Raw genomic sequence first — 57671 nt, forward strand, 5'->3', positions numbered from 1 at the left:
GCAGTTGCTGCACCAGCCAGTACTCAAATGGCTACGGCCGCACCTTTCGTAAGTGACCAGGCTGAAGCCAAAGGTTTTGTTGAAGACGCCAAGTTCGACTTGCTGCTTCGCAACTATTACTTCAACCGTGACAGGAAAGATGGCTCAACCGATCAGAAAGACTGGACACAGGGCATCTGGGGCAACTTTAGCTCCGGTTACACCCAAGGTACCGTAGGCGTAGGCGTTGATGCATTCGGTTACCTGGCAATCAAACTGGACGGTGGCGACGGCACCGGCGGCACCGGCAACATGAGCCGTAGCGACACCCCAAATGCCAGCGGTCATCGCGAAGTCAACGACAGCCAGGGCAAAGCCGGTGCGGCCGTTAAATTCCGCGTCTCCAAAACCGAGCTGAAAGTCGGCGACATGCAGCCAAGCACTGCTCCGGTGTTCGCTATTGGCGGTTCCCGCGTTCTTCCTCAAACTGCCAGCGGTTTCCAACTGCAGAGCAGCGAAGTCAAAAATCTTGACCTCGAAGCCGGTCATTTCTATTCGGCAACCAGCCAGGACAAAAACGGTCGTGATGGCGAGCTGTGGGCAACCTACGCTGGCGTACAAGCCGACTCCATCGACTACTTCGGTGGCAAATACGGCATCACCGACAACCTGAGTGCATCGCTCTACGGCGCCAAACTGGAAGACATCTGGAACCAGTACTACGCCAACCTGAACTACACCATCCCGATGGGTGGCGATCAGTCGCTTAACCTGGACGGTAACATCTACAACACCAAAGATACCGGTGACGCCAAAGCGGGTGATATCAGCAACACCGCTTACTCCTTGGCAGCTGCTTTCTCGTTCCTGAAAGCACACACCATTACCGTCGCCTTCCAGAAGATCAACGGTGACACTCCGTTCGACTACATCGGTGTGGGTGGTGACCTTGCTTCCACCAACCGCGGCGGCGACTCGATCTTCCTCGCCAACTCCATCCAGTACTCTGACTTCAACGCCCCTAACGAGAAATCTGCCCAGATTCGCTACGACCTGAAAATGGCCGAGTACGGCGTTCCTGGTCTGAGCTTCATGACCCGTTACGTGAAAGGCTGGGATATCGATGGCACCGGCCTGTCGGCTAACAGCGCGTACCGCGACAGTGACGGCAACCCACTGTACGGCGCAGACGGCAAACACAACGAAACCAACTTCGAAGCCAAGTACGTTGTTCAGTCTGGCCCGGCAAAAGATCTTTCCTTCCGCATTCGTCAAGCGTGGCACTTCGCTAACGCCGACGAAGGTGAAGGCGATATCAAAGAGTTCCGTCTGATCGTCGACTACCCGATTTCGGTTCTGTAATTGCCGAAAGTCTGTTCGCGGTAATCAAAAAAAGGCCCATCTTCGGATGGGCCTTTTTTATTGGCTACAGCATTGTGTTTAGCCATCTACTCTGGCGAGCAAGTCTGACCGAAAGGTCAAACATGTATCGAAGACCAATCATTACACCGTTGCCGATTCCTGCATCACTCGAATAACCCGCTGCGGAAATGGAATATCAATACCGGCAGTCTTCAACCGATCGCGCGATTGTTCGTTAAACATGAACATCACATTCCAGTAGTCAGCGGTCTTCACCCACACACGCAGGGAAACAGTGATCGAACTGTCACCCAACATGGAAATTACCGCTTCCGGTGCCGGATCAGCCAATACTCGCGGATCCTTGGCCAGCTCCAGTAACACTTCACGGGCCTTTTGCAAATCCGCCTCGTAAGCCACACCGACATCAAATACCACTTTGCGGGTCGGTTGACGGTTGGTGTTGGTAATGATGCCATTCGACAGATTACCGTTAGGCACGATGATGGTTTTGTTATCGCCGGTGCGCAGTACGGTGTGGAAAATCTGAATGCTGTCGACAGTACCGGCAACACCTTGGGCTTCGATCCAGTCACCGATGCGGAACGGGCGGAACAACAGAATCAGCACGCCCCCGGCGAAGTTCGCCAGGCTGCCCTGCAAGGCCAGACCGATCGCCAGGCCAGCAGCACCGATCGCTGCGACGAAGGATGTGGTTTCCACACCGATCATCGACGCCACGCTAACGACCAGCAGAATCTTGAGGATGATGTTCGCCAGGCTGCTGATGAAGCCTTGCAGCGCGAGGTCGGCGTTACGCAGCGCGATCAGGCCGCCGAGTTTTTGCGTCACCTTGTTGATCAGCCACCAACCGATGGCCAGGGTAATCACCGCCAGCAGTACGCGGCTGCCGTATTCCATGATCATCGGAATCCAGGCTTGGGATGCCTTGACCAAGTTGTCCACTTCAGCATTCAAATCCATCTACTTTCTCCTGATTTCCGGCTACCCGGCACGCAAAAAATGAGCGGCAGAAAGACCCGCCGGGTTAAACACAATCCAAGTGGGAGCAGGCTTGTGGCGAGGGGGCTCGCCCCCGTTCGGCTGCGAAGCAGTCGTTAACCAGACAACGCGTTGCAGACTAAGATCGCGGTGGCTGGTTTTGGGGTCGCTTCGCGACCCAACGGGGGCAAGCCCCTCGCCACACAAGCCCGCTCCCACAGGTTCCCGCTTGAAAAGTCAGTCGCGGAAGTTGTTGAACTGCAGTGGCATGTCGAACGTCTTGGCGCGCAGGGCTGCAATCGCTTCCTGCAAATCGTCACGCTTCTTGCCGGTGATGCGCACTTGCTCGCCCTGAATGGCGGCCTGGACCTTGAGCTTGGCGTCTTTGACGTGAGCGACGATTTTCTTCGCCAGCTCTTTGTCGATGCCTTCCTTGAGGACCGCTTCCTGCTTCATCAACTTGCCCGACGCGTAGGCATCCTTGACTTCAAGGCACTGCACGTCGATCTTGCGCTTGACCAGGGCCAGCTTGAGAATCTCGATCATCGCTTCGAGCTGGAAATCGGCTTCCGCGGTCAGGTTGACGGTCAGGTCCTTTTCCTTGAACTCGAAGGTGCCTTTGCCTTTCAGGTCATAACGACGATCGAGTTCCTTGACGGCGTTCTCGACCGCGTTGGTGACTTCGTGTTTGTCCAGTTCGGATACCACGTCGAACGACGGCATGTAATCTCTCCAATAAAAAGGCACGCTCGATAACGATGGAGCGCGCTTGGCTTGCGGTTAAAATCGGGCTCATTATAACGGGTCTTTTCCAACCGATACTGCGAGCCTCACATGCCAGCGCCAAACCGAGCAAAAAGTTGATGTCTACGCCTTGGCATATTCTCGGCGCCGGCAGCCTCGGCACCCTTTGGGCCACGCGTCTGGCAAGGGCTGACGTACCGGTCAGGCTGATCGTGCGGGACGCCACACGCTTACAGGCCTATCAGACGGCTGGCGGGCTGACGCTGGTGGAACACGGCGAAGCACAGCTGTATCCGGTGCCCGGCGAAACACCCGACAGCAACGAGCCCATCAGCCGTCTGCTGGTGGCCTGCAAAGCCTACGACGCCGTAACAGCCGTGGCCCGGCTCGCACACCGGCTGACACCCGATGCCGAACTGATCCTGCTGCAGAACGGCCTTGGCAGTCAGGACGCGGTTGCCGCGCAGGTGCCTCAGGCGCGCTGCATCTTCGCCTCCAGCACCGAAGGCGCGTTTCGCGATGGCGACTGGCGCGTTGTATTCGCCGGTCATGGCTACACCTGGCTGGGGGATGCCGGCCACCCGGTGGCGCCGATCTGGCTGGAGGACTTGAGCGCCGCCGGTATTCCCCATGAGTGGAGCACGGACATCCTCACAAGGCTGTGGCGAAAACTGGCGCTCAATTGTGCGATCAACCCGCTGACCGTGCTGCACGAATGCCGTAACGGCGGTTTGCAGCAACATCATTGCGAAGTCGCCACCCTGTGCGCCGAGCTCACCGAACTGCTTGAGCGTTGCGGCCAGCCGGCAGCGGCGGAAAACCTCCGGGAGGAAGTGGAACGAGTGATCAAGGCCACCGCGGCCAATTTCTCCTCGATGTACCAGGACGTCGCGAATCAGCGCCGCACAGAAATCAGCTACCTGTTGGGCCATGCCTGCAAAGTCGCCTCCCGGCACCAGATAAACCTGCCCCACCTCAATCAATTGCAGCAGCGCCTGATCGCCCATCTGCGCAGCCTTGGATTGCCCAGCGACTGAGCAGCGGCTACGCTGGCCACTTGTTCCTTTTCAGCGATGAACCTGATGCCATTGCGCCAGCGCCTTGAAAACCTTCCAGTCGGCCAGAAACTGCTGGCCGCCCTGCTGGTGCTGTTGACCACGGTTTTGCTGGTCGCCAACCTGACCTTTATCAGCGCCGCCTATTACATTTCCCAGGAAAGCATGGCTCCCCAGGCCTTGCAGACCATCGGCCGACTGGTGTCCAACCCAAGCCTGATCTCCGAAGCCCTTAAGTCGCCGCAAACCGCCGAGCGCCTGCTCAACGAACTCAACAGCTATACACCGTTGCGTGCGGCCGCGCTTTATGACGGTAAAGGTGTGCTTTTGGCGCAGCTGCAGCAGGGCGACAAGCTCCAGCTGCCGGAGCATTTCCGGCACCTCGACGCCTGGCAAGCCATGGAGTTTCGCAGCAACCAAGTGATCACCCTGCCCCGCCCCGGTACCGCGCCGGGGCACTTGCTGCTGGTGGCCAGCAGCGAACTGCCGATGGCGTTCTACACCGGAACCCTGACCGCCAGTTTGGGGATTCTGATCTTCAGCGTGCTGTTGTGGCTGGTGATTGCCCGGCAGATCAAACGCCTGATTACCCGACCGATCCATCAGCTCGAAGAGTTGTCCCGGCAAGTCACCCGGGAAGAGAACTACGCCCTGCGCGCCTCTCGCGGCAACCACGATGAAATCGGCAGCCTCGCCGAAGCGTTCAACACCATGCTCTCGCGCATCGAGGCCCGGGAGCAGCAACTCAAGCGCGCCCGCGACGATTCCCAGGCCGCTTACGACCAAGCCCAGGGGCTGGCCGAAGAAACCCGTCACACCAACCGCAAGCTTGAGCTGGAAGTTCAGGTGCGCAGCAAGATCGAAAAGAAACTCACCGGTTTCCAGAACTACCTCAACAGCATCATCGACTCCATGCCGTCGGCACTGATCGCCCTCGACGAGCAGCTCTACGTGACCCAGTGGAATCAGGAAGCCAGCGCCCTGTCCGGTACGCGTCTCGACGAAGCCTTGAACCAGCCAATTTTCCTCGCCTTCGAACCGCTCAAACCGTTTCTGCCACAGCTCAGGCAAACCGTCGAGCAGCACACGGTGGCGAAAATCGAACGCGTTACCTGGCTCAAGGACGATGAGCCCAAGCATTACGCCCTGACGTTCTACCCTTTGATGGGCGGTGCCGGGCGCGGCGTGGTGATCCGGATCGACGACATCACTCAGCGGCTGTCCCTGGAAGAAATGATGGTGCAGTCGGAAAAAATGCTCTCGGTCGGCGGCCTCGCCGCTGGCATGGCTCACGAGATTAATAATCCGCTGGGCGCGATCCTGCACAACGTGCAGAACATTCGTCGGCGCCTGTCACCCGATCTGCCGAAGAACCTCGAACAGGCCGAGCAGCTGGGCATCGAGCTGGAAACGGTCAACCAGTACTTGAAGGCTCGCGAAGTGCCGCAGTTACTCGATGGCATTCAACAGGCTGGCGCCCGAGCGGCAAAAATCGTGACGCATATGCTCAGCTTCAGCCGCCGCAGTACCCGGCAGATGGCCCCCTGCGATTTGCCGGCGCTGATTGATCAAGCGGTGGAAATTGCCGGCAACGACTTCGACCTGGCCATCGGCTTCGACTTCAAGGGTCAGGCGATCATTCGGCAGTTCGATCCGGCACTGGGCCCGGTGCCCGGCACTGCCAACGAACTGGAACAGGTGCTGCTCAACCTGCTGAAAAACGCCGCGCAAGCCATTCACCAGCGCCCGGACGACCGCGAACCGGGGCGGATCATTCTGCGCACAAAACTGAATCCGCCATGGGCGGAAATTCAGGTCGAGGACAACGGCATCGGCATGAGCGAGAACGTGCGCAAACGCACGTTCGAGCCATTCTTCACCACCAAGGAAATCGGTCAGGGCACCGGTCTTGGGCTTTCAGTCTCGTACTTCATCATCACTAACAACCACAAAGGCCAGATGGAAGTGCAATCGACGCCGGGCCAAGGCACCTGTTTCACCTTGCGCCTGCCGTTGTCGGGCACTCCGGTGGTTTCTCAAGAACTCAATCAGCTGTCGAGGTAACCATGGGCTTTCGCTTGTCGAAGATTTACACCCGCACTGGCGACAAAGGCGAAACCGGGCTCGGCGATGGCCGCCGGGTGCCCAAGGACCATCCGCGCATCGAGGCCATTGGCGAAGTCGATACACTGAACAGCCAGGTGGGTGTGCTGTTGGCCGGGTTGGCGGCGCAAAGTGATACGTATCCGGGGTTGAACGAAGTGATCGAGGTGTTGGCGCCCTGCCAGCATCGGTTGTTCGACTTGGGTGGCGAACTGGCGATGCCGGTGTATCAGGCACTGAACACGGCAGAAATCGAGCGTCTGGAAGCGGCAATCGATGTGTGGAATGAAGAGTTGGGGCCGCTGGAGAATTTCATTCTGCCCGGCGGTTCGGCGCTGATTGCCCAAGCCCACGTATGCCGCTGCCTGGCCCGCAGTGCCGAGCGACGCTGTCAGCAGTTGAATGCGATCGAGCCGCTGGCCGGGGTTGGCCTGGCGTACATCAATCGGTTATCGGATTTGTTGTTTGTGGCGGCGAGGTTGATTGCCAAGCGTCAGGGGATTGCCGAGATTTTGTGGCAAGCGGCTGCGAAACCCCAAGTTTAGTCGGCGTCTTCAAGGACGCCTTCGCGGGCAAGCCTCGCTCCTACAAGGACGGCGTTGTTGCCAAATCCTGTAGGAGCGAGGCTTGCCCGCGAAGAGGCCGGTAGCCTCAACGCAAAATCAACCCTCAGGCCAAAACGCCCGAATCCCCGCCACACCCTGCGCCCCTGCTTCCCAAGCTTTTTGCCGCTCCGCCGGGCCCACCCCACCGAGCAAAAACACCGGCTTGCTGAAGCCCTCGATCAAAGTCGAAGCCTGCTCCCAACCCAATGGCAGCGCATCCGGGTGAGTCTGCGTCGGCTGCACCGGCGACAGGGTCACGAAGTCCACGCCCATCTGCTCGGCCAGTGCCAGTTCCTCAGCATTGTGGCAAGACGCTGCCAACCAGCGTGACGCCGGTAGCGGACGCCCGGCCGCCGCGTATTTGCGCAACTGCTGCGATGTGATGTGCCAACCGGCGGACGGGAAGTCCCCCAGCCATTCAAACGGCCCCTTGATCATCAACTGCGCCTTGCCGGCACACAGCCCCGCCGCATCCACCGCCAGATCTCGGTATTGCGGGTCGTAACCGTTGGGCGCGCGCAACTGAATCAGCTTGATGCCGCCAGCGATGGCTTTCTGGATACCGCGCAGCAAGGCCGGGGTTTCCAGACCCTCCGGGGTGATCAGGTAGTCGCCGGGCAAGCGTGCAGCGGCGACGATCGGCTGGTTGGCGGCCGGAAATTCGTAATCCACCAGCTCCCGCGCGGTCACCCAGGCCAAAGGCTGACCTTCGGCGCCATGGGGTTCGCCGGTAAACGCCGAGACTTCCCAGACATCCAGCAACACCTGCTTGTCCGGATAATCGTGGCGAACCTTGATCATCGGTCGCGCGGTATTGACCACAATGCCCAACTCTTCGTGAAGCTCACGAGCCAGGGCCGTCTCGACGGATTCGTCATCCTCGACCTTGCCACCGGGGAACTCCCACAAACCGCCCTGATGCTGGGTGTCGGCACGGCGGGCAATGAGGATTTTACCGTTGCTATCGCGGATAACCGCGGCTGCTACATGGACTCGTTTCACCGCTCTATTTCCTCCAGACCCGCCTTCTGCCAGGCCTTGAAGGCTGGCCATTGGTAGATGGTTTCGACATAGGCAGCGTCGGCCTCGGGCAGTTTTACCTGATAGGTGCGCAGGCGTACGGCGATCGGTGCAAAAAACGCATCGGCCAGGGTCGCACCGCCAAACAGGAACGGGCCGGTTTCAGTCGCGGCGGCGCGACATTCAGCCCACAACGCCAGCATGCGCTCGATTTCAGCCTGAACCTCAGGTGGGGTCGGCGACAGTGGCGCATCGTGGCTCAGGTCGAACGGCATGTTGCCGCGCATGGCGAAAAAACCGCTGTGCATCTGCGCGCACGCCGAACGCGCCTGGGCACGGGCGGCAGTGTCTTTGGGCCAGAGGCCGGCATTGGGGAATTGTTCAGCCAGGTATTCGGCAATCGCCAGGGAATCGGCGACGGTGCCGTGCTCGGTTTTCAGCAGCGGGACTTTCCCGGTCGGCGAATGCTTGAGCACGCGCTCGCGAGTGTCCGGCTGGTTCAGCTTGATCAGTTCTTCGGTGTAGGACGCGCCGGTCAGGTCGAGGGCCAGTGCGGCGCGCAGGGACCAGGAGGAATGCAGTTTGTCGCCGATGATCAGGTGGAGGCTCATGTTCGGGCGCCTTTTTATGAAGAAAACAGGCCAGCCTATGCAGCGACTGGCAGACCGTCATCGCGAGCAGGCTCGCTCCCACATTTGATCCTGCCGAACACAAATGTTGTATTCACTGGAGATCTATTGTGGGAGCGAGCCTGCTCGCGATTGCAGCGACTCGGTCTAACGAGTGATCAAGTACGGTACTCGGCGTTGATCTTCACGTATTCGTGGGACAGGTCAGTCGTCCAGATGGTTTCGCTGCAATCGCCGCGACCCAGCTCGATGCGGATGGTGATTTCTTCCTGTTGCATCACTGCCGCGCCCTGGGCTTCGGTGTAGGTGGCGGAGCGAGCGCCACGGCTGGCGATGCACACGTCGCCGAGGAACACGTCGATCTTGCTCACATCCAGGTTCGGTACGCCGGCACGGCCCACGGCGGCCAGAATGCGGCCCCAGTTCGGGTCGGAGGCGAACAGCGCGGTCTTGATCAGCGGCGAGTGGGCCACGGTGTAACCGACGTCCAGGCACTCCTGGTGATTGCCGCCGCCGTTGACTTCCACAGTGACGAACTTGGTCGCGCCTTCGCCGTCGCGCACGATGGCCTGGGCCACGTCCATGCAGACTTCGAACACTGCTTGTTTCAGCAAAGTGAACAGCGGACCGCTGGCTTCAGTGATTTCCGGCAGTGCTGCCTGACCGGTGGCGATCAGCATGCAGCAGTCGTTGGTCGAAGTGTCGCCGTCGATGGTGATGCGGTTGAACGACTTGTTGGCGCCGTCCAGCAGCAGGTTTTGCAGCACGTCACGCGAGACTTTGGCGTCGGTGGCGATGTAACCGAGCATGGTCGCCATGTTCGGGCGGATCATGCCCGCGCCTTTGCTGATGCCGGTAACGGTGATGGTCACGCCATCATGCTGGAACTGACGGCTGGCGCCCTTGGGTAGGGTGTCGGTGGTCATGATGCCGGTGGCGGCGGCTTCCCAGTTATTGACCGACAGATCGTCGAGGGCGGCTTGCAGCGCGCCTTCGATTTTTTCGACCGGCAGCGGCTCGCCGATCACACCGGTGGAGTACGGCAGCACCAGGCTTGCATCGACGCCAGTCAGCTCAGCCAGTTTGGCGCACGTGCGCTCGGCCGCTGCCAGGCCTGGTTCGCCGGTGCCGGCGTTGGCATTGCCGGTGTTGGTCAGCAGGTAACGTACCGGGCCTTGCACGCGTTGTTTGGCGAGGATCACGGGAGCGGCGCAAAAGGCATTCAGGGTGAACACGCCCGCCACTGTGGAACCTTCGGCACAGCGCATGACCACGACATCCTTGCGCCCCGGGCGCTTGATACCGGCCGAGGCGATACCGAGTTCAAAACCGGCAACCGGGTGCAACGTTGGCAAAGGACCAAGACCAACAGCCATGAATGCGCTCCTTAATAAATGATGTCTGCACCGCCGTCAGGGCGTCGGTGGTTTAAATGGCAAAACGCCGCGACGGCATAAGCCGGTCGCGGCGCGGGTATTTCAGCGTATGAAACGGGTTTACTGGATCTGCCCGTGGCAATGCTTGTACTTCTTGCCCGAACCGCAGTAGCACAGCTCGTTACGGCCCAGCTTCTGCTCGTTGCGTACCGGTGCGGTGGCGAGGGCTACATCGACCTCTTCACCCAACACTTGCGGTTGCTCCAGGCCAGGCGCTTCGTCGTGCTGGAACTGCATGCGCGCAGCCAGTGCCTCGGCTTCCTGACGCAGGCGAGCTTCTTCTTCGATCGGATCTTCGCGGCGAACCTGAACGTGCGACAGCACACGGATCGAGTCGCGCTTGATCGAATCCAGCAACTCGGAGAACAAGGTGAAGGACTCGCGCTTGTATTCCTGCTTCGGGTTCTTCTGTGCATAACCACGCAAGTGGATGCCGTGACGCAGGTGATCCATGGTCGACAGGTGGTCTTTCCACAGGTCGTCCAGTACACGCAGAACGATTTGCTTCTCGAAGGTGCGCAGTGCTTCGGCACCGGCCTGGTCTTCTTTCTCGTTGTACGCGGCGATCAGCTCGTTCATCAGCTTCTCGCGCAGGGTTTCTTCATACAGGTGATCGTCTTCGTCCAGCCACTGCTGGATTGGCAACGCCACACCGAAGTCGCTCTGCAACGCGGCTTCCAGACCGGCCACGTCCCACTGCTCTGGCAGCGATTGCGGTGGAATGTGTGCGCTGACGGTGGCGTTGAGCACGTCCTGACGGAAATCGGCGATGGTTTCGCCGATGTTGTCGGCGGCCAACAAACTGTTACGCATGTGATAGATCACTTTACGTTGTTCGTTGTTGACGTCGTCGAACTCGAGCAGTTGTTTACGGATGTCGAAGTTACGGCCTTCAACCTTGCGCTGAGCTTTCTCGATGGCGTTGGTCACCATGCGGTGCTCGATCGCCTCGCCGGACTGCATGCCCAGCGCCTTCATGAAATTCTTCACCCGGTCAGAGGCGAAGATGCGCATCAGGCTGTCTTCCAGCGACAGGTAGAAACGGCTGGAACCGGCGTCGCCCTGACGACCGGCACGACCGCGCAACTGGTTGTCGATACGGCGCGATTCGTGACGCTCGGAAGCGATCACCTGCAAGCCGCCCGACTCCAGCACTTGCTGGTGACGTTTCTGCCAGTCGGCCTTGATCTGGGCAATCTGCTCTGGAGTTGGATCTTCCAGGGACGCGACTTCCACTTCCCAGTTACCGCCCAACAGAATGTCGGTACCACGACCGGCCATGTTGGTGGCGATGGTCAGTGCGCCCGGACGACCGGCCTGAGCAATGATTTCGGCTTCTTTTTCGTGGAACTTGGCGTTCAGAACCTTGTGTTCGATGCCTTCCTTCACGAGCAGGCTGGACATGTGCTCGGACGTTTCGATGGTGGCGGTACCCACCAGCACCGGACGACCCTGAGTCATGCACTCCTTGATGTCGTTGATGATCGCCGCGTATTTCTCTTCGGCGGTCAGGAACACCAGGTCGTTGTAGTCTTTACGCGCCAAAGGCTTGTTCGGCGGAATGACCATGACCTGCAGGCCGTAGATCTGGTGGAACTCGAACGCTTCGGTGTCTGCGGTACCGGTCATGCCGGACAGCTTGTTGTACAGACGGAAGTAGTTCTGGAACGTGGTCGACGCCAGTGTCTGGCTCTCGGCCTGGATGTTCAGGTGTTCCTTGGCTTCGATGGCCTGGTGCAGGCCTTCGGACAAACGGCGACCCGGCATGGTACGGCCGGTGTGTTCGTCGACCAGCACGACCTGACCGTCCTGCACGATGTATTCAACGTTGCGATTGAACAGTTTATGCGCACGCAGGCCGGCATAAACGTGGGTCAGCAGGCCCAGGTTATGCGCCGAGTACAGGCTCTCGCCTTCAGCCAGCAGGCCGACGCGGGTCAGCATGTCTTCGATGAACTGGTGACCGGCTTCGTTGAGTTCGACCTGACGGGTCTTCTCGTCGACGGTGTAGTGGCCAGCCTTGGTAACTTCGCCTTCGACCTCTTCAACGTGCAATTCCAGCTGCGGGATCAGTTTGTTGATCTCGATGTACAGCTTGGAGCTGTCCTCGGCCTGACCGGAAATGATCAGCGGGGTACGGGCTTCGTCGATGAGGATGGAGTCGACTTCGTCGATCACGGCAAAATTGAGTTCGCGCTGGAATTTTTCTTCCATGCTGAACGCCATGTTGTCGCGCAGGTAGTCGAAACCGAATTCGTTGTTGGTGCCGTAGGTGATGTCGGCGGCGTAAGCGGCACGTTTCTCTTCCGGCGGTTGGAATGGGGTGACCACACCGACCGTCATGCCGAGGAATTCGTAGAGCGGACGCATCCAGTTGGCGTCACGGCGGGCCAGGTAGTCGTTCACCGTCACAACGTGCACGCCCCTACCGGACAGCGCGTTGAGGTAAACGCCCAGTGTCGCCACCAGGGTCTTGCCTTCACCGGTACGCATTTCCGCGATCATGCCTTCATGCAAGGTCATGCCGCCGATCAGCTGGACATCGAAGTGGCGCATACCCATGACGCGCTTACCGGCTTCGCGGGCGACCGCAAAGGCTTCTGGCAGCAGTTTGTCGAGGGTTTCCCCTTTGGCGAGGCGGGCCTTGAACTCGTCGGTCTTGGCACGCAATTGATCGTCCGAAAGGGCTACCATTTGCTCTTCGAAGGCATTGACGAGCTGCACCGTCTTGAGCATGCGTTTGACTTCACGCTCGTTCTTGCTTCCAAAAAGTTTCTTTAACAAAGGCGCAAACATATCGGCAGGATCTTCCACACTAAAGGGATGGAGGGCGGCCCCGTGAGTCGCCCGTGCAGCCCTCATGGCCGCATGCGAACGAGCATTCTACCCGGAAACGATGGTGAGGAAAGTGGCGTTATTCCACGATGCATGCACTGCGCTGTGACGGGGCTCACTTAAAATAAGGGCTTTTTGCTGAACTTCAACCCATTGAGGGCACAAGTTACTCGTTGATTTAATGGGTAAAGCGCTCGCAAAGCAATGGGTCGGGGGCAACGGGTGCTTTCTGTTACCATGGCCGCTCTGTTACTTCAGGTGTTCGATCATGGCATTTCGCCCTCTCACGGCCAGAGCACCCGCCGTTCTGCTTCGCGAAGCCAAACCGCTGAAAGCCATTTTTGGCCACGCTCAACGCCTGGGTCATTTACAACGTCTGGTGGAAAGCCAGTTGCAGCCGGCGGCCCGCGAGCACTGCCATGTAGCGTCGTGGCGCGAAGGCAGTTTGCTGCTGATTGTCACCGACGGTCACTGGGCCACCCGCCTGCGTTATCAGCAAAAGCGTCTGCAACGGCAGTTACAGCTGTTCGACGAGTTCGCCAGCCTGACGCGAATTCTGTTCAAGGTTCAACCACCTACCGTTCAGCAGGGGGCTGCGGGGCATACGATAAATTTGTCGACCGATGCGGCGGCGACCATTCAGGCGACGGCCGATGGAATTACCGACCCGAACCTGCGGGCGGCCCTCGAACGGCTGGCGGCTCACGCCAAACCCAAAACCTGACATTGACACATACCCCGTAGGAGCGAGGCTTGCCCGCGAAGAGGCCCTTGAGGCTGCCAAAAGCTTCGCGGGCAAGCCTCGCTCCTACAGGGGGTGATTGTGTCCATTCAGATTTTCAGCGGCGTTTGCTGCCACCGAGCAAAGACCCCATCAACCCACGCACCAGCTGTCGGCCCAATTGATTCGCCGCCTGTCGCATCGCTGATTTCAACGCCTGGCCTGCCGCCGTACCGAGGAATTCCCCGGCCTTGTCGGTAAAGCTCGGTTCTTCAGGTGCGGGTTTGCCCGGCGCGGCTTCGGGATCCGGCGCCAGCCCTTTACGCCCCATCAGCACTTCATAAGCCGATTCGCGATCGACCGGTTTGTCGTAACGCCCCTTGAACGGCGAACCGGCGATCAGCACGGTGCGTTCGGTCTCGGTCAACGGCCCGATCCGCGATTGCGGCGGTGCAACCAATACACGCTGGACCATTCCCGGCGTGCCTTTGTCCTGCAAGGTGCCAACCAGCGCCTCGCCGATCCCCAACTCCGTCAACACCGACAAAGCGTCAAAGGCGGGGTTCGGCCTGAAACCGTCGGCCACCGCACGCAGGGATTTCTGCTCTTTGGCGGTAAACGCGCGCAAACCGTGCTGAATGCGCAGGCCCAGTTGAGCCAGCACATCATCCGGCAAGTCACCCGGCGATTGGGTGACGAAATACACGCCCACGCCTTTCGAGCGAATCAGCCGCACCACTTGCTCCAGACGTTCCTGCAATGCCTTGGGCGTACCGGCGAACAACAAGTGCGCTTCGTCGAAAAACAGCGCCAACAGTGGTTTCTCGGCGTCGCCGCGTTCCGGCAGTTGCTCGAACAATTCGGCCAGCAACCACAGCAGGAACGTCGCATAGACCTTCGGCGCTTCGTGCACCAGACGGCTGGCATCGAGCAAGTGAATGCGCCCGCGACCATCCACGGCCGGTTGCAACATGTCTTCCAGTTGCAACGCCGGTTCGCCGAACAACGCTTCGGCGCCCTGCTGTTCCAGCGTCGCCAGACGGCGCAACAGCGCCTGGCTGGAACCGGTGGTCATCAGTGCCGCGTCATCCCCCAACAACTCGGGGTTGTCGCGCAGGTGATTGAGCAGCGCTTTCAAATCTTTGAGATCCAGCAGCAATAACCCTTCGCGGTCGGCCACCTTGAACGCGGCATAGAGTGCCGACTGCTGACTGTCGGTCAGTTCCAGCAGGCTGCCGAGCAGCAACGGGCCCATTTCGCTCAAGGTTGTGCGCAGTGGATGACCGGACTGACCGTTAATGTCCCACAGGGTCACCGGATACGCCTGAGGCTTATGGTTCAGCCAGGGCATCCCGGCGATCCGCTCCGCGACCTTGCCTTGAGGGTTGCCGGCGGCGCCCAGGCCACACAGGTCACCTTTGATGTCCGCCGCGAACACCGCCACGCCAGCATCGCTGAAGGCTTCGGCCAGGCGCTGCAAGGTGACGGTTTTGCCAGTCCCGGTAGCGCCCGCTATCAGGCCGTGACGGTTGGCCAGGCGCATGGCCTGGGCGATGGACTGGCCCGCGAGATCGGCGCCGATAACGAGTTGCAATGAGTCAGGCATTTTGTCACCCATGGTTAATCTTTGATCCTTCATGGCCGATACAACAAACGAGAGACCAGACTGAAAATAGCGTAGGTAATTCCCTAAGGAGAGGACGGAAATATCAGCTTACTTTCAACACTATCCATTTTGCGCGTCTTTATAAAAACAATAAGACCTTAGCGGACCCCAGGCCATGAACAAAAATCTGCGCTTCAGCCATAAAATACTGCTTGCCGCCGCCCTCATCGTTATTGCTGCCTTCGCCTCGTTCACACTGTACAACGACTATTTGCAGCGCAATGCGATACGCAACGATCTGGACAACTACCTGCAAGAAATGGGCAGCGTAACGGCCAACAATATCCAGACCTGGCTGGCTGGACGCAGCCTGTTGATCGAAAACCTGTCACAAAACGTCGCACTGAACGCCGACACCGACAACGTCTCCAAGCTACTCGAGCAGAAGGCGGTAACCTCGACTTTCATGGGCGCCTATCTGGGCAACAAGGATGGCACCTTCATCATCCGCCCTGACAGCAAGATGCCCGACGGCTATGACCCTCGCGTCCGGCCTTGGTACAAGAGCGCCCAAAGCACCGGCGGCTCGGCACTGACCGAACCGTACATCGATCTCGCGTCCGGCCAACTGGTCATTTCCATCGTCAACAGTGTGCTCAAGGACGGTCAAAGCATCGGTGTGGTCGGTGGCGACCTGAGCTTGCAGGTGATCGCCGACAGCCTCAACGCGCTGGACTTCGACGGCATGGGTTATGCCTTTCTGATCAGCGCCGATGGCAAGATCCTGGTTCACCCCGACAAATCCCTGGCGATGAAGTCCCTGAGCGAGGCGTACCCAAAAAACACCCCGCGCATCAGCAGCGACTTCAGTGAAATCGACGTCGACGGCAAGACCCGCATCGTCACGTTCACCCCAATCAAAGGCTTGTCCTCGGTCAATTGGTACATCGGTCTGTCGGTGGATAAAGACAAAGCCTTCTCGATGCTCAGCGAATTCCGCGCCTCGGCGGTCGTCGCGACTGTGATTGCCGTGGCCATCATCATCGCCCTGCTGGGCATGTTGATCCGCATCTTGATCCAGCCACTGCATGTCATGACCCGCGCCATGGAAGACATCGCCGACGGTGAAGGCGACCTGACCAAGCGCCTGACCATCCAGAATCAGGACGAATTCGGCATCCTCGGCACGGCGTTCAACCGTTTCGTGGAACGGGTTCATACGTCGATCCGCGAAGTGTCCTCGGCCACCGGCCAAGTCAACGAAGTGGCCCTGCGTGTGGTGGCCGCCTCGAACTCGTCGATGTTCAATTCCGACCAGCAAGCCTCGCGTACCAGCAGCGTTGCTGCGGCAATCAACCAGCTCGGTGCCGCGGCCCAGGAAATCGCCCGTAACGCCGCGCAAGCGTCAAGTCAGGCCAGCGACGCGCGCAGCCTGGCCGAAGACGGCCAGCAAGTTGTGGACCGCAGCATTGCCGCGATGAATCAACTGTCGAGCATGCTCAGCGCCTCGAGCACCAACATCGAATCGCTGAACAGCAAAACCGTGAACATCGGGCAGATTCTCGAAGTGATCACCAGCATCTCCCAGCAAACCAACCTGCTGGCGCTCAACGCAGCCATTGAAGCGGCGCGCGCCGGTGAAGCCGGGCGTGGTTTTGCCGTGGTGGCCGACGAGGTGCGCAACCTGGCGCACCGCACACAAGAGTCGGCGCAACAGGTACAAACCATGATCGAGGAGCTGCAAGTGGGCGCCCGCGAATCCGTCAGCACCATGAGCGACAGCCAGCGCCACAGCCAGGACAGCGTGGAAATCGCCAACTTGGCCGGTGAACGCTTGAACAGTGTGACGTTGCGCATCGGCGAAATCGACGGCATGAACCAGTCCGTGGCCACCGCGACCGAGGAACAGACGGCGGTGGTTGAATCGATCAACGTGGACATTACCGAGATCAACACGCTGAACCAGGAAGGCGTGGAAAACCTGCAATCGACGTTGCGAGCGTGCTCGGACCTTGAGCAACAAGCTTCGCGATTGAAGCAGTTGGTGGGTAGTTTCCGGATTTAGTTTCTGTACTGGCCCCTTCGCGGGCAAGCCCACTCCCGCAGTAGTTCTATGTACATCCGACAGATTTTCGCAGGCAAAAAAAGGGCGACCGAAGTCGCCCAAAATGCCTTGCGTGCTCATTGCTCCAGAAAGACCTACGGTTTTTTCCGCTTATGCGAATCCTTCCAGATAAAAAATCCAAAACCTGCAAAAAACAGAACCATGAGACCGACTGTCAACACTCCGGCGATCACCACGTTGTCGAAAAACATGACTGGCCTCCTGCACTTGCCCTGTTGCGATGGGGCTAAGTTAACCAATCGGGCAGGAGAGAAAATTGACCGGGATCAATGCCGCCCTAGACGGGCGTAAAAGGAAGGGAAATAACTGACCTGCATCAATCGATGCAGGGTGTTTCAACGCTTTTTCGGTTTGTTCTTCGGCTTTTTCTTCGCCTTGCCCAACGGCATCGCCTGCTCGAAGGCCTGGCGTACTTCGTTCAGGCGCTTTTCATTAAGGTCATGAACCCGCTTGGCGCGTTCAGTGTTGAGGTCGATCAGCTTGTCATCTTGGCTCATGGCGTTCAGTGCATCGCTTGGAAATGAATTCAACTGCCGGTTAAAGGCGACAGGATTACGCCAATAATGCGGTCTGGCGCGGGCGCTGACCAGTGATCCGACACTTCAGATCTCGATATCGACCCACAACCCCTGACGCGGCTGATCCTCCATCAACGGCACCACCGGTACGGTGTTGTCGGCATTGAGCTCATTACCGGGAATCGCCAGGTGCTCTTCGGGATCTTCATCGGCCTCACGACGACGGCGCTCGCGCTCTTGTTGCCGACGCTGCTCCTCGCGCAGCTGCAGGCGCGCCTCTTCCGGGTCGCGGTTTTGCAGGTCGATGGTGCTTTCGTTGGAGTTTTCCTGCACCGGTACCACAGGCGGAATATCCGGGCGCTGGCGAATCGGATCCTGCTGTGAAGTGATTGGTACGGCGCTCAAGGGGAGCATCGGTGGCAACATATTAATTAGTCTCCTGTCAGCAGGCTGTCGGCTGCGGGGATGGCGACTTGAGCCATCGGTCGCAAACTTGTGATCCACCTGGCACCGTAGGAGCTGGCGCAGCCTGCGATCTTTTGATCTTGATCTCCCGAAAAGTTCGCATCCTCCATCAGCGCGCGCATGTAATCCTTTGGTCCTGAAGGCTCATTCCGTTAAGATAGCCCGCTTTTTCAAGGTGGGAGTCAGGCAGCATGGCGCAGCAGTATCAACCGGGGCAACGCTGGATCAGTGACAGCGAAGCCGAGCTGGGTTTGGGCACCGTTCTGGCACAGGACGGCCGCTTGTTGACCGTGCTCTACCCGGCCACTGGCGAGACTCGCCAGTACGCGCTACGGAATGCGCCCCTCACCCGCGTGCGGTTTTCGCCGGGTGACAGCATCACTCACTTCGAAGGATGGAAGCTGACCGTCCAGGAAGTCGACGACGTCGATGGCCTGCTGGTCTACCACGGCCTCAACGCGCAGAACGAAGTGGTCACGCTGCCGGAAACCCAGCTTTCGAACTTCATTCAGTTCCGTCTGGCCAGCGACCGTTTGTTCGCCGGACAGATCGACCCACTGGCCTGGTTCTCCCTGCGATACAACACCCTGGAACACACCAGCCGCCAATTGCAATCCTCGCTCTGGGGCCTGGGCGGCGTGCGTGCGCAACCGATCGCGCACCAGCTGCATATTGCCCGTGAAGTCGCCGACCGCATCGCGCCGCGGGTTCTGCTGGCAGACGAAGTGGGTTTGGGCAAGACCATCGAAGCCGGTCTGGTAATCCATCGCCAACTGCTTTCGGGCCGCGCCAGTCGCGTATTGATCCTGGTGCCGGAAAACCTCCAGCACCAATGGCTGGTGGAGATGCGCCGCCGCTTCAACCTGCAAGTCGCGCTGTTCGACGAAGAACGCTTCATCGAAAGCGATGCCGCCAACCCGTTCGAAGACACTCAGCTTGCACTGGTTGCCCTCGAATGGCTGGTGGACGACGAGAAGGCCCAGGACGCGTTGTTCGCTGCCGGCTGGGATTTGCTGGTGGTCGACGAAGCGCACCACCTGGTGTGGCACGAAGACCAGGTCAGCCCTCAGTACTCACTCGTGGAGCAACTGGCCGAAGTCATTCCCGGCGTCTTGCTGCTGACCGCGACCCCTGAACAACTGGGTCAGGACAGCCACTTCGCGCGTCTGCGCCTGCTCGACCCGAACCGTTTCCATGACCTGCACGCCTTCCGCGCCGAGAGCGAAAACTATCGCCCGGTGGCCGAAGCCGTTCAGGAGCTGCTGGACAAAGGGCGCCTGTCGCCTGAAGCGCACAAGACCATTCACGGTTTCCTCGGCAACGAAGGCGAAGCCCTGCTGACCGCCGTCAATGATGGCGACACCGAAGCCAGCGCCCGTCTGGTCCGCGAATTGCTGGACCGCCATGGCACCGGCCGCGTGCTGTTCCGTAATACCCGCGCCGCCGTGCAAGGTTTCCCGGAACGCAAACTGCACCCGTACCCGCTGCCCTGCCCGGCCGAATACCTCGAACTGCCGCTGGGCGATCACGCCGAGCTGTACCCGGAAGTCAGCTTCCAGGCCCAGCCGGACGCCAACGAAGAAGAGCGCTGGTGGAAATTCGACCCGCGAGTCGAGTGGCTGATCGACACCCTGAAGATGCTCAAGCGCACCAAAGTGTTGGTGATCTGCGCCCACGCCGAAACCGCCATGGATCTGGAAGACGCCCTGCGCGTGCGTTCCGGTATTCCGGCCACGGTCTTCCACGAAGGCATGAACATCCTCGAGCGTGACCGCGCCGCCGCCTACTTCGCCGACGAAGAATTCGGCGCTCAGGTGCTGATCTGCTCGGAAATCGGCAGTGAAGGTCGCAACTTCCAATTCTCGCACCATCTGGTGCTGTTCGACCTGCCGTCGCACCCGGACCTGCTGGAGCAGCGTATCGGTCGTCTCGACCGGATCGGTCAGAAGCACATCATCGAACTGCACGTGCCGTACCTGGAAACCAGCCCGCAAGAACGGCTGTTCCAGTGGTACCACGAAGCGCTGAATGCGTTCCTCAATACCTGCCCGACCGGCAACGCCTTGCAGCATCAGTTCGGCCCACGGCTGCTGCCGTTGCTGGAAACCGCCGATGACGGCGAGTGGCAAGCGCTGATCGACGAAGCCCGCGCCGAACGTGAGCGTCTGGAAGCCGAACTGCACACCGGTCGCGACCGTTTGCTGGAACTCAACTCCGGCGGCGCTGGCGAAGGTGATGCGCTGGTCGAGGACATTCTCGAACAGGACGATCAGTTCGCCCTGCCGATCTACATGGAAACCCTGTTCGACGCCTTCGGCATCGATAGCGAAGACCATTCGGAAAACGCGCTGATCCTCAAGCCAAGCGAAAAAATGCTCGACGCCAGCTTCCCGCTGGGCGACGACGAAGGCGTGACCATCACTTACGACCGCAACCAGGCGCTGTCTCGCGAAGACATGCAATTCATCACCTGGGAACACCCGATGGTTCAAGGCGGCATGGATCTGGTCCTGTCCGGTTCGATGGGCAACACCGCCGTGGCGCTGATCAAGAACAAGGCGCTGAAACCGGGCACCGTGTTGCTGGAACTGCTCTACGTCAGCGAAGTCGTTGCTCCGCGCTCGCTGCAACTGGGCCGTTATCTGCCGCCGGCCGCCCTGCGCTGCCTGCTCGACGCCAACGGCAACGACCTGTCGAGCCGGGTGTCGTTCGAAACCCTGAACGATCAACTGGAAAGCGTACCCCGCGCCAGCGCCAACAAGTTCATCCAGGCCCAGCGCGACCAGCTGACACCACGGATCAACGCCGGCGAAGAGAAAATCACCCCGCGTCACGCCGAGCGCGTGGCCGAGGCGCAACGTCGCCTGGCGGCGGATACCGAAGAAGAACTGGCGCGCCTGACCGCGTTGCAAGCGGTCAACCCAACCGTGCGCGACAGCGAACTGGTTGCCCTGCGCAAGCAACGTGAGCAAGGCCTGGCCATGCTCGACAAAGCGGCGCTGCGACTGGAAGCGATTCGGGTGTTGGTGGCGGGTTAATCCCCTGCCCCGCTCCGTTCAAACAAAAGGCCCGCAGCGATGCGGGCCTTTTGTTTGTCTGCTTGATTGTTGTGGTGTTTTTGAGGGCCTCATCGCGGGCAAGCCCGCTCCCACAGGTTATGTGGACGACATAAATCCCTGTGGGAGCGGGCTTGCCCGCGATGGCGATCAGGCAGTCACCGCAGAACCCGCAGGCTCAACCACCGCCACCAACCCCTCTTTCATCCGCTTGGCATCCCTGACAAAACACCGCGAGGCCAAAAACAGAAACACCATGGTGAAAAACAACGCCACCGGGATCAAATACATCGCGTCATGCAAACCGACAGCCTTGAACGTCTCTGTCATCTGTTCGGCACCCGCCGAGAGCATCGCGCTATGGGCGAAGTGATCCGACAATCCACCGACTACCACCGGCCCCAATCCCCCACCCAGCAAATACAGACCTGCAAAGAACAACGCCATGGCCGTGGCTCGCAGGCGCGGTTCGACCACGTCCTGGATCGCCGTGTACACGCAGGTATAGAAGTTGTAGGCAAACAACCAACCCAGGCTGAACACCGCGACAAACACCCCGATCTCGATGCGTCCGGCGTGCAGCGCCCAAGCCGTGCACAAAGTCGAAATGATCAGGCTGAATGCCGCGAACAGCAGCCGCCCATTGGCCACGCGCTGGTGAATCTTGTCGGCGATCCAGCCGCCGAGCGTCAGGCCGAACAACCCGGTCACCCCGACGATCACACCGGTAGCCACTGCCGCGTCCTGCAACGGCATCAGGAAATAACGCTGCAGCATCGGCACCAGAAACGAGTTACAGGCATAGGTAGCGAAGTTGAAGCACAGCCCCGCCATCACCAGCCACAGGAAAGTCGGCACCGCCAGCACACGACGGATCGGCCGGTCCACGCGCTCCTGAGACACTTGCACGCTTTCCGCCGCGCCGCGTTTTGGCTCTTTAATGAAGAACATGAAGACCGCCAGGATCAGCCCCGGCACTGCCGCGATAAAGAACGGCGCACGCCAGCTGTCGAACGTCTTGACCATCCAGCCAATGGTGAAAAACGCCAGCAGTAACCCCAGCGGCAGGCCAAGCATGAAAATGCCCATGGCCCGAGCCCGGCGGTGAGCCGGGAACAAATCGCCGATCAGCGAATTGGCGGCCGGCGCGTAACTGGCTTCACCGATGCCGATGCCCATGCGCACGATCAGGAAACTCCAGAAACTGCCCACCAGCCCGTTGACCGCAGTCAGCCCGCTCCATGCTGCCAGGCCCCAGCCCATCAATTTGCTGCGCGAACCGGTATCGGCCAATCGCCCCAGGGGCAGGCCGGCAATGGCGTAAACGATGGTGAATGCAGTCCCGATAATCCCCAATTGAAAGTCACTGAGGTGCCATTCCATGCGGATCGGCTCGATGATGATCGCCGGGATGGTGCGGTCGAAGAAGTTGAACAGGTTGGCCAGGAACAGCAGGAACAGAATGCGCCAGGCATTCGCCGCTTGGGTCGAGTTCTGCATGGGTCCGTCTCTTTTATTGTTATGAAGGCGTCGCTGCCCCCGGAAACTGCAATCTAGTCAGGCGCGCGCGGTGTGTCTGTCATCATTCGCCAGCCTGATATCAGCCCATGGCAATCGAACCCTCCCAAACGCCGCAATACCCTGTGGGAGGGGGATTGCTCGCGAAGGCGGCGTGTCAGTCGGCATCATCGTTGGCAGGCACACCGCCTTCGCGCTCCCACAGGGGAATTGTAGTGTTTTTCCACAGCCCGACCGACCGTTGAAAAATACCTCTGTGCCCCCCTTCCCAAGCCCAAGGCAAAGCCTAGAATAGCGGCCTTGTCTGCCCACCGTGTCCCCCATCCCTCTTTGACTATCGCCCATGTCCGAAGCCAGTCCGTGTCTGAATTGCGGTGCCTGCTGTTCTCATTTTCGTGTGTCTTTTTTCTGGGGTGAATGCATCTCGGCAGGGGGGACGGTGCCCGATGAACTGGTCGCGCCCATCAGTCCCAGCCGGGTGGCCATGCTCGGCACAGACTGCAAACCGACCCGCTGCGTCGGGCTGGTGGGTGAGGTGGGCAGCACCGTGCAGTGCTCGATTTACGATCAGCGCTCCAGCACCTGCCGGGAGTTCGACGCCTCGTGGGCCAATGGTGAGGTGAACGTGGATTGCGACGCGGCCCGGGCCGCGTTCGGGTTGCCAGCCCTGCAACCGGAGTTCGAAATGCCTTATGAACGGAGCGCTTGAGACTTAGCGCCAATCGCTATCACGCTAATACCAAAATTATTGGCGTCACCGTGCCATCACCTCTTGCGCTCCGTGCAAGGCCTCTATACTGCAAGCATTCGCCAGCGCGCATGGCGCAGGCCAGGATGATTCAGAGATGGGGCATGCTATGGAGTGGCTTGGTTTGCATTTCATGACCGGGCTACCGGAGAGCGGGCAGGTCATACTCGATTGCACCCATAACCCTTTTCTGGTGTTGCTGGCCTATCTGGTGGCTTGCGCGGCCGGCTTCGCCACGCTGGACATGACCGAGCGGGTCGGCCATGTGGAAAAATCCGCCTCCCAACGACTCTGGCGCTGGGTCGGTGCCGGGTGCCTGGCGGGCGGTATCTGGGCCATGCACTTCATCAGCATGCTGGCGTTCCAGGCGCCGATCGAAATCCATTACCACCTGCCCACTACCCTGCTCTCGCTGTTGTTCGCCCTGACCGCCTCGTGGCTGGCCATGCATACCCTCAGCCATCCTCAGCTGAATTTCTGGCAATACCTGCGGGCCGCGGTGTGGATCGGCCTGGGCATCGCAACCATGCATTACGTGGGCATGGCCGCCCTGCGATCGAATGCGATGGCCTACTACCAACCCGTCCTGTTCGGGCTTTCCATTGTGATCGCCATCGGTGCCAGCCTGGCCGCCCTGTTGATTTCCAGTCACCTGCGCGATGGCACCGGCGTGTTTCATCAATTGCTCAAGTACACCGCCAGCCTGGTGCTCGGGGCCGGCATCGTCAGCATGCATTTCACCGGCATGGCGGCGTTCAACCTGGTGCTGCCCCTCGGCAGTCTCCAGCCGTTGCCCGACAACAACAATCACCTGCAACTGGGGCTGACGGTGGCGGTAATTACGTTGCTGATCATCGGCAGCAGCATCAGTGCCGCACTGGCGGACAAGAAGCTGCAACACAAGGAACATGACCTGCAGCGGGTCAACGCCCTGCTCAGTCAATTGGATCAGGCGCGCATGTCGTTGCAACAGGTGGCGCACTACGACCCCTTGACCAATCTGATCAACCGCCGGGGCTTCAACCAGATCTTCGCCGAGAAACTCATCGAGAAAACCAACGAGGGCGGCATGCTGGCGGTGATGTTCCTGGACATTGACCACTTCAAGCGGATCAATGACAGCCTCGGCCATGACGCCGGCGACGAATTGCTCAAAGTCCTGGCCAGCCACATCAAGACCTCGGTGCGCAGTCATGAAGACGTGGTGGCGCGCTTCGGCGGCGACGAATTCTGCATCCTCATCACCCTGTACGACCGTGAAGAAGCGCGGCAAATGGCCCAACGCATCATGCTGAAAATGAAGGAGCCCATCGAGTTGTCCGGACGGCGCATGGTCATGACCACCAGCATCGGCATCAGCCTGTTTCCCGAAGACGGCAAGACCTGTGAAGAACTGCTGAAAAACGCTGACCTGGCGCTGTACCAGTCCAAGGATTGCGGTCGTAACGCCCTGCATTTTTTCAGTGCAAACCTGAAAACCCGCGCCACCCTGGAGTTGCAACTCGAAGAGGAACTGCGTCACGCCCTGCGCGAAAACACCGGGTTGATGCTGTATTACCAACCGATCTATGACCTGAGAACCGGCCTGGTCACCAAACTTGAAGCGCTGATTCGCTGGCAACATCCGGTTCACGGCTTGCTCACGCCGGATCGGTTCATCGCCATTGCCGAAGCCAACGGCCTGATCGCCGAGCTGGACAACTGGGTGCTGCGCAAGGCCTGTGAAGACTTGGGCGAGCTGTCCCGGTACGATTGCGAAGAACTCAAAATCGCGGTGAATTGCTCGCCCCTGAACCTGGCGCGAGAAGAACTGGCCAATGAAATCGAACACGCCCTGCACGCCTTCGGTGTGGCACCACACCGGCTGGAACTGGAAGTCACCGAGAATGCGCTGATGGGCAATATCACCAACACCCTGGTGTTGCTGCGGCAGATTCGTGCCCTCGGGGTCTCGTTGTCGATCGATGACTTCGGCACCGGCTATTCATCCCTGGCCTACCTCAGGCGCCTGCCATTAAACACGTTGAAGATCGACCGCTCGTTCATTCAAGACATCCCCAAGGCCACCCAGGACATGGAAATCGTCCAGGCCATTATCGTCATGGCCCACACCCTGCATTTGCAGGTCGTCACCGAAGGCGTCGAAACCTTCGAGCAATACGACTTTCTCGAACGCCACGGCTGCGATTTCGTTCAGGGATACCTGCTCAGCCGCCCGGTGCCGCTGGCCGAGCTGCGTCCGGTGCTGGCCGAAATCAATCAGCGCAAGCACGTGCACACCTTCAATCCTCTGAGTCTGGCTCGCGGTACAACTGCACTAACGTCGACGGATCCTTTTCCAGGAACCCCTGCCCCCCATGGAGGCGCATCAGTTGTGCGGCCAATCCGCTGATCGGCGTGGCCGAACCCTGCTCGCGGGAAAATTTCACGGCGTTGTCGAGGTCCTTGAGCAGCGTACGCACGTGCCATTTCACCGGTTCGAAACGGCTTTCGGCCATTTGCGGCGCGAGAATCTGCAGCGGTTTTGAATCGGCGAAACCACCGGCCAGCGCCTCGGCGATCAGGTGGGCGTCAACCCCGGAACGCTCGGCCAGGGCCACCACTTCGGCAATGACCAGGGCATTGCAGGCGACGATCATCTGATTGCAGGCCTTGGTCACCTGCCCCGCACCGACGGCGCCCATATGGGTCAGGCGCTGGCCAAGGGTCAACAACACCGGCCGCACGCGTGCAAGGTCTGCCGCTTCACCCCCAACCATGATCGCCAGGCTGCCGGCCTCGGCGCCGACCACCCCGCCGGAGACCGGCGCATCGATCCAACTCATACCGGTTTTACTGGCCAATGAGCTCGCCATTTCCCGCGTCGCGGTGGGTTCAAGGCTGGAAAAATCCACCAGTAACTGTCCGCTTTTCGCCCCCTCGGCAACGCCCGCCGGGCCGAACACCACCTCACGTACAACAGCAGTGTCGGCCAGACACAGCATCACCAGGTCCGCGTGCTGACACAGTTCGGCCGGTGTTGCCACTTGCCGTGCGCCGGCCTCGACCAGCGCTGCGCACTTGGCCGGATTGCGGTTCCACACCGTCAGCGGATAACCCGCCGCCAACAGGCGTCGGCACATCGGCAAGCCCATCAGGCCGATTCCGGCAAACCCCAGCGCAGGTAACGTTGCCATCATTTAGCCCCCTTTTGATTAAAGATCAGCGAATATTGGCCGATTCATCATGATTAAGGAAAGGATTCCCCCCAACGATGCTCAGGCCAAGGCTCTGACGCTTGGGTCATATTCGCGCTGCAAAAAGACGCGAGATCTCATTCCGTGATGGCTCGATGGCACCTTGTCGCCGAGCCAACCAGTCCAGGTATATGGCGCACAATGACTTCTAAAAATAACCCGGCCACCGCGGTATCCGACCTGACCCTGAGCCCCGCGGCGAACAGCCCCTCATCGTCGAAGCCATTGACCCCATCGCGCCCGCTGGCGACTCAGCAATACCTGTACTTCACCGAAACCAATACCGACCGCATCCTCGACAACCTCGATGGCCTGCGCGACCTGGTGTTCCCGCGCCCACCGCACCTGGAGGGCGACAACGAACAGCACAGCGATCAGGAATTCCCGTCGGTGTGCCTGATCGGCCTGGGCCGCTGTGGTTCGAACATCGCACTGGACGTGGCGGAGCTGGTGTACAACGCCCGCAAGTTCTACCTCAACGAATTCAACAACGAAGACCGTCTGTCGCCGGATAAACGCTACGCCGAAAAAGGCTACAGCCCGGCGCAGTGGATTCGCAATAACCTGCGCCTGGGGCCGAACAAGGCCAGCAAACCGGTGTTTCTGGTCGAGCCGCTGGTGATGCTCGGCGATTTGGACAAAGACATCGCCGGTCGCATCCGCTTCTCGCGCAAGGGCGAAAAAAGCGGCTTTTTGCGCGACTACAGCAAAATGAAAATCATGGACTTGTCGGAAGTCCACGCCGGTGGCGCCGGTAACGCGCCGATCCTCGGCCAGTACTTGGCCAAGATCATCCTGAACAAGGACACCCAGCGTTTCTCCAGCCCTGACTGGAAGATGATTCACTCGTACCTGATCGACAGCTGCGGGATCAAGGCAAACCAGTCGCGCCTGTATTTCTCGATCTTCAGTGCCGGCGGCGGTACCGGTTCAGGCATGGCCTCAGAGTTCGGCCTGGCCCAGCAGCACTCGTACATGAACAAGACGTTCGACACCAAGCCGATGGACGAGCACGACAGCAAGAGCGGTCATTCCTTCGTCTTCGAGCCGATCTTCACCAGCGGTATTTGCGTACTGCCGAACATTTCCGATCACCGCAGCGAAATGTCCGAGGCGCTGCACATCAACGCCGGTCGCCTGCTGTGCAAATACCTGTCGGAAGAGTGGGACTTCTCCTACAACTTCGCCAACGAAGACAGCAGTGAAGCCAGCGTCATGGGCCGTATCCGCCCATGGAACGCGATGATGCTGATCTCCAACGACATCATGCGTTACGCCGAAGAAAGCGATGATGGCAACATCCAGAACATCGACGTCAACGCGATGGAAAAGCACGCCAACCAATACATCTCACAGCAGATCTTCAACATTCTGACAGCGCAGGCGGTGACCACCGACTACGACCAGAACTATTTCCGTCGGGCTGGCATCGACATTGGCGAAACCATTCGCCTGGACGCCAACGACCTGTTCATGAGCCTGGCCGGCCCGGTGGCGATTGCCTACGCCGAGTCCGTGGTGCCGGAAACCCCGCCGCCGAGCAGCGACAAGTTCAAGGTGTTCGAGAAAGAGCCGCAGCGCCTGAACATCGACGACCTGTTCTTCCGCTCCATCGACCTGCCGCACTTCAACAAGGTCACCCAGGCGATTGAAGGCATCAGCCTGTTGCCGATCGAGTCCAAGCGCTATCGCGCCTCGCTTGAGCAGTACAAGAATTCTGGGTACGACGCAGCCGCCTTGCACGACTTGCACTTCTTCAAGAACTGTTCGTCGGTGGTCTCGATTGTTTCGCTGCCAAAGGACTACAAGCTGTCCTACATGGACCTGAACCGGTTGAAGACCCACCTCAACAGCCTGTTCCCGAACACCACGCTCAAGCGTTATGCACTGGTGATCGGCGCCTCGGCCAACCTGTCGCTGACCACCCTGATCGCCAAAAGCCCGTGCCTGTCGGACGACTTCCTGACCCTGATCGTGGCCTTCATCAAACGCTGCTTTGCGAAAAACCCGTACCGCTTCGACGAGACGCTGGACAACTCGATCCTGGACTTCATCATCAATGAAGACTTCGACGAGGACCGGATCGACGAACTGCTCAACGAATTCGAAAACCCGGCGAAAATCCTCGATACCAACTGGTACGCGATCAAACCGATGTACGAGAAGAAGTACCGTGAACTGATCAACGACAAGGACAAGTTTGTCTCGATCAATGACATCCGTTTGTCCCGGGATTGCGTGAAGAAGGCGATCAAGTATCTGCGCGAGATTTACCGTCACCGGATTGGCAAGACCAAGGTTATTTCTTTGAATAACCATACCGGTAAAACCGCTTAATCTGCGGCGCCCCCAATCGATCGTTCCCACGCTCTGCGTGGGAACGATCACAATTAAGCAACCAATCGGCTGCTCAATAAACTGTTCCCGTTACGTTTACGTCACCCTCGCCAAGACCCTTCTGTGGCCTTTCTCTACGGCAACATGCCATCACGCTACTCGGCTACACACTTTTGACCGGCAAAGTTGCGCACCAATTAAGCGCACACACTCAGCTCGTCGCCCTTTCCTGGATCAGGATCCACGGTGAAACCACCACGGCCCACAGCTCAGGATCGCGCTCGAAAAGATCCAGCGCCCGCGTTTCAGACAGCTTGGCGACCTTGTCGGCGGCCAGCCAGGCAGCGACTTTCTCGCCTTCATCGGTTGCCACTGCTTCTGCCGCAGCGATCAAATCCAGGCCTGGATCGACCCACAATAGGGCACCCCTGGCAAAGAACGGCTCCAACTCTTTCCAGGTAATAGATGCGGTCTCACCAAGCAGCTTGGCATAGAGGGTGCTAGGTTCTTGAGTCATGGGTTTCTGTCCGCAATGAAAAACGACGTGAATGATAACGTCGGTATTGCGCCAGAAAAACCCGGATGCAATTGCGTTACCGATCGAGAAATGCAGGAAAGCCAGGGAATGCTGCTGAATCCAAGTATTAGCCAGCTAACATCCCGCCGTGATTCTGTCTTTTTCTTTCAATAAAGCGACACCCTCAGGTTTTGCCCCCCGGCGCTGCCTTCCCAGGCTAACAATCGGCGCTCTACACTGTACCGGTACAGTTGCCGGGGGCATTTTCCGGAGGATATCAACGATATCTGACCCGGTTCTGCTGCTACGGCGCCAGGACTATAAAAACTACAACAGTAAGAGTGGAGCACTATGACTAAGGCTACTAAGCAGATTTCAAAACTGTTTGCCGCTATGGTTCTGGCCGGGGTTGCCAGCCATTCGTTCGCCGCTGACACCATCAAGATCGGCATCGCCGGCCCTAAAACCGGCCCTGTAGCCCAATACGGCGACATGCAGTTCAGTGGCTCCAAAATGGCCATCGAACAAATCAACGCCAAGGGCGGCGTCGACGGCAAGAAGCTCGAAGCCGTTGAATACGATGACGCCTGCGATCCAAAACAAGCGGTTGCTGTTGCGAACAAAGTCGTCAACGACGGTGTCAAGTTCGTGGTGGGTCACCTGTGCTCCAGCTCCACTCAACCGGCGTCCGACATTTACGAAGACGAAGGCGTGATCATGATCACTCCGGCTGCCACCAGCCCGGACATCACCACTCGCGGCTACAAAATGATCTTCCGTACTATCGGTCTGGACAGTGCCCAGGGCCCTGCCGCCGGTAACTACATTGCCGATCACGTCAAACCGAAAATCGTTGCTGTGCTGCACGACAAGCAGCAATACGGTGAAGGCATCGCCAGCGCCGTTAAAACCACCCTTGAGAAGAAAGGCGTCAAGGTTGCCGTGTTCGAAGGCATCAACGCCGGCGACAAAGACTTCTCTTCGATGGTCTCCAAGCTCAAGCAAGCCAACGTCGACTTCGTCTACTACGGCGGCTACCACCCGGAGCTGGGTCTGCTTCTGCGTCAATCCCAGGAAAAAGGCCTGAAAGCCAAGTTCATGGGCCCGGAAGGCGTGGGTAATGACTCCATTTCGCAGATCGCCAAGGAAGCTTCCGAAGGCCTGCTGGTAACCCTGCCGAAATCCTTCGACCAGGATCCGGCCAACATCGCCCTGGCTGACGCGTTCAAAGCCAAGAAAGAAGACCCGAGCGGTCCGTTCGTGTTCCCGTCCTACTCGGCTGTGCAAGTCATCGCCGAAGGCATCAAGGCCGCCAAGAGCGAAGACACCACTAAAGTGGCTGAAGCTATCCACAAAGGCACGTTCAAAACCCCGACCGGCGACCTGTCTTTCGACGAGAAGGGCGACCTGAAGGACTTCAAATTCGTGGTTTACCAGTGGCACTTCGGCAAACCTAAAACTGAAGTTTCGCCTCAGTAAGGCCTTGGCCTGACTGACTGCCAATAAAGCCCACGGCGTGCCGTGGGCTTTGTTTTACGAACGTATTGGGCCGCGCTGGCGTGATCCGCCAGTCTCCCCACCTGAAAATCTCAAAACCGTCATCAGCGGTTCGCTGGCAAACCTCGAATTCGAAGTGGATGCAGATCCACGGGGCTCGAGCGGGAAAATGACTCCACCAGTGAAATGCGTATCAGGTTTTTAGGAGCGCTGTAATGCCTGACATCTATCACTTCTTCCAACAGCTGGTTAATGGTCTGACCATTGGCAGCACGTATGCCCTGATCGCCATCGGCTATACGATGGTTTACGGCATCATTGGAATGATCAACTTCGCCCACGGCGAGGTATACATGATCGGCTCTTACGTGGCGTTCATCGCCATCGCCGGGCTGGCCATGCTGGGACTCGACAGTGTCCCTCTCTTGATGACCGCGGCTTTCCTCGCGACCATCGTCGTGACCAGTGCCTACGGTTACAGCATCGAACGGATCGCCTACCGCCCCCTGCGCGGCAGCAACCGTCTGATCCCGCTGATTTCCGCCATCGGCATGTCGATCTTCCTGCAGAACACGGTTCTGCTGGCGCAAGACTCCAAGGACAAATCCATCTCCAACCTGATCCCTGGCAACTTCGCCATCGGGCCAGGTGGCGCACATGAAGTGCTGATTTCCTACATGCAAATCGTGGTGTTCGTGGTGACCCTGGTCGCCATGCTCGGCCTGACGCTGTTCATCTCCCGTTCTCGCCTGGGCCGCGCCTGCCGCGCCTGTGCCGAAGACATCAAGATGGCCAACCTCTTGGGTATCAACACCAACAACATCATCGCCCTGACCTTCGTCATCGGTGCGGCACTGGCAGCCATCGCGGCTGTGTTGCTGAGCATGCAATATGGCGTGATCAACCCGAACGCCGGTTTCCTGGTCGGCCTCAAGGCCTTCACCGCAGCGGTACTGGGCGGTATCGGCAGCATCCCCGGAGCCATGCTCGGCGGGATCGTGCTTGGGGTAGCGGAAGCCTTTGGTGCCGATATCTTCGGCGACCAGTACAAGGACGTCGTGGCGTTCGGTCTACTGGTTCTGGTGTTGTTGTTCCGGCCAACCGGCCTGTTGGGCCGTCCGGAGGTTGAGAAAGTATGACTAGGAATCTTAAACAGGCGTTGTTCAGCGCCTTGCTGGTGTGGGCGGTTGCCTACCCGGTACTGGGTCTGAAACTGACCATTGTCGGCATCAACCTCGAAGTCCATGGCACCAGCACTGCAACGCTGATCACCATCGCCGTGTGCTCGGTGCTGATGTTCCTGCGAGTGCTGTTCGACCAGCAGATCAGCTCGGCCTGGAAAGCCTCGCCCAACCTGCCGGTGATGCCGGCCAAGGCCAGTCACTTCCTGACCCTGCCGACGACTCAACGCTGGATCATCATCGCGTTAATCGTGGGTGCACTGGTCTGGCCGTTCTTCGGCTCTCGCGGGGCGGTGGACATCGCCACGCTGGTGCTGATCTACGTGATGCTCGGCCTGGGCCTGAACATCGTGGTCGGCCTGGCTGGCCTGCTCGACCTCGGTTACGTCGGCTTCTACGCCGTGGGCGCCTACAGCTACGCGCTGCTGTCGCACTACTACGGCCTGAGCTTCTGGATCTGCCTGCCGATCGCCGGGATGATGGCGGCCACCTTTGGCTTCCTGCTCGGTTTCCCGGTACTGCGTTTGCGCGGTGACTACCTGGCAATCGTGACCCTGGGTTTCGGTGAAATCATCCGTCTGTTCCTGCGTAACCTGACCGACCTCACGGGTGGTCCGAACGGCATCAGCAACATTCCCAAGCCCACGCTTTTCGGGCTCAGCTTTGATAGAACTGCCGCAGAAGGTCTGCAGACCTTCCACGAGTACTTCGGCCTGGAATACAACTCGATCAACAAGGTGATCTTCCTTTACCTGATCGCGGTGTTGTTGTCGTTGTTCGCGCTGTTCGTCATCAACCGCTTGCTGCGTATGCCCCTGGGCCGTGCCTGGGAAGCGCTGCGTGAAGACGAAATTGCCTGCCGTGCACTGGGTCTCAATCCAACGGTCATCAAGCTGTCGGCCTTCACCCTGGGTGCCTGCTTCGCCGGTTTCGCCGGTAGCTTCTTCGCCGCGCGCCAAGGCCTGGTGACACCGGAGTCCTTCACCTTCATCGAATCGGCGACCATCCTCGCCATCGTGGTGCTGGGCGGCATGGGCTCGCAACTGGGCGTCGTACTCGCCGCCACGGTGATGATCCTGTTGCCGGAAATGATGCGTGAGTTCAGTGAATACCGCATGTTGATGTTCGGCGCCTTGATGGTGCTGATGATGATCTGGCGTCCACAAGGTCTGCTGCCGATGCAACGCCCCCACATGGAGCTGCGCAAATGAGCCGTGAGATCCTGAAAGTCACTGACCTGAGCATGCGCTTCGGCGGCCTGTTGGCGGTCAACAGCGTGGCCCTGACCGTCAAAGAGAAACAAGTGGTATCGATGATCGGCCCCAACGGCGCCGGCAAGACCACCGTGTTCAACTGCCTGACCGGTTTCTACCAGCCCACCGCCGGCAGCATCGTGCTGGACGGCGAACAGATCCAAGGGTTGCCGGGCCACAAGATCGCCCTCAAAGGCGTGGTGCGCACCTTCCAGAACGTGCGGCTGTTCAAGGACATGACAGCGGTCGAGAACCTCTTGATCGCGCAACATCGTCACCTGAACACCAATTTCCTGGCCGGTCTGTTCAAGACCCCCGCGTTCCGCAGAAGCGAACGCGAGGCCATGGAATACGCCGAGTACTGGCTGGAAAAGGTCAACCTCAAGGAGTTCGCCAACCGTCCGGCCGGCACCCTGGCCTACGGTCAGCAACGTCGCCTGGAAATCGCTCGCTGCATGATGACCCGCCCGCGGATCCTCATGCTCGACGAACCGGCTGCCGGTCTCAACCCGCGGGAAACCGAAGACCTCAAGGCACTGATCGGCATCCTGCGTGAAGAGCATGATGTGACCGTGCTGCTGATCGAACACGACATGAAACTGGTCATGAGCATTTCTGACCACATCTTCGTGATCAACCAGGGCACGCCCCTGGCCGACGGTACGCCGGAACAGATCCGCGACAATCCTGAAGTGATCAAAGCCTACCTGGGGGAAGCGTAAATGCTGCAGTTCGAAAACGTTTCCACCTTCTACGGCAAGATCCAGGCGCTGCACAGCGTCAACGTCGAAGTCCGCCAGGGCGAGATCGTGACGCTGATCGGCGCCAACGGTGCCGGCAAGTCGACCCTGCTGATGACCCTCTGCGGTTCGCCGCAAGCCCACAGCGGCAGCATCCGCTACATGGGTGAAGAGCTCGTCGGCCAGGACTCGTCGCACATCATGCGTAAAAGCATCGCCGTGGTCCCGGAAGGTCGTCGGGTGTTTGCCCGCCTGACCGTGGAAGAGAACCTCGCCATGGGCGGATTCTTCACCGACAAGGGCGATTATCAGGAACAGATGGACAAGGTTCTCGGACTTTTCCCACGCCTGAAAGAACGTTTCGCCCAACGCGGCGGCACTATGTCTGGCGGCGAACAGCAAATGCTCGCCATCGGCCGTGCGCTGATGAGCAAGCCCAAGCTGTTGCTGCTCGACGAGCCATCGCTGGGCCTGGCACCGATCATCATCCAGCAGATCTTCGACATCATCGAACAACTGCGCAAGGACGGTGTGACGGTGTTTCTGGTGGAGCAAAACGCCAACCAGGCGCTGAAAATCGCTGACCGTGCCTATGTGCTGGAAAACGGCCGGGTGGTGATGACTGGCACCGGTGAAGCGCTGCTGACCGACCCGAAAGTGCGCGAAGCGTACCTCGGTGGTTAAGCGATTGCGGTAAACAAAAAAACGGCCTTCGCAGGCCGTTTTTTTCTGCCTGCCACAACCATAATGAAAATCCCCTGTGGGAGCGAGCCTGCTCGCGATGGCAATTTCACATTCAACCGAGATATTGACTGACTTACCGCAATCGCGAGCAGGCTCGCTCCCACAGGGTTTTTGGGGTGTTTGGGAGAACGTGTTTAATCAGTGTCAGCGTTACTTCCTGCAAGCTACACATCCTTGCGCCGTTGCCTACGACTACGCCAGAATCCGCCGGCTTGTGCGCCTTGGGCCTGGCCTCTATCGTTTCCCTGCCACTGCCTATCAGTGGTCGGGTTTAGTCGCTCGGTTGTTTTTCACAGAAACGCATAAGCGCCATAGGGTCAGGTATCCCTTCCCTGCACTTGATGGCGGCTGTGTGCAGGGCGCCTTCGGGCGCGCCGAGTTTCTGTGCTCATCGGTCGACTAACCTGCACACCGCTGCCACCCTCGTTTAGTCGCGAACCGGGCGCAGCCCTTATCGCGAGCACAGACTTATGTTCAAGAATTCACCTAATCCCCCACACAACCCCAGCACGATATTTGTCGTCGCGTCCGGACACGATGTGCAAACCCTGCTGGGCCACGCCTGTGAATCACTGGCATCGGCCAGCGTAATGGCCAGTAATTTCGCCGCGCTCCTCGAAGGCTCGCACCGCCACATGCTGCTCGGCATCCAGCAAAGCATCATGCTCGGTGAGCTGGTCGTTAATCGAGCGCTCGACAACATTGATCCGCAAAACGCCTGACGTAACCGGTTCGCCCCCGTAGGAGCTGCCGAAGGCTGCGATCTTTTGACTTTGATCTTTTCTGAATCACTGAAGATCAAGATCAAAAGATCGCAGCCTTCGGCAGCTCCGGGGGTCTGCGTATTAACAACACAAACAAGCTTGATCTGTAGATACATTTTTTATATATTTGCACCTACAGACCAAGACAAAGTGATCGCTATGACAGTAACCTCCCTGGCACAAGCATTCAGCAAAGACCAGTGCGTGACTGGTTTGCGAGCGGCTGTCGGCATACTCGAAAAGTGGCAAGCGTCGAGCGATCAGGCCTGTCGTATCTTGCGCATTTCCCGCAGTACGTACTCCCGGGCAAAGCAGCGCGATCCCGATTGGTCCGTAAACCTGGATTCAGACCAGATGCAGCGCATCAGTTTTATTCTCAACATCCATGCCACCCTGCGCCTTGTCTTTGATAACCCTGAAAACGTCTATGGTTTTGCGGCGATGGCGAACGAAAACGAGTTCTTCAACGGGCGTAGCCCGCTCGAAATCATGTCCCAGGGGGATATGATTTCCCTGTACGAGACGTTTCGGCGGATCGACATGCTGCGAGGCGCACAATGGTAACGGTGAGCCAGCTGGCTGTACTGGCCGGTGAGCAGTTGCAGGCCTACCGATTGATCAATTCAAAATTTCCGCCCATTGCGCTGTTTGACGACGTGGCAAACGCGGACGAATTTGATGCGCTGTATCAGATCCAGGCCCTCACCAATCCGAGACTGCAAAATGAAGTCGGCCGGCTTGAGCTGATACCGCGTGCGCAGATTCCCTTCGGCATCCCTGGGTGCTCTTACGCAATCGCTCCTTTCACCCACATCAACCCAGCGGGTTCGCGTTTCAGCGATGGCAGTTTCGGCGTGTTGTACCTGGCTGCCTCGATGGAAACCGCACTGGCAGAGGTGCAGCATCATCAGAACCAGTATTGGTCGAAAGTCCAGGGGCTCAATTACGAGAGGTTTGTTTTCCGCGGGTTATCCTGTACTTTCGTTGACGAAGCCATGAGGGATGCCGTGTCCATTGCGATGGACGATCCTGTCTACGATCCTGTCGATTACACGCACTCCCATCGCTTGGGAAAGGCCATCAAGGATGCCGGAATCCCTGGTCTGCGGTACAACTCCGTGCGCATGCAGGGGAGCCATTGCTGGGCATTGATGACTCCCAGCCCCCTCTCATCGATCACTCAAACAGCCCACTACGAGATGATCTGGAACGGTCAGATCACCAGCGTCAGTAAAATCAGCATTGCCTGACGACCTTATCGGCAAAAAAATTTTTAGGTGGCCTGTAACGCATCGCCCTGTCGTTTCTCTAGAGCAGTAAGCAAGCACAAACGCTTGCCAACCCAAGCTCAATTTCGGAGAAACATCATGACTGCTACCACCCGCACCCTGTCCGCCACCGCCCTGGTGCTGGCCCTCGGTTCTGCCCTGAGCATCGCCGCTGTCTCCACTGCCCATGCCGCTGACGACAACATGGAAAAATGCTTCGGCGTGGCCATGAAAGGCAAAAACGATTGCGCCGCCGGCGCTGGTACTACTTGCGCCGGTACGGCAAAAACCGACCATCAGGCCAATGCCTGGAAACTCGTCCCTAAGGGTACCTGCGTCACCACGATGAGCAAAACCTCGCCAACCGGTTTCGGCCAATTGGAAGCCTACAAAGCCAAGTCGTAATCCGCACCCAGCCTGAGCATCGACCATGAACCCTATACTTTCCGGGCTCCCGCCCCGCTCCGGGCTGGGGCTCAAGACCGAGCACTTTCGTGAAGTACTCGGTGCACAACCGGACATCGGTTTCTTCGAAGTCCACGCCGAAAACTACATGGTGGCCGGCGGCCCGTTTCATCATTTTCTGGGGTTGATTCGCGAGCAGTATCCGCTATCGCTACACGGCGTTGGCTTGTCTATTGGTGCCGAAGGTCCGCTGGATGGTCTGCACCTGCAAAGGCTTGCCGCGCTGCTCGAACGCTATCAACCCCAATCCTTTTCCGAACACCTGGCCTGGTCCAGCCATGGCCCGGTGTTTCTCAACGACCTGCTGCCCCTGGCCTACGATGCGCCGACGCTGAACCGCGTCTGCGAGCACATCGAACAGGTGCAGTGCTCCCTCAAACGCCCAATGCTGCTGGAGAACCCGGCGACGTATCTGGCGTTCCAGCGCTCGACAATCGATGAAGCCGACTTCATCAGCGAGGTCATTCGCCGCACCGGTTGCGGCCTGCTGCTGGACGTCAACAACGTCTACGTCTCCTGCATCAATCACCAAAGGGATCCGCTGGCCTACATCGACGCGCTGCCGCTGCACGCTGTGGGAGAGATTCATCTGGCCGGGTTTGCCGAAGACACCGACAGCCTCGGCGACCGTCTGCTGATCGACGATCACGGTGCGCCCATCGATAACGCGGTGTGGGCGCTGTACAGGCAGGTACTGGAGCGAGTTGGCCCGATCGCCACGTTGATCGAGCGCGACAACCAATTGCCGGCCTTCAGCGTGCTGCACGCCGAAGCCCGTCAGGCCGATGAGTTACTGCATTGCGCGGGGAGCCGATCATGAGCACTCAAGCTGCGTTTGCCGCCGCCCTGCTCAATCCGCAACTGCCCTGCCCCGATGGTTTGTTCAGTGCCAATGGCGCCGATCCCGCCAGCCGTTTCGCGGTGTATCGCAACAATGTGCAGAGCTCGCTGATCAACGCCTTGGCCGACAGTTACCCAGTGGTTGCGCAATTGGTGGGCGATGAGTTCTTTCGGGCGATGGCGGGGCTATATGTGCAGCATTGCCCGCCTCAAGGCCCACTCATCAACGATTACGGCAAGGACTTCGCCGAGTTCATCGACAGCTTTGAACCGGCAGCCAGCGTGCCTTATCTGGCCGACATGGCGCGGCTGGAGCGGTTGCGCGTTCAGGCCTATCACGCCGCCGATGCGCCGCCACTGCGCCATGAGCAGATTGCCGCCGCGCTGTCGGACCCGCAGGCACTGAGCGAGCTGACGGTCGGGTTTCATCCCTCCCTGAATCTGCTGACTTCAGCTTTTGCCGTGGTTGCGATCTGGGCCGCGCATCAACAGGACGTGACGCTGGCCGGTATTGACATTGACCACGGGCAAAACGCGCTGGTGCTGCGCAATGGTCTGGAGGTTGAGGTTTTCGCCATCGACCACGGCGCCTGCACCTTCATTCAGAACCTGCGAAACGGCCAGCCTCTGGCCCAAGCGCTGGAAACAGTGCCCGACTTCGACCTTAGCCAAACCCTGGCGCTGCTGATCAGCCACAACGTCATCACCCATTTACACCAGAAGGTATCGCCATGAACCGCCATCACAACCCCATCACCCGAGCCATCAAGTGGCTGGAAAAAATCCCCCACAGCCTGATCGCCTTTATCGCGCGTTTTTCGATTGCCGCGGTGTTCTGGAAGTCCGGGCAAACCAAGGTGGAAGGCCTGGCCATCGACTTGATCGACGGCACGTTGCAACTCGGCGCACCAAGGCTGGCGGACTCGACTATTCCGTTGTTCGAGAGCGAATATCACCTGCCATTGCTCTCCCCGGAACTGGCGGCGCACCTGGCAGCCTTCGCCGAGCATTTTTTTCCGGTGCTGATCCTGATCGGCTTCGCCACCCGCTTTTCGGCTCTGGCGCTATTGGGTATGACCCTGACCATTCAGCTGTTCGTGTACCCCGATGCTTATCCGACCCACGGCACTTGGGCTGCGGTGTTGCTGTACTTGATGGCGACCGGGCCGGGCAAGTTGTCGATTGATCATCTGATTGCCAAGCGGTATGCCAGACCTCAAAACTCCAGACAATGAAGATCCCTGTGGGAGCGAGCCTGCTCGCGATAGCGCAGTGTCAGCCACCATCAATGCCGAAATGTCACACCGTCATCGCGAGCAGGCTCCCACAGGGATTGGGTGGTGAGAGGTTACCGTTGAAGCCGATCCAACGCCTCGCCACTGCGCTTGAACCAACCCATCAAATAATCCGCCAGCACTTGGGTGCGCTTCGGCAAACCGCCTTGATACGGGTGCACCAGGTACATCGGCATGCTGCGAGTATGATAATCGCGCAGGAGCCAGCGCAAACGCCCGTCAGCCAATTCCTCTTGCAGCAAATACGATGGCAAACGCGCAATGCCCGCATCCGCCAGCGCGGCCTTCTTCAAGAGGTTGTAGTGGTTGCTGGCGAACGGCCCCGAGACTCGCACCCGCAGTAACTCGTGCTGTTGGTGATAGAGCCATTCTTCGCGACCGCTGTAATGGCTGTTGAGCAGGCAGCGGTGTTCGGCCAGGGCTTGAGGCGTCAGTGGTTCACCGAATCGCTCAAGGTACGCTGGGCTGGCGCAAGTCATCTCGTGCCAGGCCAGCAGCGGACGGGCAACCAGGCGTTCGTCGTTGGCTACTTCCGAGCGGATCGCCAGGTCGAAACCGTCCCGGGACAGGTCACGGTAGTTATTGTTGAGCTCCAGTTCGATCTGCACCTCGGGGTACTGCCGGGAAAACTCCAGCAGCGCGCCGTCAAAGAAGGTTTCCCCCAATGAAACCGGAACCGTCATCCGCACAGGGCCGGCCATGTCGTCTTTCAACCGCGCCAAGGCCTGACGCGCTCGCTCGACTTGAATCACCAGTGCCTGGGCTTGCGGCAATAGCGCCGCGCCTGCCGCCGTCAGGCTCAAGCGGCGTGTGGTGCGTTGTAGCAACACCACGGAGAACCGCGTTTCCAGCAGGCTGATGCGCTTGGAGAGTTGCCCTTTGCTGCAGCCCAGTTGCTGGGCAGCCAAGGTGAAACTGCCCGCCTCGATCAACACCGCGAATGCCGCCAGGTCGTCCATTTCGCTCATGGGATTGTTTCCATTTGAAAACCAAAGGTTGCCTATTAGCCCGCTTATCTATGGAAAAAACCACTCTAAACTTAAATTTAAATCCAACCCATTCAGGTACATTGCGATGAAAATTCTTTTGATTGGCGCCTCTGGCACCGTCGGTTCGGCCATTGACCATGAACTGTCCCAGCGCCACGAAATCATCCGTATCGGCCGTAAAAGCGGTGAGTTTCAGGTCGACATCAGTGACAGCGCCTCGATCCGCAAATTATTCCAACAGACCGGCAACTTCGACGCGCTGATCTGCGCCGCCGGCAGCGTCAACTTCGTGCCGCTGGCGACCATGACCGAACAAGACTTCGAGCTCGGCTTGCGGGATAAGCTGATGGGTCAGGTCAACCTGCTGCTGATCGGCCGGGAATTCGCCAATGACGGTGCGTCATTCACCTTCACCACCGGCATCCTCAGCCACGATCCGATTCGTACGGGTAGCTCGGCCTCGCTGGTCAACGGCGCCCTCGACAGTTTCGTCCGTGCAGCAGCGATCGAACTGCCGCGTGGCCTGCGCATCAACTCGGTCAGCCCCAATGTGCTGGTCGAAGCCATGGGTAGCTACGCCCCGTACTTCCGTGGCTTCAAACCGGTTCCCGCCGCCGAAGTGGCGCTGGCCTACGCCAAAAGCGTGGAAGGCTTACAGACCGGCCAGACCTATCGCGTCGGCTAAACCCAACACGCCCCGGAACAAAAGATCGCAGGCTTCGCCAGCTCCTACAAAAGCACCGCGTACACCCCGGAGGAGCTGCCGCAGGCTGCGATCTTTTGATCTTGATTCTGGGAAAGCGAGGACATTGCAGGGTTGTGATGAACGGTCAGGCTGAGTAACGTGGCGACACTTGTCAGGAGACTCAAAGATGCGTGTTGCCCGTTCCTTGGTGCTTGTTGCCCTGCTTCCGCTGTTCGCCGCTTGCCAGTTGCTTGATGGCCCGCGCGAAAGTGCTTCCCATGTGGGCCAGACCCGCCTGCAGGGCCAGTTGACGGCGGCCGACGGCAAGCTGCTGTTCCAGCCGTGCAATGAGCAGCGCAGTTTGGTGGTCAACGACACCGGCGGCACCAGCGTCCTGCAAGAAGCCGCAAGCCTGGCCGATGATCAGGGCAAGCTGTTCGCCGACGTGCGCGGCCGGATCACCGCCAGCGGCCAGCTGGATCTGGAGCAGTTGTACCGCGTCGAACGCTCGGGCACGGCGTGCGACGATCCCAATTTCAAGCAGCTGACACTGCGCGCCGCCGGCCATGGCCCGGAATGGAACGTCAGAGTCAGCGGCAAAGGCATGGTCATCGACCGCGCCGGCCAGCCGCCCTTGGCCCTGCCGTACGTTGAAGAGCAACTGGGCGATGGCCGCTTCAACCTCAGCACCGAAGCCAATAACCAGCGCATCGAGCTCTGGGTCGCGCCGCAACGTTGCGTCGACAGCAGCACCGGCAGCGTGCAACACATGAGCGCCGAGCTACGCATCGATGGCCAGGTGCAACGCGGCTGCGGGTATTTCGGCGGATCGCGTAACGACTGATCGTTTTTGCCTCACGGGAATCATCCTTTGAGGCTTATAATCGCGGGCTTCAAACGCCTTGGCGCAGTTGTGCGCCCCGCGAACCGGATCCCGTCATGTTACGAATCACCGAACTCAAGCTGCCGATCGACCATCCCGAAGAAGACCTGCGCCCTGCCATCGTGCAGCGCCTGGGCATCGCCAGTGATGACCTGCTCGATTTCACCTTGTTCAAGCGCAGCTACGATGCTCGCAAAAAGTCCTCCGAACTGTGCTTCATCTACACCATTGACCTCAACGTTCGCGATGAGGCGGCGGTACTGCACACATTCGCCGATGACCGTAACGTCAACGTGGCGCCGGATGTCAGCTACAAAGTGGTCGGCCAAGCGCCGGCCGACCTGAGCCAGCGCCCGATCGTGGTCGGGTTCGGCCCCTGCGGGATCTTCGCCGGACTGCTGCTGGCGCAGATGGGCTTCAAGCCGATAATTCTCGAACGTGGCACCGAAGTGCGTCAGCGCACCAAGGACACCTGGGGCCTGTGGCGCAAAAGCGTGCTCAACCCCGAATCCAACGTGCAGTTCGGTGAAGGCGGCGCGGGTACGTTCTCTGACGGCAAACTCTACAGCCAGATCAAGGACCCGAAATTCATCGGTCGCAAAGTCTTGCACGAGTTCGTCAAGGCCGGCGCGCCGGAAGAAATCCTCTACGTCAGCAAACCGCACATCGGTACGTTCCGTCTGACCGGTGTAGTGGAAAACATGCGTGAGCAAATTCGCGCCATGGGCGGCGAAGTGCGCTTCCAGCAGCGCGTCACCGATGTGTTGATCGAAGATGGCCAACTGGTCGGCGTCGAGCTCAATGGCGGCGAGCAGATCCATTCCAAACACGTGATTCTGGCCCTCGGCCACAGCGCCCGGGACACCTTCCGCATGCTCCACGGCCGCGGCGTGTACATGGAAGCCAAGCCGTTCTCGGTGGGTTTCCGCATCGAGCACCCGCAATCGCTGATCGACCGCGCACGCCTGGGCAAGTACGCCGGGCACCCGAAACTCGGCGCTGCGGACTACAAACTGGTGCACCACGCCAGCAACGGCCGTTCGGTCTACAGCTTCTGCATGTGCCCGGGCGGCACCGTCGTGGCGGCGACCTCCGAGCCGAACCGCGTGGTCACCAACGGCATGAGCCAGTACTCGCGTAACGAGCGCAACGCCAACTCCGGTATCGTCGTCGGGATCACCCCGGAAGTCGACTATCCAGGTGGCCCGCTGGCCGGCATCGAGTTGCAGGAACGCCTGGAATCCCACGCCTTTGTGTTGGGCGGCAGCAATTACGAAGCGCCAGCGCAATTGGTCGGCGACTTCATTGCAGGCAAGCCGTCGACCGAATTGGGCAGCGTCGAGCCGTCCTACAAGCCGGGCGTTGCCTTGGGTGATTTGGCCCTGGCGTTGCCGGCGTTCGCCATCGAAGCGATTCGCGAAGCCTTGCCGGCGTTCGAGAAGCAGATTCGTGGCTACTCGCTGCACGACGCCGTGTTGACCGGGATCGAGACGCGCACGTCATCGCCACTGCGGATTACCCGTAACGAGTCGATGCAAAGCCTGAACGTGAAGGGCTTGTTCCCGGCGGGTGAAGGCGCGGGTTATGCGGGCGGGATTCTGTCGGCGGGTGTCGACGGGATTCGGATTGCCGAAGCGGTGGCCCGAGACATCCTTGGCCTCGAGGCCTAAGGAACGATCACACGCCCCTGTAGGAGCGAGGCTTGCCCGCGAAGAAGTTGACGCGGTCTTTCTGAAAGACCGCATTATCGTTCTTCGCGGGCAAGCCTCGCTCCTACAGGGGGCGGTGTTTGGTGTCAGATATTGGCGCGCAACACGCTGGCCGGCAACGGCTCGCCGCGCTCGACACTCGCCGCCACGGCATCCATCAAACCACTCAACTCATACCCCTGGGCCTTGAGCCAGGCCTGATCGTAATAGGTGGTGGCGTAGCGCTCGCCGCCATCGCACAGAATCGCCACGATCGACCCCGACTCCCCCGCCGCCTTCATCTGTTGCGCCGCCATCAGCGCGCCAATCAGGTTGGTGCCGCTTGATCCGCCTACATGCCGACCCAAACGCTGCGCCAGATAGTGCATGGCCGCCAGCGACAAGGCGTCCGGCACCTTGACCATCGCATCGATCACTTTGGGCAGGAACGACGCTTCCACTCGTGGCCGACCAATGCCTTCAATCCGTGATCCGCAATCCAGGCGCAAGCTGGCGTCGCCAGTCTGGTAATAATCGAAGAACACCGAACGCTCGGCATCGGCGCACAACACGCGGGTGCAGTGCTGGCGATAGCGCACGTAACGGCCGAGCGTCGCGGTGGTGCCGCCGGTGCCGGGACTGGAAATCAGCCAGCTCGGTTCCGGATGTTGCTCGAAGCGCATCTGCTGGAAGATCGATTCGGCGATGTTGTTGTTCGCCCGCCAGTCGGTGGCGCGTTCGGCGTAGGTGAACTGGTCGATGAAGTGCCCGTCGTGTTCGCGAGCCAGGCGTTCGGACTCGGCGTAGATCTGCGTCGGATCGTCCACCAGATGGCTCTTGCCGCCGTAGATAGCGATCTGCGCGATCTTTTCCTTGGACGTGCTTGCGGGCATCACTGCAATGAACGGCAACCCCAGCATCCGGGCGAAGTACGCCTCGGAAATCGCCGTCGAACCGCTGGAGGCTTCGATCACCGGCGCACCCGGTTTGAGCCAGCCGTTACACAGGGCGTAGAGAAACAACGAGCGCGCCAGCCGATGTTTCAGGCTACCGGTGGGATGGCTCGACTCATCCTTGAAGTACAACTCGATGCCCGGCAACCCCGGTAACGGCATGGGAATCAGGTGGGTGTCAGCGCTGCGCTGGAAGTCGGCTTCGATGATCCGGATGGCTTCGCGGGCCCACTGTCGGTTGTCGCTCATGATGGTTTTCTCGTTGAATCAGGCAAAGAGTCGGCCTTGTCGCAAGGCTCAGCCCACAAGCTTAGGAAAGAACCTACATCATGCACAGATACAGCTGAGGTCCAATACGTCCGGCAACTGCTAGGCTCAGGCCTTTGCTGACCGCCCACGTTGTAACGGCATATAACAAAAAAGAATATAACTTTTGTTTTAACAACTAACGGTACGGGTTAGGGTGTGCCACCTTTTGAATTCATCGATGGAGAGCGACCTTGCCTCTGCGTAGCACGTTCACGCGTTTCTTTCAGTTGGAAGCTGCCAGCGGTCTGTTATTGATCGCCGCGGCCGCTCTCGCCCTGATCATCAACAATTCATCACTGTCGTGGCTCTATAGCGGGCTGCTGGACACCCCCGTGGTGGCTCAGATCGGCGCGCTGAAAATCGCCAAGCCACTTTTGTTGTGGATCAACGACGGCCTGATGGCCCTGTTCTTCCTGCTGATCGGCCTGGAAGTGAAACGCGAAGTCCTCGACGGCCAACTGTCGAAACCGTCGCAGATCGTCTTGCCCGGCGCGGCGGCGATTGGCGGCATGGTGGTGCCGGCGCTGATCTACTGGTTCCTCAACCGCGACAATCCGCCCGCCCTGAGTGGCTGGGCCATTCCGACCGCCACCGATATCGCCTTCGCCCTCGGCGTACTGGCCCTGTTGGGCAAACGCGTGCCGGTGTCGCTGAAACTGTTCCTCATGACCCTGGCGATCATCGACGACCTGGGCGCGATCATCATCATCGCGATCTTCTATTCCGGCGCACTGTCGACCTTGTCCCTGGCATTGGCCGCAGCCTGCATCGCGGCCTTGATCGGGATGAACCGACTCGGCGTGGTCAAGCTCGGGCCGTACATGATCATCGGGCTGATCCTCTGGGTCTGCGTGCTCAAGAGCGGCGTGCATGCCACGCTGGCCGGTGTGACCCTGGCCTTCTGCATCCCACTGCGTACGAAAAACGCCGAGCCTTCGCCGCTGCTGACCCTGGAACATGCCCTGCATCCGTGGGTGGCCTACGGCATCCTGCCGCTGTTTGCCTTCGCCAACGCCGGCCTGTCACTGAGCGGCGTGACCACCGAAAGCTTCACCCACGACGTGCCGATGGGCATCGCCGTCGGCCTGCTGCTGGGCAAGACCGTCGGCGTGTTCGGCCTGACCTGGCTGGCGGTAAAAATCGGCATCGCCGCCCTCCCCCAAGGCGCCAACTGGGGCCAGGTGCTGGGTGTGGCGATCCTCTGCGGCATCGGTTTCACCATGAGCCTGTTCGTCGGTTCCCTGGCCTTCGTGCCCGGCACCAGTGAATACGCCGGGATGGATCGAATGGGGATTCTGACCGGCTCGATACTGGCGGCATTGCTCGGTTATGCGGTGACGGCAGCAGCGAGTCGCAAGAGCACTGCGCTGCAGTCCTGAACGATAGAGAACACTCTTAGCGACATTCAGGATTCGTCCTACAGCCACGATTAGCCACGTTCGTTAACGTCGTGCAGCCCCTCTTTCAGGGGTTGCCGATGGACGAGCGAAAGGACAATCAGTGGCTGGCCACAAGGACATCCCCCGGGTGAAAAACCCACCGTCAGGCGACGGGCATCACGTCACCCATCGCTACATGACGGCCACCGAACTGGCCGAGCGCGATGCCAGGCAAAATGCCTACGACGCTATGCTCGCCCGGCAGCAAGCCTTCGAAGACAGCCTTCAGGTCGCTGCGAAAAAGGACAACGTTGTCCGCGCGGGCTGCGTATTCGCCAAGTCCTGCAAACTGCCCGATGCAATCATCGACTACACGAATCCCTCTGGCGTTGTTCCGACTGACAGTCTGAAAGACTACGGCGAACTGGTTCTGCTCGGCGCTCGCGAAGCCGATGAAAGCGGTGTTGTACCGCTCAAGAAAATCAGTGGCACTGCGATTCCGGCGGGTTTCGGCAGCTTCGCGCTAGCCGGCTCAGCGTTCACCGCACTGCCCGCCGTCGCCGCCAGCACCGCCGCGGCCACCTTGGCAGGCCTGGTGGCGCTGATCATACCGTCGAGCCTTGGCGACAGCTCACTCTATACCGAAGACCAACTGCGATCCCTCAAACAGGCCCGCACTCGCGTACGCCTCAGAGTCGAGCAACAGGCTGACGGCAGTCTCAAGGGATACGGTTTCTACACCGGTAAAAACCGTGACTGGGAGATGGTCGATGTCGCGCAATTCACCTTGCGCGGCAGTCAGCAGGTGGCGGATCTTGGTGACGGCATCGAGCTGATCTGGACACCGGCCGAGGACGGTTCAAACATCCTCGGCATCCCCGCCCTGGAAGCCGCACCGCAAGCACCGCACATCTGGGTTTACCCACCGACGAAGGCGGCTGACAGCATCATCGTGAATCCGGTGTACCCGCCTGAGTACAAGGATTTCATTCTGGTGTTTCCGGCGGATTCGGGGGTGTTGCCGGTTTATATTGTGGTGAATGTTTCAGGAAGACGGGTTCCTAACCCCGATCACGACTATCACTCTGCACCTGAAACAGAGGAAATCACTGGTTTCTTGGGCTTGAAAGAAGCAAAAAAGAAAACCCCACGACAAGGGGGCGGTGGACTTCGAGAGCGTTGGATTGATGCCAAGGGTCGAACAATTTATGAATGGGACTCTTTGCATGGGGAGCTGGAAGCTTATCGGGCAAGCAATGGAAGCCATCTAGGCTCGTTCGACCACCTGACAGGCAAGCAAATAGACCCGCCTAAAAAAAACCGCAGCATTAAAAAGTATTTGTGAGGCCAAGATGGGACTGAAGATCAGATTGGACTGGTATGACAAAGAAACGGAAATAGCAGCCGGAAAAGAATACTCCGCCGATCTTGGTGATGACGGTTCAGTAATCGATGCATTAGGCCTGATGGCGGAAAGCGAGATCTACGACGGTGGATTTGACGTTTTATCGGCGTGGGTGCCAGAGCTTCAGCCTCTGTTCAAGCATAAGATCAATACTGCAGCTTTTGATTACCAAGTTGCATTTCGATATCGGAAAGTATGGTAATTCCCCCAAAAAACACAAAACCCCGACCAGTCACCTGATCGGGGTTTTCTTTTACCCTTCGCTCCGCTTAGTGCGTAACGCGGCTGGTGCCATCAACCGTGGCAATCCGCACCCGCTCACCCACGCGGAACACTTCGTTTGGCTGAACTTCCTGCACGTAGGCGCGCATGCTGCCATCGTCTTCGCGCACGGTGATTTCAACACCTTGCGTACGGGTCAGGCCTTCTTCGGCGGCCGAGCCTATCAGGCCGCCGGCGACAGCACCGATGACCGCTGCGACAATGCTGCCGCGACCGCCGCCGATGGAGCTACCGCCGACACCACCCACGGCTGCGCCCGCGACGCTGCCTATCGGGGTTTTGGTGCCTTCGATTTTCACCGGACGCAAGGCTTCGATGGTACCCATGCGAATCGTCTGCACACGACGCGCTTCGTCACGGGAGTAGGAGTCACCGGTCAGGCTCGATTGGCAGCCAGTGAGCAACATCGCCATCGTGGAAAAGGAAGCAACCAGCAGAACAGACTTACGCATAGCATCAAACTCCATAGGACAGGTATCCATTAAACTCCGCAGCTTGACGCCTGTCACGGCATTGCCCGGATAAAATTGGTTTCATTCAGGCCAAGTACAGGCACTCTCGAACTCAGCACACAGTAGCGCCAAATTACAAAATCTGCGCCGCTGACCCAAGGATTTTCATGGATTACTTCATCATTGTTGTCACGACCGTCGCCGGCTTGTACTTCCATTGGTGGCTGTACGTGCGGATCAAACGCTGGATGGACCGCGATCTGGCGTTGTCACTGGCGGGTATAGACGAACAGAAAAGAGCCTTCATGCTCCAGCAACTGGCGAACGCTCAAACGCAGAAGATCAAGCGGCGGGACCTGCCTCAGTGGCTGGCGGCCGCTGCGGCAGGGTATCCCGATCGGTAGGCTATTTACGGCGCCAGACGCTCACGCACCCAGTCGTTGCCTTGCAAACGATAGTTGAGGCGATCGTGCAGACGGCTCGGACGGCCCTGCCAGAATTCGATGCGCTCGGGTAGCAAACGATAACCGCCCCAGTGTTCGGGGCAGTGAGGCTGAGTATCGCTGAAACGTTGCTCGGTGTTCTTGAGCAGCGCTTCCAGTTCGCCGCGATCGGCGATCACCCGGCTCTGGGGCGAGGCCCAGGCACCGAGGCGGCTGCCCAGAGGACGAACCTGATAATAAGCGTCGGACTCTTCAGGCGTGACCTTCACCACCCGCCCTTCGATGCGCACCTGACGCTCCAGGGCCGGCCAGAAGAACGTCATGGCCGCAAATGGATTGGCTGCCAGTTGCTGACCCTTGTCGCTTTCATAGTTGGTGAAGAAGGTGAAGCCCTGCTCGTCCAGGCCCTTGAGCAGCAGAATGCGGCAATGCGGCCGCCCCTGCTGATCGACGGTGGCCAGCGTCATGGCATTCGCCTCCACCGGCACCTGCTCGGTTTTCACCGCATCGGCAAACCACTGATGGAACAGCGCGAACGGCTCGGCCGGGGCTTGCGCCTCGGTCAGGCCATCTCGGGTGTAGTCGCGACGCATATCTGCCAAGGGCCGGGTCATGGCGCATTCCTTTTGGTTAACGAATCACTTCTTTGTGTCATCGGCGACAGCGACTTTCTTGGTGTCGACAGCGGCTTTGGCCGGCGCAGTCTTTTTCACCACGGCTTTTTTGGCTGGAGCCTTGGCAGCTGCTTTCTTGGCCGGTGCCTTTTTCGTCGCCGGCACAGCCGCTTTCTTCGCAGCAGGCGCCGGGGTCACAGGCTTGGCCACCGGCTTGATGTCTTGCGCAGCGACCACGGTTTTCACTGGTGCAGGAGCCGGCATGTTGTACTTGCTCAGCAACGCGACCATGGTGTTTGCCGGCGTCACCAACAGCTCGACGCGACGGTTCAAGGCACGACCTTCGGAACTGTCGTTGGCGGCGCGCGGAGCCTCACCACCCATGCCACGCAGCATCAGGCGATCACGCTGCAGACCGCTGAGACGGAAGATCGCCGCCACCGCTTGGGCACGCTCCTGGCTCAGCTTCACGTTGGCCGGAGCGGCGCCCGACGTATCACTGTGACCGAGTACCAGCACGGCAGTCTTCGGATCGACTTCGAGGATTTTCGCGACACGGGTGAACGGGCCGAGGGTCACCGGCAGCAGCATGGCCGGACGGTCAGGGTTGAACGAGCCTTCTACCGGCGCAGTGACGACCAGCACGTTTTCACGACGCTCGAGTTTCAGATTGCTGTCCTTGATCGCCTCACGCAGGCGCGGTTCGTAGTCGTCGAGCCAGGCTTGGGTGACTTTCGGGTCGGGCATCGGCACGGCCTTGGCGGTGCTCTGCTCCTTACCGCCGAACGGCCACCACCAATTGCCACCGGCATCGGCTTCAGCCTTGGCTACAACGGCCGGCTTGGCTTCAGGTTTAACGTCTGGTTTCACGTCCGGTTTGGCCACTTTGTCGGCAGCGTCATCGGAACCGAACGGCCAGTACCAAGGGGATGCACTTTCAGCCTTGGCGACGGGTGCTGTTGCAGCAGGTTTCAGCGCGGCCGGGGCCGGTTCTTTGGTCGCAACCTTGTCGGATGAACCGAACGGCCACCAGCTGCCGCCGTCTGCGTCATTTTGTGGGGTTTGTGCGCAACCGGTGATAGCGAAGCACAGGGCCAGGGCGAGAGTTTTATTGGATGACATTGGATATCCACAAAATGAAGTAATGAAGAATCAGACCGGGTTAGCCCGGATAAACAGCGCTTTGAAACCACAAAGGCTTTCGGGTTCCGGCCCTGGCCCCCTTAAGCGTGATTTACAGACAAGTGGCCAGTACTCGCACAAGCTGTTGGGCTCGTGGATCCATCAAGACGTACGGCCCCAGGGTATTTGTCACAAAGCCGAAGGCCACATCGTGTTCTGGGTCAGCAAAACCGATGGAACCGCCGGCGCCGGGGTGACCGAACGCCCGTGGGCCGAGGCCGTAGGTGGCGTTGGGTACGTCCGGTTGATCGAGCATGCAACCCAGGCCGAAGCGGGTCCGGGTCAATAAAGTCTTGTCTTCGCCGACGCTGTGTTCGCGGGTCAGCTCGTCGAGCATTTCGCTTTCCAGCAGGCTGCCGTCGAGCAAACCGGCGTAGAACCCGGCCAGGCTGCGGGCATTGCCGTGGCCATTGGCGGCCGGCTGCTGCATGCGCCGCCATTCCGGTTTGTTGGTGCTAGTCATTATAGACGGCGGGTTGGTGAAGGCCCGCGTGCTCATGGCCGTCGGCTCGCGCATGGTCACTTGCAGCAAGCGCTGGGCCGCGGCATCGCCAAGGTTGCCCTTGCTGCGGGCAATGTGCGCCACGCGATGGAACTCTTTGTCGGCGAGGCCGACGTGGAAGTCCAGCCCCAAGGGCTTCGCGACCCGCGCCACAATGGACTCGCCCGGCCCACGACCGTCGGCGCGACGCAGCAACTCACCGACCAGCCAGCCATAGGTGATCGCCGCATAACCGTGACCTTCACCCGGTGTCCACCATGGTGCTTCGGCGGCCAGGGCATCGACCATGGTCTGCCAGTCGTAAAGTGCTTCTGGCGCCAGCAATTCGCGCAGGGCCGGCAGGCCGGCCTGATGGCAGAGCAAGTGGCGCAGGGTCACGGATTCTTTGCCGGCGGCGGCGAACTCGGGCCAGTAGCGAGCGACTGGAGCATCCAGTTGCAGCTTGCCTTCGGCCACCAGTTGCAGCGCGGTCACGGCGGTGAAGGTCTTGGTGCAGGAAAACAGGTTGGCAATGGTGTCGCTGTGCCAGGCTTCGGTGCCGTCCTTGTCGGCGGTACCGCCCCAGAGGTCGAGAACGGTTTCCCCGCCAATGCGGATGCACAACGCCGCGCCACGCTCCTGAGGATCGTCGAACAGCGCCGCAAAAGCTTCGCGCACCGCTTCTAACTTAAGCTCGTAATGACCCTGAATCTGCACCCACAACTCTCCTGGATAAATGCTCTATAAAGTGGCCCGCATTGTTCCAGCCCTTGAGGGTTTTGGGAACAGGGCCAGGCCGGGCGGTCGCCCATGGAATTAATCAGGAGCCTCTGTGGCGAGGGAGCTTGCTCCCGTTGGGGCGCGGAGCGGCCCCTTATCCCCAGAATGGGACTGCTGCGCAGTCCAACGGGAGCAAGCTCCCTCGCCACAGGGGATATCAGTGCTTAATGACCATTGCCCGAATGCCCACCCGCATGGCCAGCGCCCTGCTCTGCACCTTTGTCGGCAGCACCTTGCTTGCCGCCCTCGCCTTCATGGTTCCCGGTGGCTTTTTCCGCCTCGGCCCTGGCCTTCTCGGCCTCTTTGCCGAGTTGATCGACAGTCTGCACATTGCTTTTGCGCACCGTGTCGACAAAGCCCTGGAACGGTAGATCAGTGATACCCACCAGCCCGAAGTGACCGTTCTCGCCGTCCAGCAGGCGACCCGTCACCGGTTGATCGAGGTACTGGAACCAATGCACCCCGATAATCGACGGTTCGCTCATCGCTTGTTTGAGGAAATTGGCGTAGGCCGGGCCGCGGTCTTCTTCTTTCGCCAGTTGTGTCACGCCACCCCAGAACGGGCCGCGATCCGTCGAACCGAAATTGAATTCAGTGATCAGTACCGGCTTGTCCAGGCTGCGCAGTCTGGCGAAGTCGTAACCATCCTGGGGTTGCAGGGTGTACATATTGAAGCTCAGCACGTCGCAGTATTGCGCGCAGGACTCAACGGCTTCAGGGGTGCTGACGGCAAAACGACCGCCCAGTAACAACTGATTCGGCGCATGCCACTTGAGCGAGTCGGAGACGGTTTTGAAGTACGTGTCGGCGAACACTTTCTGGAAGTATTTGAAGTCGGCTTCGATTTCCGGGTACTCGGCGCTCGGCTGCGGCGGCACGAAGCCCGGGTCTTCCATCAGTTCCCAGGCCGGCAGATCAATGCCCCATGCCTTGGAAAGGCCCGCCTGGTTGCGGTACTTGTCACGCAGCTGTTTGAGGAAGGCACGTTTGGCCGGCACATCGGTGGTCATTTTCAAAGTGCCGTAGGCCAGCGCGTAACGAGCCTTCGGGTCATCGCCGGGACCGGCCCAGGCCAGTTCGTTATCGGCGAAGTAACCGATCAGCCAAGGATCGTCGCGATGGTCGCGGGTGGCGATGGCTACGGCGCGCTCGGTGGCCATCGCGAAACGCGGATCGAACGGATCGGGCATGCCGCCCCACCAATCGGTGCCGGTGCTGATGCTGGCGTAATCGCCGACGATCGACAGTGGCAAGGTGTACGGCACTCGGTCAGTGTTGCCAAACACCGGTGCGCTCCAGTTGCCGAGGGTGTTGAAACCCCAGGCTTGCAGGCGATCGAGGGTGTGACTGGCCCAACGCTTTTCGTCGAAAACCACTTTGCAAGGTTCTGCGGCCGTTTGCTCGGCGGCTTTTTCGACTAACGCTTCAACGGCGCCAGTCTTGGCCGCTTCGGCAACCCCGGCGCCGGATTCGGTCGCCGCAGGAGCGGCTGATTGCTCGGTGGCCTTAGCTGCCGTCGCCTCGACCGCATCGGTCTTCGCCGCTTCGGCGACACCGACCTTGGTGTCGCTGCCCGGTGCACAAGGTTTGCCATACAGACGCTGCAGGTTGGCGCCATAGAAATCGTACCAGCGCCCGGCGTTGTAGGCTCGGCCCTGATCGGCGCCATTGCCGCCACGGTTGTCGCCTTCGCCATAGTAGCTGGCAAGGGGCTCGTCGGGTTTGGGCAGGGACTCGAACATCCATTCGCGACCGGCGACGTAGGTCTGGTTTGCGCTCGGGGTCACGCTGTTGACGCCGAGGGAATAGAACGGATGCCCTTCGGGGGTCACCAGGTACCAGCGGCCATCACGCTTTTCGGTGCGGAAAAAGCCGCTGGCCTTGAATGCCTGGCCTTTGGTCCAGCCGCCGAACTTGTCCAGGGACTGTTTCTCGCGCTCGGCCAGCCAGGTTTTCAGTTGTTGCTGTTCTTTGGTCACGGCAGACTTCAGTTGCTCGTCGCTGCTGACCTTCTCTGGCCACTTGGCCCGGGTCGATTGGCCGTAGGCGTCCACCAGACCGCCGTAAGCGGCCTTGGTGACAGCCTCGCCGTCCTGCACGCCGAAGCGTTCGAGCAGGATGCTTTGGGCGACTTTCGGCTGATCCATCGACAAGGTCACTGACACCACTTGGCTGCGGTCCAGCTCACCGGCGCTGCTGGCCAGCAATACACGCTGGCCTTCGAAGTTGATCGGCATCGGCGGGCCGGCTTTCATGCCCTGGCTCAACGGTGTACTCGGCTGCAGTGGCACCAGCAGGGTTTGCGCAGGGCCGGCCGGCAGATCAACACGGCTGACCAGGGTCTTGCCGTCGTTGCTCTGGATTTTCACGTACAGGGTCACGGCCCAGTTCATCGCGCTCTGGATCCGCAGGCTCATGACGCCCGACTGCGACCAGTCCCAGGCACCGGTCTGCGGCGTCAGACGCAAGGTCGGCTGGGCGACCGGGTTGAAGGTCACGCGGCGCAGCACTTCGCCTTCGGCCGTTTGCTCCGCGTTGGATTGCGGCAGGCTGGCGTCCTGGGTCGCCACCTGAACCACATCGGCGGGACGCACAAAGTTGAACAGCGTCTGCTGGCTGGCAGGGGCCGCCAGCAAAGGGGCTGCGAACATCAAGGCAAAAACAGCAGGCAACGAACGGCGAATCATAGGAACGAGGTTCTCCCTAACGACCTTCAATGGGCCAGTGGAAAAGCGATGGCAGAGAGATAGACAACGCGGTGGGCAAATTTGCCCACCGGTGTATCAGGAAATTTCACGACGGAAGGGTGGCAACGCATTGAGGATTGCCTTGCCGTAACGCTGGGTGACCAGACGTCGATCGAGCAAGGTGATGGTGCCGCGGTCTTCTTCGGTGCGCAGCAAGCGACCGCAGGCCTGGACCAGCTTCAGCGAAGCATCCGGCACGGAGATTTCCATGAACGGATTGCCACCCCGAGCCTCGATCCATTCCGCCAGCGCCGCTTCGACCGGATCGTCGGGCACCGAGAATGGGATCTTGGCGATCACCACGTGCTCGCAATAGGCACCGGGCAAGTCGACCCCTTCGGCGAAACTCGCCAGGCCGAACAACACGCTGGAATCCCCGCCATCGACCCGCGCCTTGTGCTTGTTCAGGGTTTCCTGCTTCGACAGGTTGCCTTGAATGAACACTTGCTTGCGCCAGTCGCGGTCCAGGCCGTCGAACACGTCCTGCATCTGCTTGCGTGAGGAGAACAGCACCAGGGTGCCGCGTGAGCCTTCTACCAGTTGCGGCAGGTCGCGGATGATCGCCGCCGTGTGGGCCGGTGCATCACGCGGATCGGCTTTGAGGTCCGGCACCCGCAGCACGCCGGCGTCGGCATGATGGAACGGGCTCGGGACCACCGCGGTGACGGCTGTTTTAGGCAGGCCGGCACGCATGCGGAAGCGGTCGAAAGTGCCGAGAGCGGTCAGGGTCGCCGATGTGACCAGCGCCCCGTAAGCCACGTTCCACAGATTGCGCCGGAGCATGTCCGCCGCGAGGATCGGGCTGGCATTGACCTCGATGTCGAACAGCGAACCGCTTTCGGCCAGGGTCAACCAGCGGGCCATGGGCGGATTGTCTTCCGGGTCTTCGACGGTGAAAGCGGTCCACAACTCCCAGTTGCCGGAAGAGCGCGACAACAGGCTGCCGAACAGCGGATACCACTCTTCGGCCTGGTTACTGGCGATGCCGATATTGACCTCGCCGTCCATGCCTTCCTTGAGCAGGTCGGTGAGCCGGGTAAACAGGTCGGTCAGGCGGGCAAAGCCCTTCTTCAGCTCGATGCCCATTTCGCGCATGTGCTCGGGAATCACCCCGCCGACGAAACGGTGACGTGGCCGCTCGCGACCTTCGACGTCTTCGCCGGGCTTGAAGTCGGCGGCTTGTTCGCAGGCGCTGAACATGAATTGTTGCTGGGTCTTGATCTCCCGGGCCAGCTCCGGCACCTGCTCGATCAACTTGCCCAGATCGCCCGGCAGCGGGTGCTGGGCCAGCAGTTTGGTGAGGTTCTTGGCGGTGGTTTCCAGCCAGTCGGCGGTGGAACGCAGACGCGTGTAGTGAGCGAAGTGGCCGATGGCCTTGTCCGGCAGGTGATGGCCTTCGTCGAACACGTAGATGGTGTCACGCGGGTCCGGCAGAACCGCGCCGCCGCCCAGGGCCAGGTCGGCCAGGACCATGTCGTGGTTGGTGACAATCACATCGACCTTGCCCATGCCTTCGCGGGCCTTGTAGAAGGCGCACTGGCCGAAGTTCGGGCAATGACGGTTGGTGCACTGGCTGTGATCGGTAGTCAGGCGCGCCCAGTCGGCGTCTTCCAGCGCCGTCGACCAACTGTCGCGATCGCCGTCCCACTTATTGCCGGCGAGCTTCTCGATCATGCTGGTGAACAGCTTCTGGCTGGCCTCATCGACCTCGATCTTGAAGCCTTCTTCTTCGAACAGCTGCGCAGTGGCAGTCTGCGCATGACCTTCCTGGAGCAACATATCCAGCTTGGACAGGCACATGTAGCGCCCCCGCCCCTTGGCCAGGGCGAAGCTGAAATTCAGCCCGCTGTTGCGCATCAGGTCGGGCAAATCCTTGTAGACGATCTGCTCTTGCAGGGCCACGGTGGCCGTGGCGATCACCAGACGCTTGCCGGCGGCCTTGGCGGTGGGGATCGCCGCCAGGCTGTAGGCCACGGTTTTGCCGGTACCGGTGCCGGCTTCCACCGCGACAATCGCGGGGTCGCCACTGCGCCGGCCTTCGTCGTCGGTGTCGATGTCACCGAGGACCTTGGCAATTTCGGCGATCATCAGGCGTTGGCCGTAGCGCGGCTTGAGGCTCTTGGCTTCGAGAAAACGCGAGTAGGCGCCCTGGATCGTGGTTTTGAGTTCAGTGCTGATCATCAAAAAATGCTGGATAAATTTTCAGTGGTTCGGATCGGCCGCTATCATACCCCGCTAATCAATCCCGCGCAGAACGGAGTACCTCAATGACACCTTTTGGCATCGTTTATACCCTGCATGTCATCGCCGCCTTGGTGTGGGTCGGCGGCATGTTTTTCGCCTGGATGGTCTTGCGCCCCGCGGCGATGAAGGCGCTGGAAGGCCCTGCCCGGTTGAAGCTGTGGGTGGAAGTGTTTCAAGGTTTTTTCCGCTGGGTCTGGGTCGCCGTGGTGCTTTTGCCGATCAGCGGTGTGGGCATGATTCATTTGCAGTTCGCGGGGTTTGAAGCGGCGCCGCGGTATGTGCAGGTGATGATGGGATTGTATGTGGTGATGACGGCGCTCTTTATCCGGATTCAGGCGCTGATGCTTCCGGAACTGCGCAAGGCGGTGGCCGCTCAGGACTGGCCGACGGGTGCGGCGGTGCTGGGCAGGATTCGCCGGTTGGTGGGGATTAACCTGATGGTCGGGTTGGTGCTGGTGGCGATTGCGGCGGCGCGGCCGATGTTCTGAGAA

Annotated in this window: 52 protein-coding genes and 1 pseudogene; 32 read left to right on the forward strand and 21 right to left on the reverse strand. The window is 59.6% G+C overall.

Going from position 1 to position 57671, the window contains the following annotated elements:
• Positions 1-1341, forward strand: a 1341-nt coding sequence (locus PMI18_RS03175) for an OprD family porin (RefSeq protein WP_007906599.1), incomplete at its 5' end; no start/stop codon positions are given.
• A 141-nt stretch (positions 1342-1482) separates the two neighbouring features.
• On the opposite strand, the gene PMI18_RS03170 is transcribed toward PMI18_RS03175, so the two are convergent.
• Entirely contained in the window at positions 1483-2325 is an 843-nt protein-coding gene (locus tag PMI18_RS03170) for a mechanosensitive ion channel family protein (RefSeq protein WP_007906600.1), read from the reverse strand.
• Between the two features lie 255 nt (positions 2326-2580).
• Entirely contained in the window at positions 2581-3066 is a 486-nt protein-coding gene (locus PMI18_RS03165) for a YajQ family cyclic di-GMP-binding protein (RefSeq protein ID WP_007906601.1), read from the reverse strand.
• A gap of 140 nt (positions 3067-3206) precedes the next feature.
• Between PMI18_RS03165 and PMI18_RS03160 the strand changes: the two genes are divergently transcribed.
• The 3 genes from PMI18_RS03160 to PMI18_RS03150 are packed head-to-tail and all read left to right on the forward strand — an operon-like array spanning position 3207 to position 6790.
• A complete protein-coding gene (locus PMI18_RS03160; RefSeq protein ID WP_007906602.1) occupies positions 3207-4124 on the forward strand; it encodes a putative 2-dehydropantoate 2-reductase in 918 nt (305 codons plus the stop codon).
• A gap of 45 nt (positions 4125-4169) precedes the next feature.
• Complete coding sequence (locus PMI18_RS03155; RefSeq protein WP_033036885.1) at positions 4170-6206, forward strand: sensor histidine kinase; 2037 nt, start codon at positions 4170-4172, stop codon at positions 6204-6206.
• 2 nt (positions 6207-6208) lie between these two features.
• Positions 6209-6790, forward strand: coding sequence for a cob(I)yrinic acid a,c-diamide adenosyltransferase (locus tag PMI18_RS03150; protein ID WP_007906604.1), 582 nt, complete (start codon positions 6209-6211; stop codon positions 6788-6790).
• Positions 6791-6907: 117 nt separating this feature from the next.
• Here PMI18_RS03150 and PMI18_RS03145 read toward each other — a convergent pair whose 3' ends face one another.
• The 4 genes from PMI18_RS03145 to secA all read right to left on the reverse strand — a co-directional run bounded on the left by PMI18_RS03145 (position 6908) and on the right by secA (position 12731).
• Complete coding sequence (locus PMI18_RS03145; protein ID WP_007906605.1) at positions 6908-7852, reverse strand: Nudix family hydrolase; 945 nt, start codon at positions 7850-7852, stop codon at positions 6908-6910.
• Positions 7849-8481: a glutathione S-transferase family protein gene (locus tag PMI18_RS03140; RefSeq protein WP_007906607.1), complete on the reverse strand. Its 633-nt coding sequence runs from the start codon at positions 8479-8481 to the stop codon at positions 7849-7851. Before PMI18_RS03140 ends, PMI18_RS03145 begins: the two co-directional genes overlap by 4 nt.
• Before the next feature lie 176 nt (positions 8482-8657).
• Complete coding sequence (argJ, locus tag PMI18_RS03135) at positions 8658-9875, reverse strand: bifunctional glutamate N-acetyltransferase/amino-acid acetyltransferase ArgJ (protein ID WP_007906608.1); 1218 nt, start codon at positions 9873-9875, stop codon at positions 8658-8660.
• Positions 9876-9995: 120 nt separating this feature from the next.
• The gene (gene secA, locus PMI18_RS03130; protein WP_033036881.1) at positions 9996-12731 is read right to left on the reverse strand and encodes a preprotein translocase subunit SecA; all 2736 of its coding nucleotides are present in this window, start codon (positions 12729-12731) and stop codon (positions 9996-9998) included.
• Between the two features lie 307 nt (positions 12732-13038).
• On the opposite strand from secA, the gene PMI18_RS03125 reads away from it, so the two are divergent.
• Positions 13039-13494, forward strand: a complete 456-nt coding sequence (locus tag PMI18_RS03125) for a DUF721 domain-containing protein (RefSeq protein WP_007906612.1) — start codon at positions 13039-13041, stop codon at positions 13492-13494.
• Positions 13495-13609: 115 nt separating this feature from the next.
• On the opposite strand, the gene PMI18_RS03120 is transcribed toward PMI18_RS03125, so the two are convergent.
• A complete protein-coding gene (locus PMI18_RS03120) occupies positions 13610-15097 on the reverse strand; it encodes a helicase HerA-like domain-containing protein (RefSeq protein ID WP_032835491.1) in 1488 nt (495 codons plus the stop codon).
• A gap of 175 nt (positions 15098-15272) precedes the next feature.
• Between PMI18_RS03120 and PMI18_RS32045 the strand changes: the two are divergent.
• Both PMI18_RS32045 and PMI18_RS32050 read left to right on the forward strand, forming a co-directional pair.
• Positions 15273-16304 (forward strand): annotated as a pseudogene (locus PMI18_RS32045) (HAMP domain-containing protein); the annotation flags it as partial.
• Positions 16305-16397: 93 nt separating this feature from the next.
• Positions 16398-17162: a methyl-accepting chemotaxis protein gene (locus tag PMI18_RS32050; RefSeq protein ID WP_411736823.1), complete on the forward strand. Its 765-nt coding sequence runs from the start codon at positions 16398-16400 to the stop codon at positions 17160-17162.
• Between the two features lie 134 nt (positions 17163-17296).
• Here the strand turns inward: PMI18_RS32050 and ccoM are convergent, their stop codons facing one another.
• From ccoM to PMI18_RS03105, 3 genes are all read right to left on the reverse strand, one after another.
• Positions 17297-17413, reverse strand: a complete 117-nt coding sequence (gene ccoM / locus PMI18_RS31805; RefSeq protein ID WP_007906619.1) for a cytochrome c oxidase subunit CcoM — start codon at positions 17411-17413, stop codon at positions 17297-17299.
• Positions 17414-17557: 144 nt separating this feature from the next.
• The gene (locus PMI18_RS31295; RefSeq protein WP_007906621.1) at positions 17558-17719 is read right to left on the reverse strand and encodes a hypothetical protein; all 162 of its coding nucleotides are present in this window, start codon (positions 17717-17719) and stop codon (positions 17558-17560) included.
• A 105-nt stretch (positions 17720-17824) separates the two neighbouring features.
• Complete coding sequence (locus PMI18_RS03105) at positions 17825-18166, reverse strand: hypothetical protein (RefSeq protein ID WP_007906623.1); 342 nt, start codon at positions 18164-18166, stop codon at positions 17825-17827.
• 230 nt (positions 18167-18396) lie between these two features.
• Between PMI18_RS03105 and rapA the strand changes: the two genes are divergently transcribed.
• On the forward strand, positions 18397-21243 hold the full coding sequence (gene rapA, locus PMI18_RS03100) for an RNA polymerase-associated protein RapA (RefSeq protein ID WP_007906627.1): 2847 nt from the start codon (positions 18397-18399) through the stop codon (positions 21241-21243).
• Between the two features lie 168 nt (positions 21244-21411).
• On the opposite strand, the gene PMI18_RS03095 is transcribed toward rapA, so the two are convergent.
• Positions 21412-22761 (reverse strand): spinster family MFS transporter, encoded by a 1350-nt coding sequence (locus tag PMI18_RS03095; protein ID WP_007906628.1) that lies wholly within the window; start codon positions 22759-22761, stop codon positions 21412-21414.
• A 361-nt stretch (positions 22762-23122) separates the two neighbouring features.
• Here PMI18_RS03095 and PMI18_RS0129855 point away from each other — a divergent pair, with 361 nt between their 5' ends.
• A complete protein-coding gene (locus PMI18_RS0129855) occupies positions 23123-23488 on the forward strand; it encodes a YkgJ family cysteine cluster protein (protein WP_033036882.1) in 366 nt (121 codons plus the stop codon).
• Between the two features lie 148 nt (positions 23489-23636).
• Positions 23637-25919: a putative bifunctional diguanylate cyclase/phosphodiesterase gene (locus PMI18_RS03090; RefSeq protein WP_033036884.1), complete on the forward strand. Its 2283-nt coding sequence runs from the start codon at positions 23637-23639 to the stop codon at positions 25917-25919.
• Here the strand turns inward: PMI18_RS03090 and PMI18_RS30765 are convergent.
• Positions 25810-26706 carry an NAD(P)-dependent oxidoreductase gene (locus PMI18_RS30765; RefSeq protein WP_007906638.1) on the reverse strand — a complete coding sequence of 299 codons (897 nt, stop codon included), beginning with the start codon at positions 26704-26706 and terminating at the stop codon, positions 25810-25812. The two genes, PMI18_RS03090 and PMI18_RS30765, sit on opposite strands and share 110 nt — an antisense overlap.
• 198 nt (positions 26707-26904) lie before the next feature.
• Between PMI18_RS30765 and PMI18_RS03085 the strand changes: the two genes are divergently transcribed.
• Entirely contained in the window at positions 26905-29100 is a 2196-nt protein-coding gene (locus tag PMI18_RS03085; RefSeq protein WP_007906640.1) for a hypothetical protein, read from the forward strand.
• Positions 29101-29311: 211 nt separating this feature from the next.
• Here the strand turns inward: PMI18_RS03085 and PMI18_RS03080 are convergent, their stop codons facing one another.
• A complete protein-coding gene (locus tag PMI18_RS03080) occupies positions 29312-29617 on the reverse strand; it encodes a DUF2288 domain-containing protein (protein ID WP_007906642.1) in 306 nt (101 codons plus the stop codon).
• A 27-nt stretch (positions 29618-29644) separates the two neighbouring features.
• Between PMI18_RS03080 and PMI18_RS31145 the strand changes: the two genes are divergently transcribed.
• The 13 genes from PMI18_RS31145 (at position 29645) to PMI18_RS03020 (ending at position 39604) form a co-directional block, all read left to right on the forward strand.
• Entirely contained in the window at positions 29645-29791 is a 147-nt protein-coding gene (locus PMI18_RS31145; protein ID WP_157173008.1) for a hypothetical protein, read from the forward strand.
• A 177-nt stretch (positions 29792-29968) separates the two neighbouring features.
• Positions 29969-31096, forward strand: a complete 1128-nt coding sequence (locus PMI18_RS03075; RefSeq protein ID WP_007906643.1) for a branched-chain amino acid ABC transporter substrate-binding protein — start codon at positions 29969-29971, stop codon at positions 31094-31096.
• Between the two features lie 233 nt (positions 31097-31329).
• On the forward strand, positions 31330-32253 hold the full coding sequence (gene livH, locus PMI18_RS03070) for a high-affinity branched-chain amino acid ABC transporter permease LivH (RefSeq protein ID WP_007906645.1): 924 nt from the start codon (positions 31330-31332) through the stop codon (positions 32251-32253).
• A complete protein-coding gene (locus PMI18_RS03065; protein ID WP_007906646.1) occupies positions 32250-33506 on the forward strand; it encodes a high-affinity branched-chain amino acid ABC transporter permease LivM in 1257 nt (418 codons plus the stop codon). The genes livH and PMI18_RS03065 overlap by 4 nt, the downstream gene beginning before the upstream one ends.
• Positions 33503-34270, forward strand: a complete 768-nt coding sequence (livG, locus tag PMI18_RS03060; protein WP_007906647.1) for a high-affinity branched-chain amino acid ABC transporter ATP-binding protein LivG — start codon at positions 33503-33505, stop codon at positions 34268-34270. Before PMI18_RS03065 ends, livG begins: the two co-directional genes overlap by 4 nt.
• Positions 34271-34972: an ABC transporter ATP-binding protein gene (locus PMI18_RS03055; RefSeq protein WP_007906649.1), complete on the forward strand. Its 702-nt coding sequence runs from the start codon at positions 34271-34273 to the stop codon at positions 34970-34972.
• 530 nt (positions 34973-35502) lie between these two features.
• On the forward strand, positions 35503-35754 hold the full coding sequence (locus PMI18_RS03050; RefSeq protein ID WP_007906651.1) for a DUF6124 family protein: 252 nt from the start codon (positions 35503-35505) through the stop codon (positions 35752-35754).
• 201 nt (positions 35755-35955) lie between these two features.
• A complete protein-coding gene (locus PMI18_RS03045; protein WP_007906653.1) occupies positions 35956-36360 on the forward strand; it encodes an antitoxin Xre-like helix-turn-helix domain-containing protein in 405 nt (134 codons plus the stop codon).
• Entirely contained in the window at positions 36354-37046 is a 693-nt protein-coding gene (locus PMI18_RS03040; protein WP_007906658.1) for an RES family NAD+ phosphorylase, read from the forward strand. The genes PMI18_RS03045 and PMI18_RS03040 overlap by 7 nt, the downstream gene beginning before the upstream one ends.
• 117 nt (positions 37047-37163) lie before the next feature.
• On the forward strand, positions 37164-37469 hold the full coding sequence (locus PMI18_RS03035; RefSeq protein WP_007906660.1) for a BufA1 family periplasmic bufferin-type metallophore: 306 nt from the start codon (positions 37164-37166) through the stop codon (positions 37467-37469).
• A gap of 25 nt (positions 37470-37494) precedes the next feature.
• Positions 37495-38349, forward strand: a complete 855-nt coding sequence (gene bufB / locus PMI18_RS03030) for an MNIO family bufferin maturase (protein ID WP_007906662.1) — start codon at positions 37495-37497, stop codon at positions 38347-38349.
• The gene (locus PMI18_RS03025; RefSeq protein WP_007906665.1) at positions 38346-39104 is read left to right on the forward strand and encodes an HvfC/BufC N-terminal domain-containing protein; all 759 of its coding nucleotides are present in this window, start codon (positions 38346-38348) and stop codon (positions 39102-39104) included. Before bufB ends, PMI18_RS03025 begins: the two co-directional genes overlap by 4 nt.
• Positions 39101-39604: a DoxX family protein gene (locus PMI18_RS03020; RefSeq protein ID WP_007906667.1), complete on the forward strand. Its 504-nt coding sequence runs from the start codon at positions 39101-39103 to the stop codon at positions 39602-39604. Before PMI18_RS03025 ends, PMI18_RS03020 begins: the two co-directional genes overlap by 4 nt.
• 113 nt (positions 39605-39717) lie before the next feature.
• Here the strand turns inward: PMI18_RS03020 and PMI18_RS03015 are convergent, their stop codons facing one another.
• On the reverse strand, positions 39718-40632 hold the full coding sequence (locus tag PMI18_RS03015; protein ID WP_007906679.1) for a LysR family transcriptional regulator: 915 nt from the start codon (positions 40630-40632) through the stop codon (positions 39718-39720).
• Between the two features lie 106 nt (positions 40633-40738).
• On the opposite strand from PMI18_RS03015, the gene PMI18_RS03010 reads away from it, so the two are divergent.
• The 3 genes from PMI18_RS03010 (at position 40739) to PMI18_RS03000 (ending at position 43891) form a co-directional block, all read left to right on the forward strand.
• The gene (locus PMI18_RS03010) at positions 40739-41338 is read left to right on the forward strand and encodes a short chain dehydrogenase (RefSeq protein ID WP_007906681.1); all 600 of its coding nucleotides are present in this window, start codon (positions 40739-40741) and stop codon (positions 41336-41338) included.
• A gap of 187 nt (positions 41339-41525) precedes the next feature.
• Complete coding sequence (locus tag PMI18_RS03005) at positions 41526-42182, forward strand: COG3650 family protein (protein WP_007906683.1); 657 nt, start codon at positions 41526-41528, stop codon at positions 42180-42182.
• A gap of 95 nt (positions 42183-42277) precedes the next feature.
• On the forward strand, positions 42278-43891 hold the full coding sequence (locus tag PMI18_RS03000) for an NAD(P)/FAD-dependent oxidoreductase (protein WP_007906685.1): 1614 nt from the start codon (positions 42278-42280) through the stop codon (positions 43889-43891).
• 125 nt (positions 43892-44016) lie between these two features.
• Here the strand turns inward: PMI18_RS03000 and PMI18_RS02995 are convergent, their stop codons facing one another.
• Positions 44017-45114 carry a PLP-dependent cysteine synthase family protein gene (locus tag PMI18_RS02995; protein ID WP_177319040.1) on the reverse strand — a complete coding sequence of 366 codons (1098 nt, stop codon included), beginning with the start codon at positions 45112-45114 and terminating at the stop codon, positions 44017-44019.
• 248 nt (positions 45115-45362) lie between these two features.
• Between PMI18_RS02995 and nhaA the strand changes: the two genes are divergently transcribed.
• From nhaA to PMI18_RS02980, 3 genes are all read left to right on the forward strand, one after another.
• A complete protein-coding gene (gene nhaA / locus PMI18_RS02990) occupies positions 45363-46550 on the forward strand; it encodes a Na+/H+ antiporter NhaA (RefSeq protein WP_007906697.1) in 1188 nt (395 codons plus the stop codon).
• A 121-nt stretch (positions 46551-46671) separates the two neighbouring features.
• Complete coding sequence (locus PMI18_RS02985) at positions 46672-47895, forward strand: colicin E3/pyocin S6 family cytotoxin (protein ID WP_007906699.1); 1224 nt, start codon at positions 46672-46674, stop codon at positions 47893-47895.
• A gap of 7 nt (positions 47896-47902) precedes the next feature.
• Positions 47903-48157, forward strand: coding sequence for a colicin E3-like toxin immunity protein (locus PMI18_RS02980; protein WP_007906701.1), 255 nt, complete (start codon positions 47903-47905; stop codon positions 48155-48157).
• Between the two features lie 67 nt (positions 48158-48224).
• Here the strand turns inward: PMI18_RS02980 and PMI18_RS02975 are convergent, their stop codons facing one another.
• A complete protein-coding gene (locus PMI18_RS02975) occupies positions 48225-48689 on the reverse strand; it encodes a glycine zipper 2TM domain-containing protein (protein WP_007906703.1) in 465 nt (154 codons plus the stop codon).
• Positions 48690-48856: 167 nt separating this feature from the next.
• On the opposite strand from PMI18_RS02975, the gene PMI18_RS02970 reads away from it, so the two are divergent.
• Positions 48857-49093 carry a hypothetical protein gene (locus tag PMI18_RS02970; RefSeq protein ID WP_007906705.1) on the forward strand — a complete coding sequence of 79 codons (237 nt, stop codon included), beginning with the start codon at positions 48857-48859 and terminating at the stop codon, positions 49091-49093.
• Positions 49094-49098: 5 nt separating this feature from the next.
• Here PMI18_RS02970 and pdxH read toward each other — a convergent pair whose 3' ends face one another.
• The 5 genes from pdxH to dinG all read right to left on the reverse strand — a co-directional run bounded on the left by pdxH (position 49099) and on the right by dinG (position 57117).
• A complete protein-coding gene (gene pdxH / locus PMI18_RS02965) occupies positions 49099-49746 on the reverse strand; it encodes a pyridoxamine 5'-phosphate oxidase (protein WP_007906707.1) in 648 nt (215 codons plus the stop codon).
• A gap of 24 nt (positions 49747-49770) precedes the next feature.
• Positions 49771-50868 carry an OmpA family protein gene (locus tag PMI18_RS02960; RefSeq protein WP_007906709.1) on the reverse strand — a complete coding sequence of 366 codons (1098 nt, stop codon included), beginning with the start codon at positions 50866-50868 and terminating at the stop codon, positions 49771-49773.
• Positions 50869-50980: 112 nt separating this feature from the next.
• Positions 50981-52126: an EstA family serine hydrolase gene (locus PMI18_RS02955; protein ID WP_007906711.1), complete on the reverse strand. Its 1146-nt coding sequence runs from the start codon at positions 52124-52126 to the stop codon at positions 50981-50983.
• A 227-nt stretch (positions 52127-52353) separates the two neighbouring features.
• On the reverse strand, positions 52354-54876 hold the full coding sequence (locus tag PMI18_RS02950) for a hypothetical protein (protein WP_007906713.1): 2523 nt from the start codon (positions 54874-54876) through the stop codon (positions 52354-52356).
• Between the two features lie 96 nt (positions 54877-54972).
• Positions 54973-57117, reverse strand: a complete 2145-nt coding sequence (gene dinG / locus PMI18_RS02945; RefSeq protein ID WP_007906715.1) for an ATP-dependent DNA helicase DinG — start codon at positions 57115-57117, stop codon at positions 54973-54975.
• A gap of 86 nt (positions 57118-57203) precedes the next feature.
• Between dinG and PMI18_RS02940 the strand changes: the two genes are divergently transcribed.
• Complete coding sequence (locus PMI18_RS02940) at positions 57204-57668, forward strand: CopD family protein (protein WP_007906717.1); 465 nt, start codon at positions 57204-57206, stop codon at positions 57666-57668.
• Positions 57669-57671 lie beyond the last annotated feature (3 nt).

It is taken from the genome of Pseudomonas sp. GM102 (genome assembly GCF_000282555.1).
In the GTDB taxonomy this organism is placed as follows: domain Bacteria; phylum Pseudomonadota; class Gammaproteobacteria; order Pseudomonadales; family Pseudomonadaceae; genus Aquipseudomonas.

What these genes read in the sequence shown, in the direction of transcription:
- secA (WP_033036881.1), bottom strand. Translation starts at nt 12,731, where the DNA reads ATGTTTGCGCCTTTGTTAAAGAAACTTTTTGGAAGCAAGAACGAGCGT.
- PMI18_RS02960 (WP_007906709.1), bottom strand. Translation starts at nt 50,868, where the DNA reads ATGTCATCCAATAAAACTCTCGCCCTGGCCCTGTGCTTCGCTATCACC.
- PMI18_RS03170 (WP_007906600.1), bottom strand. Translation starts at nt 2,325, where the DNA reads ATGGATTTGAATGCTGAAGTGGACAACTTGGTCAAGGCATCCCAAGCC.
- PMI18_RS03165 (WP_007906601.1), bottom strand. Translation starts at nt 3,066, where the DNA reads ATGCCGTCGTTCGACGTGGTATCCGAACTGGACAAACACGAAGTCACC.
- PMI18_RS03045 (WP_007906653.1), top strand. Translation starts at nt 35,956, where the DNA reads ATGACAGTAACCTCCCTGGCACAAGCATTCAGCAAAGACCAGTGCGTG.
- PMI18_RS03125 (WP_007906612.1), top strand. Translation starts at nt 13,039, where the DNA reads ATGGCATTTCGCCCTCTCACGGCCAGAGCACCCGCCGTTCTGCTTCGC.
- PMI18_RS30765 (WP_007906638.1), bottom strand. Translation starts at nt 26,706, where the DNA reads ATGATGGCAACGTTACCTGCGCTGGGGTTTGCCGGAATCGGCCTGATG.
- PMI18_RS03050 (WP_007906651.1), top strand. Translation starts at nt 35,503, where the DNA reads ATGTTCAAGAATTCACCTAATCCCCCACACAACCCCAGCACGATATTT.
- PMI18_RS03055 (WP_007906649.1), top strand. Translation starts at nt 34,271, where the DNA reads ATGCTGCAGTTCGAAAACGTTTCCACCTTCTACGGCAAGATCCAGGCG.
- PMI18_RS02940 (WP_007906717.1), top strand. Translation starts at nt 57,204, where the DNA reads ATGACACCTTTTGGCATCGTTTATACCCTGCATGTCATCGCCGCCTTG.
- PMI18_RS02950 (WP_007906713.1), bottom strand. Translation starts at nt 54,876, where the DNA reads ATGATTCGCCGTTCGTTGCCTGCTGTTTTTGCCTTGATGTTCGCAGCC.
- PMI18_RS03020 (WP_007906667.1), top strand. Translation starts at nt 39,101, where the DNA reads ATGAACCGCCATCACAACCCCATCACCCGAGCCATCAAGTGGCTGGAA.
- PMI18_RS03155 (WP_033036885.1), top strand. Translation starts at nt 4,170, where the DNA reads ATGCCATTGCGCCAGCGCCTTGAAAACCTTCCAGTCGGCCAGAAACTG.
- PMI18_RS03065 (WP_007906646.1), top strand. Translation starts at nt 32,250, where the DNA reads ATGACTAGGAATCTTAAACAGGCGTTGTTCAGCGCCTTGCTGGTGTGG.
- PMI18_RS03005 (WP_007906683.1), top strand. Translation starts at nt 41,526, where the DNA reads ATGCGTGTTGCCCGTTCCTTGGTGCTTGTTGCCCTGCTTCCGCTGTTC.
- PMI18_RS03075 (WP_007906643.1), top strand. Translation starts at nt 29,969, where the DNA reads ATGACTAAGGCTACTAAGCAGATTTCAAAACTGTTTGCCGCTATGGTT.
- PMI18_RS02970 (WP_007906705.1), top strand. Translation starts at nt 48,857, where the DNA reads ATGGATTACTTCATCATTGTTGTCACGACCGTCGCCGGCTTGTACTTC.
- PMI18_RS03000 (WP_007906685.1), top strand. Translation starts at nt 42,278, where the DNA reads ATGTTACGAATCACCGAACTCAAGCTGCCGATCGACCATCCCGAAGAA.
- PMI18_RS03095 (WP_007906628.1), bottom strand. Translation starts at nt 22,761, where the DNA reads ATGCAGAACTCGACCCAAGCGGCGAATGCCTGGCGCATTCTGTTCCTG.
- PMI18_RS03035 (WP_007906660.1), top strand. Translation starts at nt 37,164, where the DNA reads ATGACTGCTACCACCCGCACCCTGTCCGCCACCGCCCTGGTGCTGGCC.
- PMI18_RS03105 (WP_007906623.1), bottom strand. Translation starts at nt 18,166, where the DNA reads ATGTTGCCACCGATGCTCCCCTTGAGCGCCGTACCAATCACTTCACAG.
- dinG (WP_007906715.1), bottom strand. Translation starts at nt 57,117, where the DNA reads ATGATCAGCACTGAACTCAAAACCACGATCCAGGGCGCCTACTCGCGT.
- bufB (WP_007906662.1), top strand. Translation starts at nt 37,495, where the DNA reads ATGAACCCTATACTTTCCGGGCTCCCGCCCCGCTCCGGGCTGGGGCTC.
- argJ (WP_007906608.1), bottom strand. Translation starts at nt 9,875, where the DNA reads ATGGCTGTTGGTCTTGGTCCTTTGCCAACGTTGCACCCGGTTGCCGGT.
- PMI18_RS03010 (WP_007906681.1), top strand. Translation starts at nt 40,739, where the DNA reads ATGAAAATTCTTTTGATTGGCGCCTCTGGCACCGTCGGTTCGGCCATT.
- PMI18_RS03150 (WP_007906604.1), top strand. Translation starts at nt 6,209, where the DNA reads ATGGGCTTTCGCTTGTCGAAGATTTACACCCGCACTGGCGACAAAGGC.
- PMI18_RS0129855 (WP_033036882.1), top strand. Translation starts at nt 23,123, where the DNA reads ATGTCCGAAGCCAGTCCGTGTCTGAATTGCGGTGCCTGCTGTTCTCAT.
- ccoM (WP_007906619.1), bottom strand. Translation starts at nt 17,413, where the DNA reads ATGTTTTTCGACAACGTGGTGATCGCCGGAGTGTTGACAGTCGGTCTC.
- PMI18_RS02980 (WP_007906701.1), top strand. Translation starts at nt 47,903, where the DNA reads ATGGGACTGAAGATCAGATTGGACTGGTATGACAAAGAAACGGAAATA.
- PMI18_RS03085 (WP_007906640.1), top strand. Translation starts at nt 26,905, where the DNA reads ATGACTTCTAAAAATAACCCGGCCACCGCGGTATCCGACCTGACCCTG.
- pdxH (WP_007906707.1), bottom strand. Translation starts at nt 49,746, where the DNA reads ATGACCCGGCCCTTGGCAGATATGCGTCGCGACTACACCCGAGATGGC.
- PMI18_RS03090 (WP_033036884.1), top strand. Translation starts at nt 23,637, where the DNA reads ATGGAGTGGCTTGGTTTGCATTTCATGACCGGGCTACCGGAGAGCGGG.
- PMI18_RS03080 (WP_007906642.1), bottom strand. Translation starts at nt 29,617, where the DNA reads ATGACTCAAGAACCTAGCACCCTCTATGCCAAGCTGCTTGGTGAGACC.
- PMI18_RS32050 (WP_411736823.1), top strand. Translation starts at nt 16,398, where the DNA reads ATGTTCAATTCCGACCAGCAAGCCTCGCGTACCAGCAGCGTTGCTGCG.
- PMI18_RS03015 (WP_007906679.1), bottom strand. Translation starts at nt 40,632, where the DNA reads ATGAGCGAAATGGACGACCTGGCGGCATTCGCGGTGTTGATCGAGGCG.
- rapA (WP_007906627.1), top strand. Translation starts at nt 18,397, where the DNA reads ATGGCGCAGCAGTATCAACCGGGGCAACGCTGGATCAGTGACAGCGAA.
- PMI18_RS03040 (WP_007906658.1), top strand. Translation starts at nt 36,354, where the DNA reads ATGGTAACGGTGAGCCAGCTGGCTGTACTGGCCGGTGAGCAGTTGCAG.
- livH (WP_007906645.1), top strand. Translation starts at nt 31,330, where the DNA reads ATGCCTGACATCTATCACTTCTTCCAACAGCTGGTTAATGGTCTGACC.
- livG (WP_007906647.1), top strand. Translation starts at nt 33,503, where the DNA reads ATGAGCCGTGAGATCCTGAAAGTCACTGACCTGAGCATGCGCTTCGGC.
- PMI18_RS02975 (WP_007906703.1), bottom strand. Translation starts at nt 48,689, where the DNA reads ATGCGTAAGTCTGTTCTGCTGGTTGCTTCCTTTTCCACGATGGCGATG.
- PMI18_RS03140 (WP_007906607.1), bottom strand. Translation starts at nt 8,481, where the DNA reads ATGAGCCTCCACCTGATCATCGGCGACAAACTGCATTCCTCCTGGTCC.
- PMI18_RS03025 (WP_007906665.1), top strand. Translation starts at nt 38,346, where the DNA reads ATGAGCACTCAAGCTGCGTTTGCCGCCGCCCTGCTCAATCCGCAACTG.
- PMI18_RS31295 (WP_007906621.1), bottom strand. Translation starts at nt 17,719, where the DNA reads ATGAGCCAAGATGACAAGCTGATCGACCTCAACACTGAACGCGCCAAG.
- PMI18_RS03120 (WP_032835491.1), bottom strand. Translation starts at nt 15,097, where the DNA reads ATGCCTGACTCATTGCAACTCGTTATCGGCGCCGATCTCGCGGGCCAG.
- PMI18_RS03160 (WP_007906602.1), top strand. Translation starts at nt 3,207, where the DNA reads ATGTCTACGCCTTGGCATATTCTCGGCGCCGGCAGCCTCGGCACCCTT.